Genomic DNA, 57,671 nt, shown 5'->3' with positions numbered 1-57,671 from the left:
AGCCGATGCACTGGTGCACGGCCTGCTGCAGCGGCGCCTGCGGGCGCCAGTGGCCGGGAACCATGGCCACCGGCGACCAGTCCGGCACCACCGGGATGCTCGGAGGAGCCAGCTTGTCGAACTCGCGGTCGCCGTGGACGATCTTGCCGCCCACCACGGTGAGCACCGACTCGATGGTCTTGATGGCCTCTTCCTCGACGCTGAAGAAGTCCTCCGAGAGTACGGCCAGGTCCGCCAGTTGGCCAGCCTTGAGCATGCCTTTCTTGCCCTGCTCGCTGGAGAACCAGGCGCTGCCGTGGGTGAACAGCTGGATCGCCACCTCGCGGGACAGGCCCTCGGAGTAGAGGCTCAGGCCACCGACCGTCTTGCCGCTGACCATCCAGTACAGCGAGGTCCAGGGGTTGTAGCTGGACACACGGGTGGCGTCGGTGCCGGCACCCACCGGCACACCTTCGGCCAGCATGCGCCTGATCGGCGGGGTCGCCTCGGCGGCCTGCTTGCCGTAGCGGTCGACGAAATATTCGCCCTGGAAGGCCATGCGGTCCTGGATGGCGATGCCGCCGCCCAGCGCCCTCACCCGCTCGATGTTCTTCGGGGTGATGGTCTCGGCATGGTCGAAGAACCACGGCAGGCCGTTGAACGGGATATCCCGGTTGACCTTCTCGAACACATCCAGCATGCGCGAGATGGACTCGTCATAGGTGGCATGCAGGCGGAACGGCCAGCGCTGCTCGACCAGGTGGCGCACCACCGGCTCCAGCTCGGCCTCCATGGTGCCGGGCAGGTCCGGACGCGGTTCGAGGAAGTCCTCGAAATCCGCTGCCGAGAACACCAGCATTTCCCCGGCGCCGTTGTGGCGCAGGAAGTCGTCGCCCTGGTGGAGGGTCACGCTGCCGGTCCAGCTCTTGAAGTCCGCCAGTTCTTCCTTGGGCTTCTGGGTGAACAGGTTGTAGGCGATGCGCACGGTGAGCTGGTCGGCGTCGGCCAACTGCTGGATCACCTGGTAGTCGTCCGGGTAGTTCTGGAAACCGCCGCCGGCGTCGATCACGCTGGTCAGGCCGAGGCGGTTCAGCTCGCGCATGAACTGGCGGGTCGAGTTGACCTGGTATTCCAGCGGCAGCTTCGGTCCCTTGGCCAGGGTCGCGTAGAGGATCATCGCGTTGGGACGGGCGATCAGCATGCCGGTGGGTTCGCCATTGCTGTCGCGGACGATCTCGCCGCCGGGCGGGTTCGGCGTATCCCGGGTGTAGCCGACGACACGCAGCGCAGCACGGTTGAGCAGCGCACGGTCATACAGGTGCAGGACGAACACCGGTGTATCCGGCGCCGCCTTGTTCAGCTCCTCGATTGTCGGCAGGCGGCGTTCGGCGAACTGGAATTCGTTCCAGCCACCGACCACACGCACCCACTGCGGCGACGGCGTGCGCTGGGCCTGCAGGCGCAGCATCTCCAGCGCGTCGGAGAGCGACGGCACACCTTCCCAGCGCAGTTCGAGGTTGTAGTTCAGGCCGCCACGGATCAGGTGCAGGTGCGAGTCGTTGAGGCCGGGAATGACCGTGCGCCGATTGAGGTCGACCAGCTTCGTCGAGGCGTCACGGTAGGCCATCGCCTGGGCGTCGGTGCCGACGACGAGGAACCTGCCGTCGGCGATGGCCACGGCGGTGGCGTGCGGGCGTTCCGGGTCGACGGTGTGCAGCTTGCCGTTGAACAGGATCAGGTCTGCGTTTCTATCTGCGTTGCTCATGCGCGTGTCCCTCAGCGTTGCAGGAAGGCCAGCAGGTCTTCGTTGAGTTGCTGCGCGTGGGTGACGGCGAAGCCGTGGGGCGCGCCGGCGTAGACTTTCAGCTCGGCACCCTGGACCTGTTCGGCAGCCAGCTTGCCGGTGGTCTCGAACGGTACGATCTGGTCGTCATCGCCGTGGATCACCAGAGTCGGCACGTCGACCTTGGCCAGGTCGGCGCGGAAGTCGGTTTCCGAGAACGCGGTGACGCAATCCACGGTGCCCTTCAGCGACGCCAGCAGGGCGATGTTGAGGGTCTGGGTGAGCACGCCGTCGGAGACCTTCTGGCCGTGGTTGGTGCCATAGAACGGCGCGGCGAAGTCAGCGATGAACTGCGCGCGGTCCTGCAGCAGGCCGGCCTTGATGCCGTCGAACACGGCAGTGTCGACGCCCTGCGGGAAGTCGGCAGCCTTGCCGAAGATCGGGGTGACGGCGCCCAGCAGCACCAGGCCGGCAACGCGGGAGGTACCGTGGCGGCCGATGTAGCGGCTGACGTCGCCGCCGCCCATGGAGAAGCCGACCAGGGTGACGTCACGCAGGTCCAGGTGCTCGATCAGGCCGGCGATGTCATCGGCGAAGGTGTCGTAGTCGTAGCCGTTCCACGGCTGGCTGGAACGGCCGAAACCGCGGCGGTCGAAGGCGATGGTGCGGTAGCCACGGCTGCTCAGGTACTGCATCTGGTATTCCCACATGTCGCCGTCCAGCGGCCAGCCGTGGCTGAACAGCACGGGTTTGCCGCTGCCCCAGTCCTTGTAATAGATCTCGGTGCCGTCGCGGGTTACGAAAGTGCTCATGGAAACTCCTCTGCCTGCCATGCAGGACGATGTGGGTACGGGCGCCCCGCGGGGCGCCGAGGGAGGGGAAAGTCAGGGGGAAATCAGTCGGCGTTGAGCCAGCCCGCGCAGCGACGGGTCACCCAGGGCATGATCAGGTAGACCACCGGGAGGACGATGCACAGGGTCACCAGCAGGTTGCTCGGCACCACGCCGGCCAGCACCGGGAAACGCTCGAACGCGGGCGCCCAGAGCGGCGGGATGACCATGGTCAGTGGGCTGATCACCAGGTAGGTGAGCAGCGCCTGCTTCCATTTCGGCGGCTGGCGCACGTTGCCGTGCTCGGGGGTGAACCAGAATTCGGCGTCGTTGTGGATCAACGGATGGTCTCCCTCCTCCAGCAACGGCAGGACCTCGGCGATGAGGTTGGCGCGCTCGGGGGAATCGATCCATGCCTGAAGCTGGGCGGCGCGCGCGAAGCGCACGACGGTGGTGAACATCGCGCCTTCGCCGTCCGGGCGGATCACGTTTACCCCCAGGTGTCCCGGCTGCCGGCGCGCGGCGGAGACGGTACGGCGCAGCCAGGCCTCGTAGCTGGGCAGGGCTTCGCAACGCACCTTGTGGTGGACCACCAGCGTCACCACGCTGTTCAGATCGATGGAATCGGCGCTCATGGGTGTCCCGGACGCAGGATGGAAGTCCGGTCACTATGGCTCTGAGATCGGCGGTCCTATTGGACGCATGTGCTGGATCGGGCGCATGCAGTTTTGCAGAAGCGTGCGTTACCGGCGATCAGGCGGCGGTGATGGCGAGCTCGGGCAAGGTCACCTGGCGCATGTAGGCGCGGGCAGTGTGGGGCAAGCGATAGCGCACCTCGCACTCGCCCTGCTCCACCCACAACAGCGATTTGTCCGCCAGCTGTCGCACCGCGGCGAAGGTGCACTCGCGGCACAGGTGATCACCGTCGAGCGAGGCCACGGCAGAGTCCAAGGTGAAGTCTTCGCCCAGCTGCGCCAACAGGCGCAGGCAGCGTTGCTCGGCAACGTCCAGCAGCCCGAAGCTCCAGTCATAGGTCGCGCGCAAGCTCTGCTGCCTCGCCGGCGCGGTACGGCGGCCAGGCATCAGCAGTTGCATGGGCGTATCGAGCAATGCCGGCAGCCCGGCGAGACCGAAAATGCCCACCTGCCGCGCCGCCATCTCGATGGCCAGGGGAATGCCATCCAGCCGCCGGCAGATGTCGATGATCGCGCGAACCTGGCCGGGCTTGAGCTCGAAACGGTCGCAGACTTCCCGCGCGCGCATCACGAACAGTTGCACCGCCGAGCTGCACATGGCCAGCGCGAGCGGCGCATCGTCCTGCGTGGGAACCTCCAGCGGCGGCAGGCGCACCACGTGCTCACCCTCCGCACGCAGCGGCTCGCGACTGGTGGCGAGAATGTTGAGTGCCGGATGCAGGCGCAGCAAGTGCTCCACCGCTTCGGCACAGCGCTCGGCCAGGTGCTCGCAGTTGTCCAGCAACAGCAGCGTGGGCTCGTAGGTGGGCTCGCGCAGGAGAATGGCAAGGTTCTGGCTGAGGGAGATGCCGTCCGGGTCGGCGGACAGGTCGAGGAAGCGGATCTGGCTGAAGTGCTTACCGAGCTGTTCGGCGGCATGGATCGCCAGAGAGGTCTTGCCCATGCCGCCGGGGCCTGCCAGGGTCATCAGACGCGTGGCGGGCACCTGTTTCACCACCCGATCGAGCAAGGCCTGGCGGCCGACCAGCCCCATGAGCAGCACCGGCAGGTTGCTGGCGCGCACTTCGCACGGCAGCACGACGGCCTGCATGGGTGCGACCACGGTCTCCACCACCCCGACGAAACCGTAGCCGCGCAACGGCACGTTGGCGATGTAGCGCTCGCCCGTACGGCCTTCGCCGAGGGCACGCCGCAAGGCGGCGATGTGCACGCGCAGGTTGATCTCCTCGACCACGGTATCGCCCCAGACCTGGGCGATGATCGTGTCCTTGCCGATGATCTCGCCGGGTTGGCGGATCAGCACCTGGAGAATGTCCAGCGCCCGGCTGCCGATGCGCACCGGGCGGTCCCCCTGCAGCAACTGGCGCTTGTAGGGGTGAAACTGGAAGCGACCGAACTGCAGGATGGTCTCGGTGCGGTTTTCCGTGCTTGCGCTCATGTCCTGCTCACGTCTGTGGATCTGACGGATCGCTCTACAACGGGTCCTCCAGGCGATCTGGCCAGTACCGAGGTGACGCGCCCCTGATGATTGGTCAGGGTATTCTCCCGCCCTCGTGTGACAGTGCAATTCCCGCAGGGGGAAGGATTCGGCCAACTTGGGTGCGCATGACGGTCAACCGACATGAATGGCGGTGCATGGCCATCAGGCGAAGCCGAATTGCTCGCGGTACTGGCTCGGCGTCATGCCGATCCGCTCACCGAACACCGTGCGCATATGCCGGGGGCTGCCGAATCCGCTACGGCTCGCCACCTGCTTGAGCGGCAGGTCGCTGCTTTCCAGCAGCTTTCGCGCGTGGTCGATGCGCGCGCTCTGCACGTACTGCATGGGCGTCATCCGGGTCTCGCGCTGGAAGGCGCGGGCGAAGTTGCGCGGGCTCATGGCAACCTGCTCGGCCAGGCGGTTCACGCTCAATGATTCGTCGATGTGGTCGACTACGTAGGCCTGGGCGCGGGCGATGACCGAGCCGTCGCGCACCACCGATACCAGCAACGGGCCGAACGGCGTCTGTCCGCCCTGGCGCTTGAGCACCACCAGCAGCACCTTGGCGACCTCCAGGGCGATGTCCTTGCCGTGATCCTCGGCGACCACCGCCAGCGCCATGTCGATGCCGGCGGTGACGCCGCCGGAGGTGATCAGGTTGCGGTCGATCACATAGATGCGCTCGGCCTGCACCTGGGTGCGTGGATACAGCTGGGCCAGTCGTTCGAGGTAGTTCCAGTGGGTGGTGCAGCGGTAGCCGTCGAGCAGCCCGGCAGCGCCGAGCAGGAAGGCTCCGGTGCACACCGCGCCATAGCGTTTCGCCGCGCGAGCCGCCGCCGGCAACCAGGCGTTGAGCGCTTCATTGTTGCCGTTGTAGGCGCCGGGCCCGCCGGGCACCAGCAGCAGGTCCACGCCAGCGAGCAGCGCTTCCAGCGGCAGGTCGGCACTCATCTTCAGACCGCTGGACGCGCGCACGCCCTCGGGCTTCACCGCCACCGTCAGCAACCGGTAATGCCGCTCCGGCGGCAGGTAGCGGTTGGCCATGGAGAACACCTCCATCGGCCCCGCCACATCCAGCGCCAGCACATCGTCGTACAGCACCATGGCCACAGTTCTCATTCGTCTACTCGCACGCAAACGGGGCTTGGCGGTCTCGCGTGCCCCGGTATAGGAAAAAACCACTGTACCGACTCGCCGCGCCGGCGAATCGCACGTTTGCATCATTCTCCGCCGGACGGCCCGAGCACACAGGTCCAATAAATGCCGCGCCGGCGACACCATAGTTTCGCCCATCGCAGTGCCCCAAGTGGCCTTGCAGAACTGCAAAGCGACCCTGCAGCGCTGTCTGTTCCGCGCTTCGGGGCGATCGGCAAAGATGTGTCCACGGTTCGCAGCCAAGCCCTGCAGACCGAACGAACGCTCCAGCCACCACGTTTCTTACCCACGCAACCCACCAGGAAATCCGACCATGACCGCCATCGCCAAAGCCGTTCCCGGCAAGACCCTGCTCAACCCCGCCGACCACACCCTGATCATGATCGACCACCAGTCGCAGATGTCCTTCGCGACCAAGTCCATCGACGCCGTGACCCTGCGCAACAACGCCGCGCTGGTGTCCAAGGCGGCCAAGGAATTCGGCGTTTCCACCATCCTTACCACCGTTGCCGAGAAGAGTTTCTCCGGCCCGATCTTCGACGAGATCAAGTCGGTCTTCCCCGAGCACAACGTCATCGACCGCACCAGCATGAACACCTGGGAAGACCCGCGCATCGCCGTGGAAGTGAACAAGTTCGGCAAGCAGAAGATCGTCCTGGCCGGTCTCTGGACCTCCGTGTGCATCGTCGGCCCGGCCCTGTCGGCCATCGACCAGGGCTTCGAGGTCTACGTGATCGCCGACGCCTGCGGCGACGTCTCCACCGAGGCCCACGAGATGGCCCTGCAACGAATGATCCAGCTGGGCGCACGCCCCATGACGTCCCTGCAGTACCTGCTCGAACTGCAACGCGACTGGGCCCGTGGCGAAACCTACGACCAGACCGTGAAGACCTCCATCGAGCATGGCGGCGCCTACGGCCTGGGCCTGATCTACGCCAAGACCATGTTCAACGCCAGCGAAGGCCACTGAGCCAGAGCGCCAGAAGGGGCGGCATTGCCGCCCCTTTTTTCATTCCCGGGGTACCCACCATGCCGACCCACGACCGCTCCGGCGCCCTGGCGCTGCTGTTCATGCGCGTAGCCGCCGCCCTCTTGCTGCTCCAGGTGCACGGGCTGCCCAAGCTGCTGCACTGGCAGAACGAGCTGCAGCACATCGAAGATCCCTTCGGCCTCGGCGCCACGCCGACCCTGGCGCTGGCGGTATTCGCCGAAGTGCTGTGTCCGATCCTGCTGATCCTGGGCGTCTTCGCCCGCCTCGCCTGCCTGCCGGTAATCGCCGTGCTGCTGGTGGCGCTGGTGTTCGTGCACCCGCAGTGGACGCTGGAAGAAGGCCAGTTCGCCTGGTGGATGCTGATCCTCTTCGCCGGCCTGGCGATTGCCGGTCCGGGTAGCTACCGCCTTGCCCTGCCCCGTTCAGCCACGTTGCCGTCGGAGTCGTGATCATGGCCCTGACCTTGAAGGATGCCCTGCTTCCCTGCGCACTGGCACTTGCCTGCGTCCAGGCCCACGCCGCCGACTGGTCGCTGCTGTCGCGCAACTACTTCCTCGACAACGACTACCGCAGCCCCGGCCCCAACGGCCAGAGCCTGCGCCGCGAGTGGGCGCAGGGTTTCATCGGCACCTTCCGCAGCGATGTCACGCCCGGCAGCATCGGCCTGGGCGTCGATGCCCACGCCTTCCTTGGCCTGAAGCTCGACGGCGGGCGCGGGCATGCGGGGACCGGCCTGCTCCCGGTGGACAGCGATGGCCGCAGCGAGCCCGAATACTCCGACGCCGGCGCCGCGCTGCGCCTGGTGCATGAGAAAACCACCCTTGCCTGGGGCGAGATGGACGTGGAAACCCCGGTGTTCGACACCGGCGACAAGCGCCTGCAACCCGAATACGCCACCGGCTGGCTCCTCGACGACCGCAGCCTGCCGGGGCTGCGTCTGCAGGCCGGACGCTTCACCGCCTTCAAGAACCAGGACTCCAGCTCCAGCCATGGCGAGTTCGAGGGCTACGGCGCCAGCACCCGCTTCGGCGGCCTGAGCCTGGCCGGGGCCACCTGGAGCGCGCCCGACTCGACCTGGGGCGGCGCGCTCTATGCCAGCCAGCTGGACGATGTCTGGCACCAGGCCTACGCCAACCTCAATGGCCACCTCGGTCGCTGGTCGGTGGACGCCAACCTGTACAAGACCGGCGATACCGGCAGCGCCCGCGCCGGCCACATCGACACCCTCGCCTGGAGCCTGCTGGGCAAGGTCACCCTGGGTAGCCACGCGCTGAGCCTCGCCTACCAGAAGATCGACGGTGACACGCCCTTCGACTTCGTCGGCGGCGACTCCATCTACCTCGCCAACTCCGTCAAGTACGCCGACTTCAATGGCCCCGGCGAACATTCCTGGCAAGCGCGCTACCAGTGGGACGGCGCCAGCGCCGGCATCGCCGGACTGACACTCTCGGCTCGCTACGTGCGCGGCAGCGGCATCGATGGCACCCACGCCCCCTGCGGCGGTGCCTATAACCCCTCGGAGGGCGGCGCCTGCCAACCCGCCTACGGCGACGGTGGCAAGCACTGGGAACGAGACCTGGATGTGCGCTACGTGGTCCAGTCCGGGCCGGCCAAGGACCTGGCGCTGAGCTTCGCGCAGGTCTCGCACCGCGCCAACGATCCCCAGGGTGGCGCGGATATCGATCGGATCTACATGATCATCGAGTACCCGCTCAAGGGTGTGTTCTGACCGCACCGACACTCCCCCCCCCCAACCGGGTCAGCCACTGGCCGGCCCGGCCTTGCCGGGCGCAGCCTTGAACAGCAACGCGACGTCCATCAGCAGCGCCAGGCCGATAGCTCCCGCAGCCACGGCAAACAGCAGCGCGTAATGACCGTGGCTCACACTGAACAGCGCCGAGTAGGCGTAGCCAGCGATGGCCTGGAAGCTGGCGAAGGACACCGTCGCGCGGCTCCAGGTGGCGTTCTGCGCAGCATGGCCGGGCACCAGCTGATGCACCCGCGCCAACGCCAGCGGCACGATGCCCGGCGGGAACGAACCGATCACCACGCTAGCCACGCCCAGCAGGCGCAGGTCGCCGGCCTCGAGCAGCAAGCCGAGCGCAATCAGTTGCGCCGCGAGCACCAGGCGGATCGCTGCTCGCGCACCGAGATGGTCGGCGAGGAAGCCATACACCACCGGTCCGGCGATGGCGCCGACGCCATAGAGCGTCCAGATCAGTGCACCGCCGTGGGTACCGGCGCCCAGGCCACGGGCCACGAAGTCCACCAGGAACATCATCGGCGCCACCAGGGCGGAAGCCATCAGCGCGTACTGGGCGAACAGCACATGGACACCCATCGAACCACGCGGACCGGCGACGCTGTGCGCCTGGCCATGAGCGTGCTCCTGCGGCCAGCCAAACCAACTGCTGAGGCTGAGCACCAGGGCCAGCGCACCGAGGCCCAGCCAGGTCTGCAGCAGCCCCAGAGCCAGCAGCAGCGGCACCAGCGTGCCGGAGGCGGCGATGCCCAGGCCGATGCCGAGGAAGATCGCCCCGCTGGCCAATCCACGACGATGGGCGGCCACGTGCGGCAGGATCGTGCTGGCAGCGAGCACCATGATCACCCCGCCGGAAATCCCCGAGGCCAGGCGCCAGAAGAAGAACCACGCCTGGTTCAACGGCCAGGCGCAGGCGAAGAACGACAGCGTGACCAGCAGCATCATGCCGCGCAGCACCGCCGTGCTCGACCAGCGCGCCGCCAGCGGGCGCCCGGCCAGTGCGCCGATCAGGTACCCGGCGAGATTGGCGGCACCCAGGTAGACCACGGCGGATGCCGAGAACCAGCGCGCCTCGATCAGCGCCGGGATCAGCGGCGTGTAGGCAAAACGCGCCAAGCCGATGCCGACCAGGCTGGCGCACAGGCCCGCCCAGATCGGCAACCAGAGGGAGCCTCGACTGGAGAGGCGGCAAGCATCGGTATTCATGACAACCCCCTATCGCGCCATCGGAGCGGCGCCGTTGCGTGGTGATGGGGGGATCATAAAGTCGCGCGCAGATGAAATAATGCAGCGAGTTTTCTTTCCAGAGCTGCAGTTTTGCATCAGAGGGGAATCACCATGATGAACTGGGACGATGCGCGGGTGTTCCTCGCACTGTGCCGGGAGCAGACCCTGCGCGGCGCCGCCCGCGTGCTCGCAGTGGACCAGGCGACAGTAGGACGGCGCCTGGCATCGCTCGAGCGCTCCCTGGAGGCGACGCTGTTCCTGCGCACGTCCGCCGGCTACAGCCTCACCGCCGCCGGCGAGATTGCCATGGCGGCGGCACAGGCCATGGAGTCCTCCGCCGCCGACCTGCAACGGCAGATCCTCGGCATGGACGACCGCATGAGCGGCGTAGTACGCGTCACCACCACCGACTCCTTTGCCGCCGACTACATCATCCCCGCCGTGGCCGCCCTGCACCGCGAGAAGCCGGGGATCGAGGTGCAGTTGCAGACCTCCACGCAGATGCTCAACCTGAGCAAGCGCGAGGCCGACATCGCCGTGCGCACGCACCAGCCGGAGAACCCCGACCTGATCGTGCGACGCCTGGCCCGCTGGGGAAGCGGCCTGTTCGCCTCCGCGCAGTACATCGAGTCACGCGGCGTGCCCGAGCCGGGCACCGCCTTCGCCGGGCACGACCTGGTGGTCTATCAGCCGTATCTGGATGCCGGCAAGGAAGTGTTCCTCGCCTCCGAGCCGATCATCCATGGGCGCATCGCCATGAGTTGCACCTCCGGCTTCATGGTCCGCCGCGCCCTGGCCGGCGGTCTGGGCGTGGGCGAACTGCCGCTGCCGCTGGGCGATGCGGACGGGCTGGTGCGCCTGTGGCCGGAACGCCCACCCTTGCCCTACGACGTATGGCTGGTCACCCACAAGGATGTGCGCCATACGGCGCGTGTGCGGGCGGTGATCGATGCCATCTCGAGCGCGTTCACCAGCGCGGCGCCGCAGCCGCCGGCCGCTCGGGGCCGGAACGCATGAAGGACTGCAACGGCCGATCCCGCAATCGCCGACCGTCACGGCGCGGTCACTCGATGAACGGCACCTTCTCCGCGCGCTGGTATGGGCCATAAACCGCTGGCGCCCAGTTGAACTCCTTGCCGTCGCGGGTGATATGGCCGATGCCGGGGAATGGCAAGTGTGCGGCGGCTACCCAGGCGCCATCCTTTGCGAGCGCACTGAACTCGGCGTCGCGAGCCTTCACGGCCTGCTTCGGGTCGGTGTCGAAACGGATCGCCACTTCCGGGTGGGCGAACTGCACGGCGACGTTGTGAATCAGGTCGCCGATGAAGACGATGGCAGCCCCGCCGGATTCGAAGCGATAGCTGGTACTGCCCGGCGTGTGGCCAGTGGTGGCCTGCGTCGTCAACTCCGGTAACGGCGAGGCCGGCGGTACGAACCTTTGCAGGCGGTTGGCGGCGCGATACGGTGCGAGCGAACGCTGCGCCACGTCGAAGAACTCGCGGGCCTTTTCCGGCGCCTGGTCGCGGTGCTGCTCATCCAGCCAGAAATCTGCCTCGGCCTGCGCCGCATAGACGGTGGCGTTGACGAACAGTGCCTCGCCCTGGCCATCCACCAGGCCGCAGACGTGGTCCAGGTGCATGTGGGTGAGCAGGATGCTGTCCACCTGCTCGGGTGCGTAGCCAGCAGCCTTCATGTTTTCCAGCAAATGCCCGGCGGTACCGCCAATGCACTGGCCGGCGCCGCTGTCCACCAGCACCAGGTGCTTGCCGGTATTGACCAGGAAGGCATTGAAGTTGGTCTGCACGCGCTCGCCACTCATCGCGTTGCGGGCCAGCAGCGCGCGGATCCGCTCGCGGTTCAGGCCCTGCAACAGGCCGGGAGACAAGTCGTTGTAGCCGTCGTAGAGCGCGGTGACTTCGTATTCGCCCACCGCCAGGCGGAAGTAGCCGGGCGCCTGAGTCCTGGGCGCGGTCGGCGGCTCGGCGCAGGCGAAGGTGGAGACCAGCAGTGCGCTGGCCAGTAGCGGGAAGCAGTGGTTGCTGCGGGATGCCGGCATGGTCGGCGCCTCCTTGGACAATGGTGGCGCCATGCTGCTCGGTTTGCCTGGACGGTTCTTGGACGCCTGTGCCGGATGCGCTCGCACCAGCCAGACGCAGTGGAGCGTGAAGCTCAGGGCAGCGGCGCGCTCATGTACTCGACCATCCGCTCGCGCAGCCAGCGCTCTGCCGGGTCGTTGTCGTGGGCGGCGCTCCACACCAGGGAGAGTTCCGCCGGCTTGATTTCCAGCGGTGGGTCCTCGGCACGCAGGCAGCTGTCTTCCACCAGGGCGCACGCGGCGTAGTCGGGCACGGTGGCGATCATCTCGGTATTTCGCAGCAACGCGCGCAGGCTGCCGAACTGCGGCACGGCAAGCACCACCCGGCGACGCCGCTCGATACGCTCCAGGTCCAGGTCGATGGCACCATTCAGGTCGCCGGAGAAGGACACCATCACGTGCGGCCGCGAACAGTATTCGTCGAGCGTCAGCGGGCCGGGGCGGTCGTCGCCGCGCAGTACCTTCACACCGATATCGCGCAGCTTGCGGCGCTTGGCATTGGCCGGCAGGTCGGTGGTGTAGCTGACCCCGACAGTGATCTCGCCGGAGGACAGCAGTGCGGGCATCAGCAGGAAATTGGCGCGCCGTACCACCACGGTGACGTTTGGCGCCTCCTGTTGCAGGCGCGCCAGCAGCGCGGGGAACAGGCCGAACTCGGCGTCGTCGGAAAGGCCCAGGCGGAAGATGTTGCAGCTGATCTCGGGCTCGAAGGTCTTGGCGCGGCTGACCGCGGCGGAGATCACATCCATCGCCGGGCGCAACTCCTCGAAGATGTGCAGGGCCCGACTGGTGGGCTCCATGGCGCGGCCGGCGCGCACCAGCAATGGGTCGTCGAACAGGTCGCGCAGGCGCGCCAGGGCGGCGCTGACAGTGGACTGGGTGATGAACAGCTTCTCGCCGACGCGGGTGAGGTTCCGCTCCAGCATCAGGGATTCGAAGATCACCAGCAGGTTCATGTCCAGGCGGCGCAGGTCGTTTCGGTTCATGGCTGGTCGCTCGGGGCTGTGGAGTGGGCAGCTTGGCACAAGGCAAGGATCGCGCCAGTCAACCACGTTTCACGACGATTCTCTTGGACGGGTGTGCTTATTCGCGCCCTGTCCTTCCTAATCCGATTGAGCATCGGATCACCTTGATTTACCTTGAGTTTTTCCCATTCCGGAGCGGCCATTCTGCCGCCGACAGGACCCACGAAAAGAGAGACGCCATGCCCGCACCTGCCCACCAGGTAGCGCCCATGCTCACCCCCCAGACCCACCACCTGATCCTGCAACTCATGGAAGAGCTGCAAACCCAGGGCGAGGGCCTGCACCGGGCCAGTCAACGCCTTTGCCAGCACCTGCTGGAACACTACCGGCTGCCTGAACCCTGCAATGACGGGCAGGACGCCTGCGAACGCCTCGCCCTCGCGCCCTGGCAGGAACGCAAGGCCAAGGACATCCTCGCCGGCAGCCTGCTCAGCCGCCTGTACATCGCGGATGTCGCCGAGCAATGTGGCATGTCGCGCAGCCATTTTTCCCGCGCCTTCAAGCAGGCCACCGGACTTTCGCCGCGGGAATGGGCGCTGCGACTGCGCGTCGACCGCGCCCGTGAACTGCTGGCCGGCAGCGACGCGCCGATCTCCCAGGTCAGCCAGGAGTGCGGTTTCGCCGACCAGTCGCACTTCTGCCGCAGCTTCCGCAAGCTGGTGGGCTGCACGCCGAACCGCTGGCGGAAGGCCAGCCGGATGGGCGGAACGGCGGAAATGGCGACGATCCCATCCCCGGTCTGATGCGCGGCCCCTGTCCGCGAACGCGGGCATGGCCCGCTCCTGCCAGCGGCTTCGGGCGGTCCGGCAGGAGCTGGCCACACCTGCGACAGATTGCGCACCGGGGGCATCCCGGATGACGTCCGCTGCTGCACATACGATTGAACGATCTGATTCCTACGCCGTTCAGGAAGTGTTCAGCCAGGATCGGGAGAACTTTGAGGTATGACAGTTCCGATGCAATCCGCAACGTCTAGTCTGGGTGCAGTCCCACTTTCCCTACAGGCAGGAGCCGGGAGTCAGAGCATGACTGCACAGCAAACCACCGACGGCAAAACGCAAACCACCGACTGGTACCGCAAGAGCGTCGACCAGACCATGGCCGATCTGCAGACCAGCGCGGATGGCCTCTCGCCCGACGACGCCGAGGCGCGACTGCTGCGCGTCGGCCCCAACGCGCTGCCGGCCAAGGAAGTCGACCCGCTCTGGCTGCGCTTCGCCCGGCACTTCAACGATGTACTGATCTACATCCTCCTGGCCGCCGCCGTGGCCACCGCGCTGATGGGCCACTGGACCGACACCGTGGTCATCCTGCTGGTGGCGGTGATCAACGCGGGCATCGGCTTCTTCCAGGAGAATAAGGCGGAGAAGTCCCTCGCCGCCCTGCGCGGCATGCTCAGCAGCACCGCCCATGTGGTGCGCAACGGCAAGAAGGTCGAGATGGATGCCGCCCAGCTGGTGCCCGGCGATATTGTCATCCTGCGCCCGGGCGACAAGATTCCCGCCGACGTACGCCTGTTCGACGTGCACCACCTGCAGGTCGAGGAGTCCATGCTGACCGGTGAATCGCTCACCGTGGGCAAGCACGCCGACGCGCTGGACAAGGAGGCGCTGCTGGCCGACCGCACCAACCTCGGCTTCTCCGGCACCAACGTCAGCGCCGGCAACGCGCGCGGCGTGGTGATCGAGACCGGGCCCGCCACCGAACTCGGGCGCATCAACAAGCTGATCGCCAACGTCGACGAGGGTGAGACGCCGCTGCTGCGGCAGATCGCCGAACTGGGCAAGCGCATCTTCCAGCTGATCATCGGCATGATGGTGGTGCTCTTCATCATCGGCTTCTTCTGGCACGACTACCCCTTCGGCGAGTTGCTGCTGTCGCTCATCAGCCTCGCCGTGGCCTCGGTGCCCGAGGGCCTGCCGGCCATTGTCTCGATCATCCTGTCGCTGGGCGTGCAGCGCATGGCGCAGAACAAGGCGATCATCCGCAAGCTGCCCACCGTGGAAACCCTGGGCGCCATGAGCGTGATCTGCTCGGACAAGACCGGCACCCTGACCATGAACGAGATGACCGTGAAGAGCGTGCTGCTCGCCAATGGCATCTACGCCGTCGAGGGTCAGAGCTACGAGCCCAAGGGCCGCATCACCTTCGGCAGCACCAGCGATGAGCTGGACTGGTCGCAGCACGACGCGCTGCAAGCCTTCATCCGCGCAGTGGACATCTGCAACGACAGCAGCCTGCAACTCAATGACGAAGGCCGCTGGGGCGTGGTCGGCGGCCCAACCGAGGGTGCGCTGAAGGTCCTGGCGCGCAAGGCGAACCTGCCGGAGATCGAGTTCCAGAAGTTCGGCAAGATTCCCTTCGACTCCGCCTACAAGTACATGGCGCGGCGCTGCGACGTCGCCGGACAGAGCCTGGTCTACCTCAAGGGCGCGCCCGACGTGCTGCTGCGCATGTGCCAGCAACAGCTCGGGGCCAATGGCGTGGAGCCGCTGGACCGCGCGTACTGGGAGCGCGAGATGAGCTTCATCGCCGGGCAGGGTCTGCGCATGCTCGCCGCCGCCTACAAGCCGGTGCAGCCCGATGACGGCGTGATCGACCACGAGAACGTGCAGGACGGCATGATCTTCCTCGGCGTCGCCGGCCTGCTCGACCCGCCGCGCCCGGAGGCCATCGAGGCCATCGCGCTGTGCAAGCGTGCCGGCATCCAGGTGAAGATGATCACCGGCGACCACCCGGACACCGCCGTGGCCATCGCCGGCATGCTCGGCATGGGCAACGACCTGCGCGCCATGACTGGCCAGGAGCTGGAACAGGCCGATGACACGCAACTGAAAGCCCTCGCCATGCAGTACTCGGTGTTCGCCCGCACCAGTCCCGAACACAAGCTGCGCCTGGTGCGCGCGCTGCAGGCCAACGAGGAAGTGGTCGGCATGACCGGCGACGGCGTCAACGACGCCCCGGCACTGAAGCAGGCCGATGTCGGTATCGCCATGGGCATCAAGGGCACCGAGGTGACCAAGGAAGCCGCCGACATGGTGCTCACCGACGACAACTTCTCCACCATCGCCGGCGCCGTGCGCGAAGGCCGCCGGGTCTACGACAACCTGAAGAAGACCGTGCTGTTCATCCTGCCGACCAACATGGCCCAGGGCCTGCTGATCGTCATGGCGATCCTCGCCGGTGCGGTGATCCCGCTGGCGCCGCTGCAGATCCTCTGGATGAACATGGCGACCTCGACCACCCTGTCCTTCGCCCTGGCCTTCGAGCCTGGCGAGCCGGGGATGATGCGCCGGCCGCCGCGCAACGCGAAGGAATCGATCCTCAACGGTTTCGCAGTCTGGCGGGTGCTCTACGTGGGCGGCCTGCTCACCGCCGCAGCCTTCCTGCTGGAAGCCTGGATGGTCAGCAACGGCCAGGACACCGACCACATCCGCACCATGATCCTGCACACCCTGGTCACCGCGCAGTGGGCCTACCTGTTCAACTGCCGCCTGCAGGAAGAGTTCTCGCTGAACACGGCGCTGCTGCGCAATGGCGCGCTGCTCACCGTGACCCTGGCGCTGATCCTGCTGCAGTGCTTCGTGATCTACGTGCCCTTCATGCAGACCGCCTTCCACACCGTCGCCCTGCCCTTCAGCGGCTGGCTGATCTCGCTGGGTATCGGTATCGCGGTGTTCTTCGCGGTGGAACTGGAGAAACTGGTGATCCGTCGCTGGAAGGCTTCGCGCAGATGATGCAACTGATGTAGGAGCGGACTGTGTCCGCGAAAAGGCCCCTCGCCATTCCGGCGAGGGGCCTTTTTTCTTGCTCCGTGGAAGTTCGTCGCGGCGATCTCGCGGGCATGGACCGCTCCTGCAAGCGCACGGCGCACCCTGTAGGAGCGGGCCATGCCCGCGAACGGCGGACAGGGTCCGCCGTCAGCCCGCCCTCGGTCTCGTAGGGCGCATAACGCGCCAGCGTTATCCGCCACTGGTGGAGGCGACGGCGGATAACCTGTTCCAGGTTATCCGCCCTACGGTCTGTGCACTCCTGAACTTACAGCAGCGGCAAGGTGTAGCTGACGATCAGGCGGTTCTCGTCCTGGTCGCGCTGCGTCGGGGTGCCGGAACCGCTGGCAGGCAGGCCGCTGCGCAGCATGGCGTTGCGCCAGGAGAAGCCCAGGCCCTTGAGGGTGCCTTCGGGGATCACATAGGACAGCGTCAGGTCGCGCTCCCACTCACCCTGGTCGCCACTGGCGGTCTTGATGTCGTCGCCCTTGAGGTAGATCGCCGCAAAGGTCAGGCCCGGCAGGCCGGCCTGGGCGAAGTCGTAGCCGTAGCGCGCCACCCAGGTGCGCTCGCCGGCATGCAGGAACTTGCCGATCTGCACGTCGGTGATCAGGTAGGCGCTGCCGCTGGCACCGTCGCCGCGGTTCAGGTAGGGAAAGTCGCTGTCGCCGTTCATGACCTGGTAGCCAGCGCCGAGGCTGTGCCCGGACAGGCTGTAGGTGAACATCCCGCTGTAGGCGCGGTTGTCGACCTCGCCCTTGGTCACGCGATTGCCGTAGTAGCCGCTGGAGAGATAACCGTCGGCGCGGCCGGAGGCGCTGCCATTCTTGCCATCGGAATCGCTGTCGAAGGCGCGCAGGTCGGTCTTCAGCATGCCGGGGCCGAGGTTCAGGCTGTGCTGCAGGCCGAGGAAGTGCTGCTGGTAGAACTCGCTGAGCTGGCCGAAGTAGTACTGCAGCGTCAGGTCCTTGCTCAGCTTGTAGTCGCCGCCGGCGTAGTAGAACGCATTGCTGTCGCGGGCCGTCGCGCCGCTGTTGGCGCCCTGGATCGACATCCCGCGCCAGTCGCTGGAGTTGCGCCCGCGGGTGTGTTCCAGCTTGCCGGCTACCAGGCTGAGGTTGTCGATGTCGGTGCTGGTCACCTGCCCGCCGTCGAAGGTACCCGGCAACAAGCGTCCGTCGTTGTAGGTCACCACCGGCAGCTTGGGCATCAGCGTGCCGTAACGCAGTTCGGTGCTGGAAATCTTGGCCTTCAGGGTCGGGCCGAGGCTGCTGAAGTCGTTCACTGCCTCACCATTGCTCTTGGACGGGAACACCGTGCCGGCCTGCTGGCTGGGGGATTCATAGTGGGTGCCGCGGCCACTGTCGAGACGAATGCCGAGCAGGCCGATGGCGTCGACGCCCAGCCCAACCGTGCCCTGGGTGTAGCCCGAGGCGTAGTTGAGGATGAAGCCCTGGCCCCACTCTTCCTGGCGGCTCGGTTCGGCGGTGCCGTTGCGGTTATCGCTGTTGATGTAGAAATTGCGCAGGGTCAGGCTGGCCTTGCTGTCCTCGAGGAAGCCGGCAGCCTGGGCGGCGGGCACGAGAAAGCCGAGGGCGGCGCAGGCGATGGCAGCGCCCAGGGTGGAGTTTTTCATTGTTGTCTCCGGGTCGTGGATGTCAGGGTGAGCGCCACCCGTCCCAGTGGTGCGGGCAGGCGCGGGATTTCAGGCAAAGGGAGGCCGACGACGCCGGGAGGCGCCGCCGATCAGGGGTGGGTCAGATCAATGGTTCCATCAGGTCACGGGGGCCGGGTTGAACAGCACCAGGTCGTTGTGCAGGTGGTGCCGCTCGGCCCAGGTGTGGACCTTGCCGCTGGCCACGTCGAGGTAGAGCTGGAAGATTTCCCAGCCCAGCTCGTCCAGGGTCATGCGCCCGGACGTGACGCGCCCGGCATCGACGTCGATCAGGTCGGGCCAGCGCTCGGCCAGCTCGGTGCGGGTCGCCACCTTGATCACCGGCGCCATGGCCAACCCGTAGGGCGTGCCGCGTCCGGTGGTGAAGATGTGCAGGTTCATCCCGGCGGCCAGCTGCAGGGTGCCGCAGATGAAGTCGCTAGCCGGGGTGGCGCAGTACTGCAGCCCCCTGCCCTTCACCCGCGCGCCCGGCGGGATCACGCCGGCGATGGCGCTGCTGCCGGACTTGGCGATGGAGCCCATGGCCTTCTCGACGATGTTGTTCAGCCCGCCCTTCTTGTTCCCGGGCGTGGTATTGGCGCTGCGGTCGGCCATGCCGCGGGCGAGGTAGCGGTCGTACCAGTCCATTTCGGCGACCAGTTGCTCGGCCACTTCGCGGTTGGCGGCGCGCGCGGTAAGCAGGTGGATGCCGTCGCGCACCTCGGTGTTCTCGGAGAACATCACCGTGGCCCCGGCCCGCACCAGCAGGTCGGCGGCCACACCCAGCGCGGGGTTGGCGGTGACGCCGGAAAAGGCGTCGCTGCCGCCGCACTGCATGCCGACCACCAGCTCCGAGGCTGGCACCGTCTCGCGACGGCGTTCGTTGAGCAGGGCCAGACGCTCTTCGATCAGCGCGAGGATCTGCGTGACCATGCCCTGGAAGCCGTTGCCGGATTCCTGCAGGCGGTACAGCCACTGCGCCTCGTCCTGCCCGGCGGTGAGTGCGTCGCCGTCCATCAGTTGCACCGGCTGCAACTTCTCGCAGCCCAGGCCGATGACCAGCGCCTGGCCGCCGAGGTTGGGGTTGCGCGCCAGGTTGTACAGCGTGCGGATCGGGATGATCGCGTCCGGCGCGTTGATCGCCACGCCACAGCCGTAGCTGTGGGTCAGCGCCACCACGTCGTCGACGTGCGGGTACTTGGGCAGCAACTCGCGACGGGCACGCTCCACGCAATGATCCAGCACGCCAGTCACGCACTGCACCGTGGTGCTGACGCCCAGCAGGTTACGTGTGCCGACACTGCCGTCGGCGTTGCGGTAGCCCTCGAAGCTGTAGCCGGTGAGGGGTTCGGCAGCCGGCGGCACGTCAGTCGCCAGCGGTAGCGCGCCCAGCTCCGGTGGCTCCGGCAGGCTGAGCAGTTGCTCGGTCACCCAGCGGCCCTTGGCGATCGGCGCCAGCGCGTAGCCGATCACCGTGCCGTAGCGCAGCACCGCGGCGCCTTCGGCGATGTCCACCAGCGCCACCTTGTGGCTCTGCGGGATCGACTCGGCGGCCACCAGCTCATCCGGGAAGCGACCGCCCGCGGCGACGCCCTGGTCGTTGACAACGATGGCGACGTTATCGTCCGCGTGCAATTTCACGTAGCGCGGTGAGTCCTGGTGCGGGATCAACTGCATGACACTCATCTCCGAAATACCCCCGGAACTGCTCAGGAATTGGCCGGGGCCAGACGTTTTTCAGGTACCTGGCGACCCTTTGGGTCTTCTTCGCGCAGCTCCACACGCTCGATGCGGCCGACGATGAACAGGTAGCTCAGCACGGCCACCAGCGCGTTGGCGCCGACGAACACCAGGGCCCACTTGAACGAGCCGGTGGCGCTGATCAGGTAGCCGATGACGATCGGCGTGGTGATCGAGGCCAGGTTGCCGAAGGTGTTGAACAGGCCGCCAGAAAGACCGGCGATCTGCTTGGGCGAGGTGTCCGCCACCACCGCCCAGCCCAGCGCGCCCAGGCCCTTGCCGAAGAACGCCAGGGTCATGAAGCCGACCACCATCCATTCGGCATGAACGTAGTTGCAGAACACCATGGTGGTGGACAGCAGCAGGCCGCAGACGATCGGCAGCTTGCGGGCGAAGGTCAGCGAATGGCCGCGACGCAGCAGGTAGTCGGAGATGATCCCGCCCAACACGCCACCGAGGAAGCCCATCAGCGCGGGCAGCGAGGCGATAAAGCCGGCCTTGAGGATCGACATGCCGCGCTCCTGCACCAGGTACACCGGGAACCAGGTGAGGAAGAAGTAGGTGATCGCATTGATGCAGTACTGGCCCAGGTACACGCCCAGCAGCATGCGGCTGCGCAGCAGCTGGCTGACGTAGTGCCATTTCGGACCGTCGCTGGCGCGCTTCTGGTCCATGTCGACCATGCCGCCGCCGGCTTCGATGGCGGCGACTTCAGCGGCGTTGGTGCGCGGGTGTTCCTTGGGGTTGTAGATGGTCTTCATCCAGATGGCGGCGAAGACCATGCCCAGCACGCCCATCACCACGAACACGTGCTCCCAGCCGAAATGGAAGACGATCCAGCCCATGATCGGCGCGAACAGCGCGGTGGCGAAGTACTGCGCGGAGTTGAAGATGGCCGAGGCCGTGCCGCGCTCGGCGGTGGGGAACCAGGCGGCGACGATGCGTGCGTTGCCGGGGAAGGACGGTGCCTCGGCGAAGCCGACCATGAAGCGCAGCAGGAACAGCGCGATCACCGCGCTGGCCACCGGCAGGTAGCCGACAAAGCCCTGCAGGAAGGTGAACAGCGACCAGATGAAGATGCCCGCGGCGTAGACCTTCTTCGAGCCGAAGCGGTCGAGCAGCCAGCCGCCGGGAATCTGCCCGGCCACGTAGGCCCAGCCGAAGGCGGAGAAGATGTAGCCCAGGGTGACCGCGTCGATGCCCAGGTCCTTCTGCAGGCTGGAGCCGGCGATGGAGATGGTGGCGCGGTCGGCGTAGTTGATGGTGGTTACCAGGAACAGCATCAGCAGGATCAGGTAACGCACATGCGTCGGTTTGGCGGTTGCTTGGCTCATCGATTGCGTCTCGTGTCTTGTTGTTATGGGAGCGACCGGCGCAGGCCGGCCAGATTATCAGCCGGCCCGTCGTGGCGAGCCGTTACCGCCTCCTTGCCGACGTACGGCGGGCGCGGCCGGTACGTCCGTTCCGACTCGCGCGCTGGGCACAGCGGCGAGCGACACAGCAGATAGCGCGCCACGGCCGGCAGGCAGCCGGATGGCGTACAGCGAGAGAGCGTGGAGCGAAGAAAACGGCCCCGCCGGACGCCTGACGAGCAGGCGAGACGACTCGGCGCGGCCAGGGAACTGGCGCGGGGAAAGCCGGCGCACGGCGGCGCGGCGATGTGAGATCGGGCGGTTCAGCATGACGACCTACCTGCGAAGTTGAGCGGAGTGGGAGTGCTCGGGGCGCGGTCAGCGCCTGGGTTCGCGGGTACGTGTCGGCTGCGGGCAGTCGATGGTCATGGTGTTTCCCCTGCATTGTTCTTGTGTCGGGGTTCTGGTCATGTCGTGTGCAGCGGATGGCGCTGGCAAGCGCCACCCGCTGGTACTGCTATCGGTCAGGCACCGACGTAGGCGGTCTTCACCGTGGTGTAGAACTCCTGGGCATAGCGACCCTGCTCGCGCGGGCCGTAGGACGAACCTTTGCGACCGCCGAACGGCACGTGGTAATCCACGCCGGCAGTGGGCAGGTTGACCATCACCATCCCGGCCTGGGCGTGGCGCTTGAAGTGCGCGGCATGCTTGAGCGAGGTGGTGGCGATGCCGGCGGACAGGCCGAACTCGGTGGCATTGGCCTGGGCCAGCGCTTCGTCGTAGTCCTTCACCTTGAGGATGCTGGCCACGGGGCCGAAGATTTCCTCGCGGTTGATGCGCATGTCGGGGGTGGTCTCGTCGAACAGCGCCGGGGCCATGTAGTAGCCCTCGGTGGCCAGCGACAGGCGCTCGCCGCCGAACAGCAGGCGCGCGCCTTCGTTGCGGCCGATCTCGACGTAGTCCAGGTCCTGGCGCAGCTGCGCTTCGGAGACCACCGGGCCGATGTCGATGCCGTCCTGCAGCGCGTTGCCCACGGTAATCCTGCGCATGCGCTCGACCATGGCCTCGACGAAGCGCGGGTAGATGCCTTCGGTGACGATCAGCCGGCTCGACGCCGTGCAGCGCTGGCCAGTGGAGTAGTAGGCGCTCTGCACCGACAGCTCCACGGCGGTGGCGAGGTCCGCGTCGTCGAGGACGATCTGCGGGTTCTTGCCACCCATCTCCAGCTGCACCTTGGCGCCGCGGGCCACGCATTGCGCGGCGATGCGACGACCGACGCCGACCGAGCCGGTGAAGCTCACGGCGTCCACCTGCGGGTGGTTGACCAGGGCTTCGCCGATCACGCTGCCACGGCCCATCACCAGGTTGAACACGCCATTGGGGAAACCGGCGCGGGAGATGATTTCCGCCAGCGCCCAGGCACTGCCGGGCACCAGGTCGGCAGGCTTGAGCACTACGCAGTTGCCGTAGGCCAGCGCCGGGGCGATCTTCCACGCGGGGATCGCGATGGGGAAGTTCCACGGGGTGATCAGGCCGACCACACCCACGGCTTCGCGGGTCACCTCGACGCTGACGCCGGGGCGCACCGACGGCAGCAGGTCGCCGGCCAGGCGCAGGCATTCACCGGCGAAGAACTTGAAGATGTTCCCCGCGCGGCCGACTTCGCCGATGGCTTCGGGAAGGATCTTGCCCTCCTCCCGCGCCAGCAGCGCGCCCAACTCGGCGCGGCGGGCGAGGATCTCGCTGCCGACCTTGTCCAGCGCATCGGCGCGAGCCTGCACATTGCTGTTGGACCAGGCCGGGAACGCGGCGCGGGCCGCCTCCACTGCCTGGTTCACCAGGGCTGCATCGCCCAGGGCGTAGTCGCCGACCACGTCGGAAAGGTCCGACGGGTTGCGGTTCGGGGTTGCGTCGGTAACGGCCAGCCACTGGCCGTCGACGTAGTGCGAATACGGTTGTGCCACGGGAACCTCCGGCTTACTGCGGGCCGAGTTTCTTGATCAGCGCGTCGAGCATCTCGACTTCTTCGCCGGTGAGGTCGGTCAGCGGTGCGCGCACCGGGCCCGCGTCATGGCCGACCAGCTTGGCGCCAGCCTTGATGATGCTCACGCCGTAGCCTTCGCAGCGGTTGCGGATGGCCAGGTAAGGCAGGAAGAAATCGTCGATCAGGCGATTGACCGTGGCGTGGTCGTCGCTGGCGATGGCGTTGTAGAAATCGATGGCGGTCTTCGGGATGAAGTTGAAGACGGCCGAGGAATACACCGGCACACCCAGCGCCTTGTAGGCCGCCGCATAGACTTCGGCAGTGGGCAGGCCGCCGAGGTAGGTCAGGCGCTCGCCAAGGCGGCGACGGATGGCGACCATCGGCTCGATTTCGCCGATGCCGTCCTTGAAGCCGATCAGGTTCGGGCAGCGGTCGGCCAGTTTTTCCAGGCTATCGGCGTTGAGGCGGCAGACGTTGCGGTTGTAGACCACCACGCCGAAGTCCACCGAGCGGCAAACCTGCTCGACGTGCGCCACCAGGCCTTCCTGGCTGGCTTCGGTCAGGTAGTGCGGCAGCAGCAGGATCCCGGCGGCGCCCTGCTTCTCGGCTTCCTGGGCGTAGGCGATGGCCTGGCGGGTCGGGCCGCCGGCGCCGGCGAGGATCGGTACCTGGCCGCGGCAGGTATCCACCGCAGTCTTGATGATCGAGGAGAACTCGTTGGGCTCCAGCGAGAAGAACTCGCCGGTGCCGCCGGCCGCGAAGAGTGCACTGGCGCCGTAGGGAGCCAGCCACTCCAGGCGGCGGGCGTAGGTGTCCGCGCGGAAGTTGCCCTGGGTATCGAAGTCCGTCACGGGGAACGACAGCAGACCGGACGAAAGGGTGGACTTCAGTTCTTGTGGATTCATTGGCGATCACCCTGCAAAGCGAATTTTTATAGGAAGAGGTGCAACGACAATCGGCTTATGGCGTCATGTTGTCGGTCATCGTATAACTACAAACAAAAGCCGACAAGTCGTCAGACAACCTTTTCTTCCGTCCGCTCGTCAGCCGAGTTTTTCTTCGGCCGATTCGTGGGCGCGGCGCAGGCGTTCGCGGGAGTTGGTGAGGTGCAGGCGCATGGCGGCGCGGGCGGCGTCGGTGTCGCCGCGGGCGATGGCGTCGAAGATGTCTTCGTGCTCGCGGTTGACCCGCGCCAGGTAGTGGTTCTGGTCGTCATGGGCCAGGCGTGCGGAGTTCAGGCGGGTGCGCGGGATGATGCTCGCCCCCAGGTGACTCATGATGTCGGTGAAGTAGCGGTTGCCCGTGGCTTCGGCGATGCGCAGGTGGAACTGGAAGTCCGAGGCCACCGCGTCGCGGCCGTTGGCCTGGCTCTCCTCCAGGGCATCCAGGGCGTCACGCAAGCCCTGCAACTGCTCGGGGCTGCGGCGCTGGGCGGCGAGCCCGGCGGACTCCACCTCCAGGCTGATGCGCAACTCCAGCACGGCCAGCACGTCGCGCAGGGTGACGATGGTCGCCGGATCGATGCGGAACGGGCCGTCCTTGGGCGTGTCCAGCACGAAGGTTCCGATGCCGTGGCGGGTCTCCACCAACCCCGCGGCCTGCAGCCGGGAGATCGCCTCGCGGACCACGGTGCGGCTGACGCCCTGCTCGGCCATGATCGCCGATTCGGTGGGCAGCTTGTCGCCAGGCTTGATACGACCATCGCGGATACGCGCGGAAAGCTCGGCGACCACCTCATGGGCGAGGCTGCGAGGGCGTTTGCGGGGAAGCGGGCTGGTCGGCATGGCGGTCGCTGGAATAGATGAAGAGGCAGTCATCGTACAACATCGGGATAGCGCCCGGCCATGGCCGCCCGGTTGTGCGATGTCTCTCCCCTGCCCTCGCCAATCCCGCTCTGTGCGGTCCGCAAGCACGCTCGCACCTACCGGTTCAGACATGGGCATTCCTGCAGGAGCGAGCCACGCCGTGATCGCGCGCATGGCGCGCTCCTACAGCGGGGCGCCGGAGCTTCCCGGTAGCTGCCGATTCCGCCGCGATCTGCAGAGCTTCACTGATGCAACCGCAACACCGCCTCCAGCTCCTCGCGCAGCCAGGGCTCGTCGATCTCCGGCAGGCGCTGGGTGATCTGCCGGGCGACCCAGCGCTGGCCGCGGCCGATGAAGTCGAAGCGAAGCTCCAGGTCCTCGATGGCCATGGCGCTGGCGTGGAAGTCGCCCACGCCACTATCCGGCGCGGCACCCAGGCGTTCCAGGCAGCGGCGCAGGCGCCGGCAGCTCTCGGCCTCGCCTTCGTGCAGGCGCTCCAGGCGGCGGCGCACGATGGGTTCGTCGGTCTGCCGCAGGCTGTCGAGCATGACCCGCGCGCCAGCACGCTCGGCACGCATCAGGGTCTGCAGCCATGGGATGAGGTCGTCGGACATGTAAGTCCCCCGGTAATGGCGAAGGCCCATCCTAGACCGTCTCGCGAAGCCGCTTTAAATGAATTGAATTGCACCGATGCTGCACTTTTCCGAATGCATCCAGCTTGCGCCGTACCTCTTCATTTTCGCTGCGCCGCTCGTCGGCCTTGATCCCGGACAAGGCATTGCAGAGCGATCGCATGCCAGCACTTCGCCTTTAAATCAAAATAACTGCACTTATGCAGCATTATTATTCGTTTGTTGCATCCATCGCGTCTGTTCAGACTGATCGGGCTCCCTGCGGCGAATTGCCTCCTAACTGCCTAGTTCGCAATCCACATCGCTCGTGGCCAGGGAGCCGTCAGTCAACCGGAGTACGACGGAATCAAGATGGACAGCGCGATACCCCTCGATCAGCACACCCCCCGCGACGCCGAATACAACTACGACATCGTCCGCCGCTTCACTCTCACCACCTTGGGCTGGGGCATCCTCGGGATGCTCATGGGCGTGTTCATCGCCGCCCAGTTGGTATGGCCGCAGTTGAGCCTGGAGATGCCCTGGACCAGCTTCGGGCGCATCCGGCCGATCCACACCAACCTGGTGATCTTCGCCTTCGGCGGTAGCGCGCTGTTCGCCACCTCCTTCTACGTGGTGCAACGCACCTGCCGCGTGCGGATCATCTCCGACAGCCTGGCCAACCTGTTGTTCTGGGGCTGGCAGGCGAGCCTGGTGGCGATGCTGGTGAGCTACCCGCTGGGCATCACCACGTCCAAGGAATACGCCGAGATGGAGTGGCCCATCGCCGTCTGGGTGACCTTCCTCTGGCTGGTGTACGCCTACCTGTTCTTCGGCACCATCGCCCGCCGCAAGGTGCGCCACATCTACGTCGGCAACTGGTTCTACGGTGCCTTCATCGTGGTCACCGGGATGGTCCACGTGGTCAATCACCTGGCGATCCCGGTGACGCTGCTCAAGTCCTACCCGCTCTACTCGGGCGCCACCGACGCGATGATCCAGTGGTGGTATGGCCACAGCGTGGTGGGTTTCATCCTCTCGGTGGGCTTCCTCGGGATGATGTACTACTACGTGCCCAAGCAGGCCGAGCGGCCGATCTACTCCTATCGCCTGTCCATCGTGCACTTCTGGGCGATCATCACCCTGTATATCTGGGCCGGCCCGCACCACCTGCACTACACCGCCCTGCCCGACTGGGCGCAGAGCCTGGGCATGGTGATGTCGCTGATCCTCCTGGCGCCCAGTTGGGGCGGCATGATCAACGGCATGATGACCCTCTCCGGCGCCTGGCATAAGTTGCGCACCGACCCGATCCTGCGCTTCCTCGTGGTGTCGCTGGCCTTCTACGGCATGTCGACCTTCGAAGGACCGATGATGGCGATCAAGACGGTGAACTCGCTGTCGCACTACACCGACTGGACCATCGGCCACGTGCATGCCGGCGCCCTGGGCTGGGTGGCGATGATCTCCATTGGCGCGCTCTATCACATGATTCCCAAGCTCTACGGCCGCGAGCAGATGCACAGTGTCGGGCTGATCAACGCGCACTTCTGGCTCGCCACCATCGGTACCGTGCTGTACATCGCCTCGATGTGGGTCAACGGCATCACCCAGGGCCTGATGTGGCGCGCGGTGAACGAGGACGGCACGCTGACCTACTCCTTCGTCGAGGCGCTGGCGGCCAGCCATCCGGGCTATGTCGTCCGGCTGATCGGCGGTTCCACCTTCGCCAGCGGCATGCTGCTGATGGCCTGGAATACCTGGGCCACGGTACGCGCCGGCAAGCCGGTGTCGAACCTCGACGCGGCCACGGCCTGAGGACGCGCCGATGCTGCTGAGCCTGATCGGCCTGATCGCCTGTATCGCCGCCTGCTGGCGGACCTGCCGCAGCGACGGCGAACAGGCGGCGCTGCTGCCCTTCGCCGACGACCCGGATGCCGCGCGGCGCATGAGCGCGGCCACTGGCCGGCAGTGCGAGCGGATCGTCCAGCCCCTGCCGGAGCCGCCACCACCGTACCGAATGCGCGCCTGATTTCCAGCGCTCCTGTTTTCCAGCCTTCTGGTTTCCCAGCCCCATGGACGGGGCCTCCCCGAGTGCCGATGTTGGCACCTTGCAGGGCTCTTCCCCGCGAGAGCCCGTTTTTTCAGACTTCGCTCCACGGACCAACCGATGCCCGCCCTCACCGGCTGGCGGCACCGCGCCGCCGCGTACCTGCCCGACATTCCCCACACCCGCCCGCGTGAATGGCTGCGCGCCTCGCTAGGCGCCAGCCTGGGCTTCCTGCTCAGTGCCGCCACCTGCGGCCTGCTGTTCGGCTCCTCGGTGGCCCTGCACTTCGCCGGCCCCTGGGCCGCCTCGGCGGTGCTGCTGTTCGCCGTCTCTTCCGGCGCCCTCGCCCAGCCCTGGTCGGTGATCGGCAGCTACCTGTGCGCATCACTGGTGGCGCTGCTGATCGGTTTCTGGCTGCCCGCCGGCCTCGTCAGCGCCGCCCTCGCCCTGGGCCTGAGCCTGTTGCTGATGTACCCGCTGCGCTGCCTGCATCCGCCGGGCGGCGCGCTGGCCTTCTGCATGGTGTTCGCCTCGCCGCTGCCCGGCGAGCCGAGCGGGATGGCGCCGCTGCCAGCCATCAGCGGCGGCCTCTGCCTGGTGCTCCTGGCCCTGCTGTTCAACAACCTGACGCGCATGCCCTACCCACGCCGCCGTAGCCTCACACCGGACAACCACCAGACCCAGGACCTGCCGCCCGGCTCGCGGGTCGGCATCCAGGCCGCCGACCTCGACCAGGCGCTGGACGAACTGGGCGCCTTCGTCGACATCACCCGTGACGACCTCGAACGCCTCGTCCGCAGCACCGAACGCCACGCCCTGCGCCGCAGCATGGGCGATACCCGCGCGCGCGAAGTGATGTCCCGCGACCTGGTCTGCGCCGCGCCGGAAACCCCGCTCGACCACGCCCTGCGCCTGCTGGTGAAGCACCACCTGAAAGCCTTGCCGATCCTCGACGAGGAGCGCCGGCTGGTGGGCATCGTCAGCCTGATCGACCTGCTGGTGCCCAGGGGCGCCTGGTGGAAAAGGCTGCTGGGAAGCATCGGCCTGCGCCGCGACCGCCTGCTGGGCGAGGTGATGACCCGCCCGGTGCTGCACGTGGATGCCGATGCCCATGCGGTGGAGCTCATCCCGCTGCTCTCCGACCACGGCCTGCACTGTCTGCCGGTACTGGAGCATGGAGAGCTGGTGGGCGTGATTACCCAGACCGACCTGATCGCTGCCCTGGAACGCGACCTGCTCGCACACCTGGGCTGACCTCCGGCAGACCTGAGCGCTAAACTGGCCGCCTGATTCGCGCAGAAACCTCCGAATGGACATCGACCTCACCCGTACCTTCCTGGAAATCGTCCGCCACGGCAGCTTCGTCGCCGCCGCCGAACGCATGCACGTCACCCAGACCGCCATCACCGCGCGGGTACAGAAGCTGGAGGCGCACCTCAACTGCACGCTCTTCGTGCGCAACCGCGCCGGCGCCCGGCTGACCCCGGACGGCGAAGCCTTCGTCACCTACGCCAACCAGATCCTGCAGACCTGGGAAGCCGCCCAACGCGACCTGCCGTTGCCCGAGGGCATCCACAACGTGCTGCACATCGGCGGTGAAGTGAGCCTGTGCAACCCGCTGATGCTGCGCTGGGTCAGCCGAATCCGCCAGGTGATCGGCGACCACGCGGTGCGCGCCGAGATCGCCGACGGCCAGAGCCTGCTGCGCCAGCTCGAGCTGGGCGTACTGGACGCCGCGCTCGTGTACCAGCCGACCTACTGGCCGGGCATGCAGGTGGAACAGTTGCTGGAAGAGAAGCTGATCCTGGTGCGTGCGCAGAACCCCGAGCCCTACGTCTACATCGACTGGGGCGAAGGCTTCCGCCAGCAGCACGACAGCGCGCTGCCGGAGCTGTCCAAGGCGCCGGTATCGTTCAACCTCGGCCCGCTGGCCTTGCAGTACATCCTGGAAAACGGCGGTTCGGGCTACTTCCGCACACGCGTCGTGCAGAGTTACCTGGACCGCAAGGTGCTGCGCCGCGTACCGAAGGCTCCGGAGTTCAGCTACCCGACGTATCTGGTGTATTCGCGTGACCGCGATTCGCAGGCGCTGCAGCAGGCGTTTGCCTTGCTGCGCGAAGTAGTCGCGCAGGACCCGGACTGGTCACAGCGCTGGGACCCGATGATCTGACTCCAATGACCTGATCACGCCGGCCGCCGTAGGAGCGAACCCGCCCGCAAGCCCCGCCCGGACAACCATGCCAGGCAGGCTCGCCCCTACAGATGCCACGCCCTTGTCCTCCCCAGGTTCCCGGCCCTTCCCTGTCGGGGGAAGGAGGCGTATGCCGGGTGTTCCCGTGTTCGCCGGACGCTTCGCGGACAACGTCCGCTCCTGCAACCACCCTCAACATTGACCTGTAGGACGCATAAGGCCGCACCGGATGCCCCCTGCAGGAGTGCCCCACGGGCGCGATCGCGGGCATGGCCCGCTCCTGCATGCCGGGTCGATGGGTGTCGCCTCCTGCTTTCCGCTGCGGCCGTTACATCAACCGCGCCTTGAGCAACGGCCGCAGCAGGTAGTTCAACACGCTGCGCTTGCCGCTCAGAATGTCTACCTCGGCGACCATGCCGGGGATGATCGGCAGCACCTCGCCGTTGCGCATCAGCTGGCTGCCGTCGGTCTTGATCAGCACCTGGTAGTAGTACTCCTTGCCGTGCACCGTATCTTCTTCGATCGTGTCGGCGCTGATCTGTTCCAGGGTGCCCTTCAAATCACCGTAGATGCTGTAGTCGTAGGCGGTGATCTTCACCTTCGCCGCCATGCCCGGCACCAGGAAGGCCACGTCGCGCGGCTTCACCTTGGCCTCCACCAGCAGACGCTCCTCCACCGGGATCACCGCCATGATCGGCTCGCCCGGCTGCACAACGCCGCCGCGGGTGCTGATCAGCACGGTGTTCACCCGTCCGCGTACCGGCGAGAGGATTTCCGTGCGCCGCAGCTGGTCCTTGCGCTGCTGGACGATGGGTTCGATCTGCGCCAGCTGGGCCTTCTTCTCCTGACGCTCGGTGTAGGCATCCTGAAAGTAGCTGTTCTTCAACTCGGTGAGCTTGCCGCTCAGGGTGGCGATGTCCTGGCTCAGCTTGAGCGCCTCCATCTGACTCACCGCGCGGCGCTCCACCAGCGGTTTGACCAGCGCCAGCTGGCTCTGCGCCAGGCGAATCTGCTGCTGCAGCGAGCGGGTGTTTTCGTTGAGCTTGTCGCGTCGCGACTTGAACAGCTCGCGCTCGGAGCGCGCCACTGGTCCGTCAGCGGGCATGCCGTCGGGGAAGACGATGTGGTCCTGGCCCATCACTTCCGCGTCCAGCCGCGCGATGGCCGCGCCCAGCACCTCGGCCTGGTTCGCCGCCTCCTGCCAGGAGGTTTCGAAGTGCGTGCGATCCAGGCGTACCAGCGGCTGGCCAACCTGCACCAGCTCGCCTTCCTGGACCAGCAGGCGATCGAGGATGCCGCCCTCCAGGCTCTGGATCTTCTGCATGCGGCTGAACGGCACCACGCGGCCATCACCGCGAGTCACCTCGTCCAGCTGCGCCCAGGCCGCCCAGGCGATGGCGGCGATCAGGCTAAGCAGCAGCGCCCACAGCAACGGCCGGGAGACCGGATGGCTGGCGGCCAGCAGCGGGTCCTGCAGCTCGCGGCGCAGGCGTTCGGCGGCACGGGATTCACTGGCCATGGACGGCTCCTTCCTGTCCGGGAATCTGTACGGTGCGGTCCTTGACGATCTGGTCCAGGGTGCCGTCCATCACCACCTTGCCCTGGCTGAGCACCACGGCGCGGGTGGCCACGGCGAGCATGGTCTTCTTGTGCGTGGTCATCACCAGCGTGCGGCCTTCCAGCCAGCGCTGCAGATAGCCAATGACGTGCAGCTCGGTGCTCTGGTCAAAGGTCGCGGTGGGCTCGTCGAGCAGCACCACCGGCGGGTCCTGCAGCAGCACGCGGGCCAGCCCGACGGCCTGGCGCTGGCCGCCGGACAGGCTGCCGTTGCCCAGCAGCGGCAGGTCCAGCCCCAGCGGGTGCGAGCGGACGAAATCGCCCAGGCCGACGCCATCCAGCGCCTCGAACATCTCCTCGTCGCTGATCGCCGCGCCTTCCAGGTTGAGGTTGTCGCGCAGGGTGCCGTAGAACAGCGCCACGTCCTGCGGCAGGTAGCCAACGAAGCGACGGCGGTCGGATGGGTCGATCTGCGCGATCGACACATCGTCCAGCAACAGGCGGCCGGACTGCGCGTCATACAGGCCGGCGAGCAGGCGCAGCAAGGTGGACTTGCCCGCGCCGTTGCCGCCCAGCAGCGCGATACGCTCGCCGGGGCGGATTTCCAGCGCGGCGATGTCCACGGCCGGCGGGTTCTCGCCGTGCGCCAGCTTCAGGCCTTCCAGGCGGTAATGGCCGAACAGCCGCTCCTTGCGCACGAAGCGCTTGTCCTGCGGGCGCTCCATGGGCGCCTGCATCAATTGGTCGAGCCCTTCCATGGCGACCCTGGTGTGCTGCCAGCGGCCGAGGATGCCGGCAGCCTGGGACAGCGGCGCCACCGCGCGCGACGCGAGGATCGAGCAGGCCACCAGCGCACCGACGCTCAACTCCCCTTCGCTGATGCGGTACACGCCGAACACCACCACGCCGACGTAACAGAGCTGCTGGACAATGCTCGCGCCGTAGGACAGCGCAGTGGTCAGCGTATGGGTGCGCATGGCGTTGCCCGCCAGCTGCGCCGTGAGCGTTTCCCACAGGTGCAGGCAGCGTCCCTCGGCGCGCGTGGCCTTGACCGATTCGAGGTTCTCGATGGACTCCAGCAGGATGCCGTTCTTCACCGCGCCTTCGCGCAGGTTTTCCCGCGACAGCCGCGCCAGCTGGCGCTGGCAGAACAGCCCCGGGAGCAACATCAGCAGCGCTGCCACCGCAGGCACCCAGACCAGGTGCCCGCCGATCAGCGCAATGATCAGCAGGAACAGCAGCACGAACGGCAGGTCGCTGATCATCGCCGCGCTGGAGGCAGTGAAGAATTCGCGCACGCCTTCGAACTCGCGCACCTGGGTGCTGAAGGCGCCGACCGAACCAGGCTTGGCTGCCAGCCGGGTGTTGAGCACGCGTTCGAACAGCAAGGTGGAGAGCTGCAGGTCGATGCGCTTGCCCATGGTGGTCAGCAGATGCCCGCGCAGCCCGCGGATCACCCCTTCCAGCACGATGGCCAGGCCCACGCCGCTGGCGAGGATCCACAGCGTGTCCATCGCGGCGTTGGGCACCACGCGGTCATAGACCTGCATGGCGAACAGCGCCGAGGCGATTGCCAGCAGGTTCGCCATCATCGCCGCCATGGCCACTTCGAAGTAGGAGCGCCAGAGCTGCCGCAACGGGCCGAAGAACCAGTGCTGCGGCACGCGCCTGGCGAAGTCGCCGACGCGACCATCCGGCCGATAGCGGCACTTGGCGAAGATCGCCACGCCGCTGTAGCGGCGGTGCAGCTCGTCCAGCGCAATGCGCTCGGCGCCTCCGTCACTGTGCGGTACCAGCACGCTGGCGACGTCGCCATCGTGCTCGCACAGCACCAGCGTGCCGCCGTCTTCTAGCAGCAGCAGTGCCGGCAGCAGGTAGCTATCCATCTTCGCCAGCGCCAGGCGCTCCACCCGCGCCACGATATCAGCGCGGCGCAAGGCGCGGGGCACGAAGCGCAACGGCAGGCGGCCCTGGTGCAGCGGCATGCCTTCGCCCAGCTCCGCGAAGCCCAGCGGCCGCCCGAGCTGTCGGCATAGCAGGGAAAGCCCCTGGCGCAGCGGATCGGCCTCGGCTTCGTGTTCCGCCAGCAATACCACGTTGTCGGCGTTCATCAGGAAGCTCCCGCGGAGAGGTGATGTTCCAGCAGCGGCCCGAGCAGGCCGACCTGCGCGGCGGCGCGGTATTCCACGCGCTTGCGCTCGAAACGCAGGTTGGCCAGTTGGCGCTCGGCCTCGAAACGCTCGCGCTGGACGTTGAGCAGGTCGATCACGTCGCGCCGACCAACTTCGAACTGGTCGCGGTAGACGCCGCTGACATCACCGGACTCGCGGACCTGCTGGACCAGCGAATCCTGTCGCCAGCGCAGGGTGTCGTCGGTATCGAACAGGGTCTGCAGCTTGCGCTTGATGTCGCGCAGCATGGCGTCGCGGGTCCAGCGCGTGGACTCCAGGTGCTGCTGCGCGGCGGTGGGCCGGCGGAAATTGGACAGGCCCTCGAAGGTATCCATGCGCAGACGCAGCGACACCACCGAGTCGTTCTCCAGACGCCCGCCGATTTCCCGGCGTAGCGACGACGCCTCCAGGTTCACCTGCGGCAGCAGCGAGGCCTTGCTTTCGCGTAGCTTGGCCTCGGCCACTTCAGCGTCCTCGGCAGCCTTGCGGTACAGCGGGCTATCGAGAATCAGGTGGTTCATGTCGTTGCCGGCCAGGTAGCGTTGCATGGACAGCGGCTCCGGTTCGGCGAGGTCGGCCGGCGGCTTGCCGACCAGCACCTCGTATTGGTTGCGCGCGTCCTGCAGGCTGCCCTTCTCCAGGGCCAGCTGTTCCTGGGCGCGGGACAGTTCCAGGTTGGCGCGGTCCAGTTCGCTGCGGTCAGAGTAGCCATCACCGCCGCGCGCCCGGGTCATCTCGCGGATATCACCCAGGCGCTGGATGTGCTCGCGCACCGTCTCGATCCGAGCCTGGGCGGCGAGCACGTCGAGGTAGGTCTCGACGATGTCCAGGGCAGCATCCTCGCGGCTCACCAGCGTGTTTTCATCGAGCTGGCGATGGGTCGCCCTGGCGCTGTCCACCTTGCTCTTCATCTTTCCCCAGTCGAAGAGCATCTGGGAGGCGGTGACGTCGTAGACGACCTCGCCGAAGTCGAACTCGTTGGGTCCGCCGGATACGCTCACCTGCGGGTAATAACCGCCCTTGCTGATCTCCACATCGGTCTTGCCGCGCTCCGCTTCCGCTACCGCGGCACGAACTTCGGGGTGGATGGCGAGGCCTGCGCGCACGGCCTCCTCCAGGGTTTGCCCCTGGCCTGCGGTGCTTGCCAGCAGCAGGCCATACAACCAGGCGTTGCGTAGCGTCATGCAGTGCTTTCCTTCTCCCGGAAACGATGCCTCAGGACACGACGACGTGGACGGTGTTCTCCTCCACCAGCAGCGTGGTGTTGCCGAAGGTATAGACGTCATAGCTGATGCCGCTGTGGACCTGGTTGACCCCGGTGTCCACCGCTCCCTTCACGGTCAGGGTGTCGTTGGCGTCACCCGTGACCTGCAGGACATTGTTGGCATCGGTCACCGCGTCGACCTGGGCAGCGGTCAGCGTCAGGCTGCCGCCGGTATCGCCCTTGCCCATGTCGACCCGCTCGATGTTGGTCCAGGTACCGGTACCGACCGCGCCGTAGTTCAGGCTGATGCCGTGATCGAGCATGATCGTGTCGAACCCGGCACCACCGTCGATGCTCTTGAAGTTGGTAGTCTGCAGCTGGATGGTGTCGTTGCCGTCGCCGGCCTGCACGATGTCGTTGGTGCCCACGTGGAGGAACAGGTCGGCCCCGGCGTTGCCGTAGAAGTGCTCGGCGCTGCTGGTGCCCACCATCACGTCCGCCCCTGCCGTGCCGGTCACGCTGATCTCGCCGATGGCCAGGCTCAGGCCGGAGCCGGTGAGCGCCAGGCCGTAGGTCGAGCTCTGGTGCCCGGCCGCGTCGTAGGCCACCAGTTGCAGGCTCAGCTGGCTGCCGAGGTTGAGCAGCCCGGTGACCGACAGCCCGAGTTGGGCCAGCAGGTCCGGGGCCAGCAGGTTGATGGTGAAGTGGCCGGTGGCATCGACTATCGGGTGCAGCGTCACGTTCACCGCCGGCGTGATCACCTGCACCGCCAGGCTGCCGCCGGCGATCGCCGTGCCGCTGACGCCCAGTACCGGCGGCAGCAGCCCCACGGCCAGGGCGAGCCCGCCGATGGTCACGGTATTCTGCGTGAGCACGTTTTCCAGGTTGATCGCTGCCGCCGCGGAGCTGACGTTGCCGGCGGCATCGCGTGACGCCACCGAGATATTCGCATCGAGCAACTGGTCCCAGGTCAGCGCCATGCCAGTGAGACCCGCAAGCAGGTCCAGGGAACCGACGCCAGCGCTGCCAGCCGACAGCTCGGTGTGGGAGCTCAGGCCCGAGACGTTCACGTCCACCGTCAGCGTACTGTTGGCTTCGCCGGTGATCCCCAGCAGGTTGCCGACCAGGTTCAGCACCGGCGCGGTCGGCGCAACGGTGTCGACGGTGAAGTTCGCCGGGGTTGCCGTCAGCCCGCCGTTGACGTCGGCGGTGAGGGTCGCCGCCCCTTGCGGGATCACCCCGACACCGGCCGCTGGCAACACGGTGACCAGCGCCACCCCGGCGAGGATTTCCGCCGCAGTGAGCACATGGGCCTGGCTGTAGGTGTACCCGCCGGGACCGTTGTAGGTCAGGGTCAGCGTCTGCCCGGCACGCGCCCCGGCGGTCAGACCGACGCGCACCTGGATGCCGTCGGACAGCTCGGCCTTGTTGATGTAGCCATCGGCGGCTTCGGCGATGGTCAGTACCGGGCGGGTAAGGTCCGGCGCCTGGAGTTGGACCGCCGCGCCGACGTTGCCGGCGGCGTCCACCGCGTTGACCGTCAGCAACTGGCCGGCGGTCAGCGCCGGGCTGAGGTTGACCGTGAAGTTGCCGCTGCCGTTGGCCTGCACCGTGATCGGGTTGGCGGTGTCGCCATTGATGATCACCTTCACCGTGCTGTTGGCTTCGGCAATACCGGTGAGCAGCGTGCCGTTGGCCGTGACGCTCAGGCCGCTGGGCGCAACCGGCGCCACGCTGTCGATGCCCACGGTGGTCGCCACGCTGACGTTGCCGGCGGCGTCCTTGGCGGTGACGCTGACCTGGGTGTTGTTGGCCAGCGCCGTGCCCGGCGTGTAGCTCCAGTGACCGGTGGCATCGGCAGTGACCTGGGCGATGATCGCGCCACCCACCTTGAGGATCACCGTCGAGCCGATCTCCGCCGTGCCACTGAGCAGCGTGCCATTGCTCGGTGAAACCACCGGCGCGGGCGGCGCCACGGCGTCCACCGTGACGCTGGCGGCGACGCTGGTGTTGCCCACGGCATCCTTGGCGACCACGCTGACCTGGGTGTTGTTGGCCAGCGCCGTGCCAGGGGTGAAGCTCCATTGCCCGAGGGCGTTGGCCGTGACCTGGCCGATCACCGAGCCGCCAACGCTGAGAATCACCGTCGCCCCTGCTTCCGCAGTACCGGCCAGCACCGTGCCGTTGCTCGGGTTGATCACCGGCAGCGGCGGCGCGATGGCGTCTACCGTGGTGGTGGCGGCGACCACGCTGACGTTACCGGCAGCGTCCTTGGCCACCACGCTGACCACCACGCCGTTGGCGATGGGGGTCGTCGGGGTGAAGGTCCAGGCGCCATTGGCGCCGGCAGTGACCTGTCCGAGCAACGCGCCGTTGGCGCCACTGATGATCACCGTCGAGTTGGCCTCGGCGGTGCCGCTGAAGGTCACGCCGTTGCTGGCGGCGACCACCGGCGTATTCGGTGGGATACGGTCCACGGTAACGCTCGCGGCGACGCTGGTATTACCCGCCACATCCTTGGCCACCACGCTGACCACCACACCATTGAGCAGCGCGGTGCCGGGGGTGTAGCTCCAGTGCCCGGAGGCATCGGCGGTGACCGTGGCGATGGGCACGCCGGCCACGCTGAGTACCACGCTGGCGCCGGCTTCGGCGGTACCGGCCAGGGCGCTGCCGTTGCTCGGTGTCACCACCGGCGCCGTGGGCGCAACGGAGTCGACCACCACTACGGCGGCGGCGCTGACATTGCCGCTCGCATCGCGGGCAACGACGTTGACCACGGTGCCATTGGCCAGTTGTGTGCCAGGGGTGAAGGACCATGTGCCGTCGATGCCGGCAGTGACCTGGCCGATGGGCGCGCCGAGGCTGTTGGTGAGGATGATGGTGGCATTGGCCTCGGCCGTACCGCTGATGACCGTGCCATTGCTCGGCGTGATCACCGGGATGGCCGGCAGGTCGCTGTCGACCACCACGCTGGCCGAAGGTCCGACGTTACCGGCGGCATCCCGGGCAACCACCGAAACCTGCAGGCCATCGGCGACCGCCACGGTCGGCACGTATTGCCAGTTGCCGTTGGCATCCACCTTCACTTCGGCGAGGACGCTGCCGCCCACACTCAGGATGACCGTGGAGTTGGCTTCCGCCGTACCGGCGAAGACTGCGCCGTCGCTGGCCATCAGCGTCGGCACCAGCGGAGCGACGGCGTCGACGACGACGTTGACCACACCGCTGACGTTGCCGGCAGCATCGGTTGCGGTGACGCTGACCTGGGTGCTGTCGGTGAGCGGCGTGCCGGGTGTGTAGCTCCAGTGGCCGGTGGCGTCGACGTTGACGGTAGCGATGGTCAGGCCACCGACCTTGAGGGCTACCGAGGTGTTGGCCTCTGCTGTACCGCTGATGGTGTGGCCGTTGCACGGATCGACGGTGGGCGGGTTGGGCGCCAGGCTGTCGACCACGGTGGTCGCCGGGCCGCTGGTGTTGCCGGCGGCGTCCTGGGCCACGGCGTTCACCGTGGTGCCGTTGGCCAGCGCCGGGTTGGGCGCGAACTGCCAGTGGCCGGTGCCGTCGACCTGGGTGGTGCCGATCAGGTTGCCGTTGCCGTCGCGCAGGATGATCGTTGCGTTGATCTCGCCGGTCCCCGCCAGCGCGGTGCCGTTGCTCGGCTGGATGGTGGGTTGGGGCGGCGCCACGCTGTCCACCACGGTGGAGGCCGAGAGGCTGGTATTGCCGGCGGCATCCCGCGAGACGACATTGACCGTGGTGCCATTGGCCAGCGCGGTGGTCGGGTTGAAGGTCCAGTGGCCGGTGCCGTCGGCGGTGACCTGGCCAATGGTGTTGCCGCTGCCATCGGTGAGGATGACGGTGGAACCGGCTTCGGCGGTGCCCAGCAGGTGCGCGCCGTTGGTGGGGTTGATGGTCGGTTGCGGTGGCGCCACCGAATCCACGGTGGTGCTGGCCGCGCCGCTGGTGTTGCCGGCGGCGTCCCGCGCGACCGCATTCACCACGGTGCCATTGGCCAGCGGGCTGCCCGGCGTGTAGCTCCAGCGGCCGCTGCCGTCCGCCGTGACCTGGCCGATGGCATTGCCGTTTTCATCGGTGAGGATGACGGTGGCGTTGGCCTCGGCTGTGCCCGCCAGGGCGGTGCCGTTGCTCGGGTTGATGGTCGGCGCGTTGGGCGCGACGCTGTCGATGGTGGTGTTGACCGCACCGCTGGTGTTGCCGGTGGCATCCCGCGCCACGGCGTTGACCACGGTGCCATTGGCCAGCGGGCTGGTCGGCGTGAAGCTCCAGGCACCACCAGCGCTGGCCGTGGTCTGGCCGATCACATTGCCGTTGCTGTCGGTGAGCAGCACGGTGGCGTTGTTCTCCGCCGTGCCGTGCAGCTCGGTGCCATTGCTGGCAGCGATGGTCGGCGGCTGCGGCGCCACCGAGTCGATGGTGGTGCTGACGCTGCCGCTGGTGTTACCGGCGGCGTCCTTGGCGACAGCGTTGACCACCGCGCCATTGGCCAGCGCCGGGCTGACTGCGAGACTCCACGCGCCATTGCTGCCCGCGCGCACCTGGCCGATGGCATTGCCGTTGGAATCGGTGAGCAGCACCAGCGCGCCCGCCTCGGCGGTACCGGAGAGCTGCGTGCCATTGCTCAGGTTGATGGTCGGATTGGGCGGCGCGACGCTGTCCACCACGGTGTTGACCGACGAGCTCTGGTTGCCGGCGGCATCCACCGACACCGCGTTGACCTGAGTGCCATTGGCCAGCGGTGATGTGGGCGTGTAACTCCACTTGCCATTGCCATCGACGGTGACCTGGCCGATGGGATTGCCGTTGCCATCGGTGAGTACGATGCTCGAACCGATCTCGCCGGTGCCGCTGAGCAGCGCACCGTTGCTGGGCAGAATGGTCGGCGTGGTCGGCGCGGTGGTATCCACCACGGTGTTGGCAGTGGTGCTGGTGTTGCCGGCGGCGTCCTGGGCCACCGCATTCACCGTGCTGCCGCCCACCAGCGGCGGGTTCGGGGTGAAGCTCCACTGGCCGGTGCCGGAGTCGGCGACGACCTCGCCGATGGGGTTGCCGTTGCCGTCGGTGAGGATGACAGTGGCGCCCAGCTCGGCGGTGCCGGTGACCACAGTGCCGTTGCTGGCATTGACCACCGGTGCCGGCGGCGGCACCGAATCCACGGTGACGCTGCCGATCTGGCTGGCATTGCCGGCGGCATCCTGGGCCACGGCATTGACGACGGTGCCGTTCGCCAGGGGCGACGTCGGGGTAACGGTCCAGTGACCGGTACTGTCGGTGACTGTCTGGCCGATCGGATTGCCGGCGCCATCGGTGAGGATGACGGTACTCCCCGCCTCCGCCGTCCCGGCCAGAACCGTGCCGTTGCTGGCGTCTATCACTGGCGCATTCGGCGCCACGGCATCGATGGTGATGCTGGTCTCGCCACTGACGCGCGGGCCGTCCACCGTCACGGCGGAAATCTGCGCGCCGTTGGCCAGTTGCGTGGGCGGTGTCCAGCTCCAGTGGCCGCTACCGTCGGCGCTGACTTCGGTCAGTGTGGAGCCATTGCCGTCGAGGATGCGCACCAGGGCATTGGCCTGCGCCGTGCCACTGATCTCCGTGCCATTGCTCGGGTCGATGGTCGGGGCGGCGGGTAGTGTCACGTCAACTGTGGTGCTGGTCGGCAGGCTGATATTGCCCGCTGCGTCCTTCGCCACGGCATTGACTACTGTGCCGTTGGCCAGCGGCGTAGCGGGAGTGAAGCTCCAGTGGCCACCGGCATCCACCGTGACCTGACCGATCGAATTGCCATTGCCATCGGTGAGAATCAGCGTGCTGCCCGCCTCTGCCATACCGCTGAGCACATCACCATTGGTGATGCTGAGGGTCGGCGCGGCCGGCGGATCGGCATCGATGGTGACGTTGGTTGGCTGGCTGTTGTTGCCCGAGGCATCGGTGGCAACCACGCTGATCCCATCGCCGTTACCCGGCTGCGGGTTGGGCACGATGCTCCACTTGCCATCGCCATCCGCCGTGGTGCGGCCGAGCTCGATGCCGCCTTCGGTAACGACCACCACGCTCCCCGCCTCCGCGGTCCCGCTGATTACGCTGCCATTGCTCGGTGCAACCACCGGCGCAGCCGGCGGTACGGCGTCGATGACGATGGAGGCCACCGGGCTGGCGTTGCCGGCCGCGTCCTGGGCGACCACGTCGATGCGGGTGCCATCGGCCAGCGGCTGGTTCGGGGTGAAGGTCCAGTTGCCGCTGCCGTCGGTGGTGGCCTGGCCGATCAGCACGTTGTTGGCGTACACCAGGGTGATGGTGCTGCCGATCTCGGCGGTGCCGTGCAGCTCGATGCCATTGCTCGGGTTGATGGTCGGGGTGTTCGGCGACGTCGAGTCGACCACCACACTGGCGCTGCCGCTGGTGTTACCAGCGGCATCCTGGGCGATGGCGCTGACGGACGCGCCGTTGGCGACCGCCGTACCAGTGGTGAAGGTCCAGTGGCCGTCGGCGTTGACCACCGCGCGGCCGATCTCGCCGCCGGGCCCGCTGAGGATCACCGTGGTGCCGGCTTCGCCGGTACCGCTGAAGGTGGTGCCAGCGCTCGGGTCAATCTGCGGGGTGGGCGGCGCCACGCTGTCGACGCTGCCGCTGACTACTGGCGTGGTATTGCCGGCTGCATCGGTGGCCTGCACCGAGATGGCGGTGCCGTTGGCCAACTGGCTACCCGGCGTGTAACTCCAGTGACCGCTCGGGTCCACCACCACGCGCGCCACTTCGCTGCCGGCGACACTGACGATGACGGTGCTGCCGATCTCGCCGCTGCCACTCAGAACCGTGCCATTGCTCGGATCCAGAGTAGGTGTGCTGGGCGCCACGGCGTCCACCGTGACCTGCACCGGCGCCGCCTGGTTGCCGGCGGCATCGCGGGCGACGATGGTCACCAAGGTGCCATCGGCCAGCGACTGGTGCGGGGTGAAGGTCCAGTTGCCGCCCGCCCCGACCACCACCTGGCCGAGGGAATTGCCGGCAGCGTCGGTAAAGACCAGGGTGCTGCCCTCCTCGCCGGTGCCGCTCAGGGCAGTGCCGTTGCTCGGCGCGGCCACCGGGGCCGTGGGTGGCGTGCTGTCGACGGTGGCGCTGGTGCCGTTGCTGGGGTTACCGGCGGCGTCGGTCGCAACCACGGTCACGCTGGTGCCGTTGGGCAGCGGCGTGCTCGGGGTGATGCTCCAGTTGCCGCTGCCATCGGCGGTGGTCTGGCCGACCGGGTTGTTGTTGCCGTCGGTCACGGTGACGGTGCTGCCCGGCTCGGCGGTGCCGCTGATGCTGGTGCCATTGCTCGGGTTCACCACCGGGTCGGCCGGCGGCGTGCTGTCCACGGTCACCGTAGTGGTACCACTGCGGTTGCCCGCCGAGTCCACGGCGACCACGCTCAGGGTCGTGCCATCGGGCAGCGGGCTGCTCGGTGTGTAGCTCCAGGTGCCATTGGCACCCACCGGCACCTCGGCGATCACCTGGCCGTTGGCGGAGATCACCACCACCTGGGCGTTGGGTTCGGCGGTACCGCCCAGTTCGCTGCCGGAGCTGGGAGTGACCACCGGTGCGGCCGGCGGCTGGGCGTCCACGGTGACGGCGGCCGTACTGCTGGAATTGCCGGCGGAATCCACCGCCTGCGCCAAAATCTGCGTGCCGTTGGGCAGCGCCGGCTGCGGTGCGAAGCTCCAGTGACCGGTGCCGTCGGCGGTCACCTGACCGATCACGTTGCCGCCCGCATCGCGCAGGATCACGGTGGCGCCCACCTCGGCGGTGCCGCTGAACAGCTGGCCGTTGCTGGGGTCGATCACCGGCGTCGGCGGCGGCACCGAGTCCACCGTGGTGCTGGCTGGCTGGCTGCTGTTGCCGGCCGCGTCGGTGGCGGTGACTTTGACCACGGTGCCGTCAGGCAGCGGCGTGGCGGGCGTGTAGGTCCACTGGCCGCTGCCGTTGGCAGTGGTCTGGCCGATGGGATCGCCGTTGCCATCGGTGAGGGTCACCGTCGAACCGGCCTCGGCGCTGCCGCCCAGGCTGGCGCCGGTGCTGCCGTTGACAGTCGGCGTGGCCGGCGGCACAGCGTCCACGGTGCCGCTGACCGGCACGCTCTGCTGGCCGTTGGCGGGATCGACGGCTACCACCTGGTACTGGGTGCCATCGGGCAGCGGCGAAGTGGGCGTGACAGTCCAGTTGCCGTTGCCATCGGAGGTGGTCTGGCCGATCACGTTGCCATTGCTGTCGCTGACAATGATCTCGTGGTTCGGCGCGGCGGTGCCTCTGATGGTTTCGCCGTTGCTCGGCGTCGGGTCAGGCGGCGCGGTAAGGCTGTTGTCCACCGTGGTAGTGCTTTCCGCCCCGGTGTTGCCGGCGGCGTCGCGCACCACGAAGTGCAGGACGAAACCATTGGGCAGACGCTGGGCAAAGGTGAAGGCCCAGGTGCCGTTGTTGCCTACGGCGGCATCGCCAAGCAGGTTGCCGCTGGCGTCATAGATCATCACCGTGCTGCCCGGCTCGGCAGTGCCGGAAACCTGGTCACCATTGCTCGGATTGGGATCGGCCATGCCCGGTGGCTGCGAGTCCACCACGGTCTGCGCCGGCTGACTGGTGTTGCCGGCGGCGTCGCTGGCGGTGGCGCGCACCTGGGTGCCGTTGGCCAGCGGGCTGTCGGGGGTGAAGCTCCAGTGCCCGGTGCCGTCGGCGGTGACCTGGCCGATGGGGTTGCCGGCGCCGTCGGTGAGGGTCACCTTGGCGCTCGCTTCGGCGGTACCCTGCAACTCGGTGCCGTTGCTGGCGTCGATGGTCGGCGCGGCGGGCGCCCGGTTGTCCACCGTGGTGCTGGCCGCGCCGCTCTGGTTGCCGGTGGCGTCCACCGCCACCGCCGAGACCTGGGTGCCATTGGCCAGCGGCGAAGCCGGGGTGAAGCTCCATTGCCCGGTCACGGCATCGGCCGTTACCTGGCCGATCAGGTTGCCGGAGCCGTCCTTGAGGATGACCGTGGCGCCGGCCTCGGCGCTGCCGGTGAGGGTCACGCCATTGCTGGCATTGACCACCGGGGCGGCCGGCGCGGCGGAATCCACCGTGACGCTGGCAGGCCCGCTGGTGTTGCCGGCGGCGTCCTGCGCCACGGCGTTGACCAAGGTGCCATTGGGCAGCGCGCTGGTCGGAGTGAAGGTCCAGTGGCCGGAGCCATCGGCGCTGACCTGGCCGATGGGATTGCCGTTGCCATCGGTGAGAATCACCTTGGCATTGGCTTCGGCAGTGCCGCTGATGGCACTGCCGTTGCTGACATTGACCACCGGCGCCGGCGGCGCCACGGAGTCCACGGTGGTGGTCACCGCCGTACTCTGCGCGGCGCCGCTGGTCGCCACCGCGTTGATCACCGTGCCATTGGCCAGCGGCACGCCCGGCGTGAAGCTCCAGTGGCCGGAGCCATCGGCGGTAACCTGTCCGATGGGATTGCCGTTGCCGTCGGTAAGAGTGACCGTCACACCGGCCCCGGCAGTGCCGCTGATAACCGAGCCATTGCTCGGGTCCAGCACCGGCTGCGCGACGATGCCCGAATCCACCGTGACCTGCGCTGGCTGGCTGACGTTGCCCACCGCATCGGTGGCAGTGACTTTCACCAGCGTGCCATTGGGCAACGGCGAGCTGAAGCTGAACTGCCACTGACCACTGCCATTGGCGGTGGTCTGGCCGATCACCTGGCCAGCGGCGTTGAGCAGCAGCACGGTGGAACCAGCCTCGGCGCTGCCGCTGAACAGTTCGCCATTGCTCGGGTTGATGCTTGGCGTTCCCGGAGCCTGCGCATCCACGGTGGTCTGCGTGGCGCCGCTGGTATTGCCGGCAGCGTCCTGGGCAACCACTTTGACCACAGTTCCATCGGCCAACGCGGCGCTGGGCGTGAAGCTCCAGTGGCCAGTGCCGTCCGCCGTGGTCTGGCCGATGGCGACGCCCGCACCGTTGGTGATGATGACCTTGGCGTTGGCTTCCGCGGTGCCGCTGAGTACCTGGCCATTGCTGGCTGCCACGGTCGGAGCCGCGGGCGCGATGGCATCAACGGTGACCTGGGCCGCCTGGCTTTCGGTGCCAGTGCCGTTCACCGCAGTGGCCTTGACCACCGTGCCGTTGGCCAGCGGCGCGCCGAGAGTGAAGCTCCAGTGACCGGTGCCATCGGAGTGGGTAGTGCCGATCAGATTGCCGCTAGCATCGAGCACGCGGATGGTCAGGTTGGCCCCGGCGGTGCCATGGATCACCGTGCCGTTGCTCGGGTCGATCACCGGCGGCGGAACGGCACTGGCGTCCACCGTGGTGCTGGTGGAAGGGCCGGTATTGCCCACCGCATCGGTCGCGGTGACATTCACCACGCTGCCGTTGGGCAGCGGCGAAGTCGGTGTGAAAGACCACTGGCCGGTGCTGGCGTCCGCCGTGACCTGGCCGATCACCTGGCCGGAGGCATTGGTCAGGGTGACGGTGGCGCCGGCCTCGGCGGTGCCGCTGAAGGTGGAGCCGTTGCTCGGGTTGACGGTCGGAGCAGCGGGCGGTTGTGCGTCCACCGTGGTCTGCGCCGGCTGGCTGTCGTTGCCGGCGGCATCCTCGGCAACCACCTTGACCACGGTGCCGTTGGGCAACGGGCTCGCCGGCGTGAAGCTCCAGTGACCGCTGCCATCGGCGGTGGTCTGGCCAATCGCGTTGCCGTTGCCATCGGTGATGATCACCTTGGCGTTGGCCTCGGCAGTACCGGCCAGCGTGTGACCGTTGCTGGCGTCCACAGTCGGAGTCGGCGGCGCGACGGCATCCACCGTGGCCTGGGCGGCCTGGCTCTGGGTGCCGACCGAGTTTTCGGCGATGGCCTTGACCACGGTGCCATTGGGCAGCGGAGAACCGGGGGTGAAGCTCCAGTGCCCGGTGCCATCGGAGGTGGTCTGACCGATGGGGTTGCCGTTGGCGCCCTGCAGGATGATGGTCAGGTTGGCGCCGGCCGTGCCATGGATCACCGAACCGTTGGTGGGGTCGATCACCGGTGGCGAGACGGCATCGCCATCCACCGTGGTGGAGGCCGGCGCGCTGGTGTTGCCCGCCGCATCGGTGGCCGTGGCCTTGACCACGGTGCCATCGGGCACCGGCGTGGTCGGGGTGAAGGACCAGCGTCCGGTGCTCGGGTCGGCAGTTACCTGGCCGATCACCTGGCCGGCAGCGTTGCTCAGGGTGACGGTGGAACCGGCTTCGGCGGTGCCGCTGAAGATATCGCCGTTGCTCGGGTTGATGGTCGGCGCAGCAGGCGCCTGGGCGTCCACGGTGGTCTGCGCCGGGCCGCTGGTGTTGCCGGCCGCGTCCTGGGCGACCACCTTGACCACGGTGCCATCCGGCAGTGCGCTGGCCGGAGTGAAGCTCCAGTGACCGCTGCCGTCGGCGGTGGTCTGGCCGATCGGCGCACCGGCGCCGTTGGTAATGATGACCTTGGCGTAGGCTTCCGCCGTACCGCTCAGCTCGTGGCCGTTGCTCAGCGCTACAGTAGGCGCCGGCGGCGCCACCGAGTCGACGGTCACCTGTGCGGCACTGCTCTGGGTGCCGGCACCATTCTCGGCGATGACGTTCACCACCGTGCCGTTGGGCAGTACGCTGCCGGGCGTGAAGCTCCAGTGGCCGCTGCCGTCGGAAGTGGTCTGGCCGATGAGGTTGCCGTTGGCGTCCTGCAGGATAATGGTCAGGTTGGCGCCGGCAGTGCCGTGGATCACCGAACCGTTGCTCGGGTCGATCACCGGTGGCGCGACCACCGACGAATCCACGGTGGTGCTGGCCGGGCCGCTGGTATTGCCCGCCGCGTCGGTGGCGGTGGCGTTGACCACGGTGCCATTGGGCAACGGGCTGCTCGGGGTGTAGGTCCAGTGGCCGGTGCTCGGGTCGGCGGTGACCTGGCCGATGGGCTGCCCTGCCCCGTTGGTCAAGGTCACGGTGCTGCCCGGCTCGGCGGTGCCGTTGAGCACCGCGCCGTTGCTCGCATCGATGGTCGGCGCGGCGGGCACCTGGGCATCCACGGTGGTCTGCGCCGGCTGGCTGGTATTGCCGGCGGCGTCCTGGGCCACAACTTTCACCACCGTGCCATCGGGCAGCGGCGCGGCCGGCGTGTAGCTCCAGTGGCCGCTGCCGTCAGCAGTGACCTGGGCGATGGGATTGCCGTTGCCGTCGGTGATGATCACCTTGGCGTTGGCCTCGGCGGTGCCGGCCAGCATGTGGCCGTTGCTGGCATCCACGGTCGGTGCCGGCGGCGCGACGGAGTCCACGGTGATCTGCGTGGGCTGGCTCTGACCGCCCGCCCCGTTCTCGGCGATGGCCTTCACGACTGTGCCGTTGGGCAGCGGAGTCGCCGGGGTAAAGCTCCAGTGGCCGGTGCCGTCGGAGGTGGTGGTGCCGATCTGTGCGCCATTGGCGCCCAGCAGGACGATGGTCAGGTTGGCCCCGGCGGTGCCGTGGATCTCCGTGCCATTGCTCGGGTCGATCACCGGCGGCGAGATGATGCTGGAGTCGATGGTAACGGGCGTGGGCTGGCTGACGTTGCCGGCGGCATCCACCGCCACCACCGACACCACGGTGCCGTTGGGCAGCGGCGTGGCCGGGGTGAAACTCCACTGGCCGCTGCCATTGGCGGTCGCTTCGCCGATCACGTGGCCCTGGCTGTCCAGCAGCTTGACGGTGGAGTTGGGCTCGGCGCTACCGCTGAACACTTCGCCATTGCTCGGGTTGACCGTTGGTGCGCCGGGCGCCACCGCATCGACGGTGGTCTGCGCCGGGCCGCTAGTGTTGCCGGTGGCATCCTGCGCCACCACTTTCACCACCGTGCCATCGGGCAACGGCGCGGACGGCGTGAAGCTCCAGTGGCCGCTGCCATCGGCGGTGGTCTGGCCGATGGGATTGCCGTTGCCATCGGTGATGATCACCTTGGCATTGGCCTCAGCGGTGCCGGCCAGCGTGTGGCCGTTACTCAGGTCCACCGTCGGCGCGGGCGGAGCCACGCCATCGATGGTGGTACTGGCCGAACCGCTGACGCCCTGCGGGCCGCGGGCAACGGCGTTGACCACGGTGCCATCGGGCAGCGGCGTGATCGGGGTGAAGCTCCAGTGACCGTCGCCCCCTACCACGGCGACACCGATCAGCGTGCCCTGGGCATTGCTCAGGTAAATCGTGGTACCGAGGGTGCCGGTGCCCTGCAGGATGTGGCCGTTGCTCGGATCGATCACCGGCGCCGGCAGGTTCGGGTTGGGCGCGTTGACATAGGCTATCTGGCTGGTATTGCCGGCGGCGTCATGGACGATGATAGAGACGATCTGCCCGGCCGGCAGCGGCGAATTCAGGGTGATGTTGAAGCGCCCGTCCGCACCGACCTGAACGGTCAGGTCCGGCACGCCGTCGTTGTTCAGGTCGATGGACAGCGTGCTGCCGGCTTCGGCCACGCCACTGAGGGTCTCGCCATTGGCGCTGATCGCCAAATCGTGGGCGGCATCCGGCGGCGTGGTGTCGGTTGCGGTGACCACAGTGGCCGGGCCAGTGTTGCCGGCTGGGTCGGTGGCAGTGACCGAGACGCTCTGCCCGGCATTCACCGGGTTCGGCAGGTTGATCTGGAAATGCCCGTCGGAGCCGGCCACACCAGTGGCATCAGGAATGCCGTCGCCATTGGTATCCACCTTCACAGTGGAGCCCGGCTCGGCAGTGCCGCTGATGGTGTGGCCGTTATCGGAAATGCTCACATCGCCGGGCGCGCCGGGCGCGGTGGTGTCCGGCGCGGTGACGGTGGTACCGGAACTGCTGCTGCCATTGGGGCCGCGCACCACGACGGTGACGCCTTCGCCGTTGTTCAGCGGCGGGTTGACCGGGATCTGGAAGTTGCCATTGCCATCCACCGGCGCGGTGTAGTCCGGCTTGCCATCGCCGTTGACGTCCACTTCGACCGTGGTACCCGGCGCAGCGCGACCGGCGATCACGCTGCCGTCGGGGCTGACCGTGACGCCGGTCGCCGGCGACGGCGCGGGGTCGCTGCCACCGCCACCACCGCCCCCGCTACCGCCGCCACCGCTGTTGCTGGCGATCGCGGCGCCACCGGCGATTACCGCAGCGCCCGCGAGAATGGTTCCCGCCGTCCCCAGCCCGGCAATCCCACCCGCGGCGCCCGCAGCGCCTGCCGTGGCACCGGCCTCGGCGCTGGTGAGGGACTCGAAGCCCGCATCGATCGGCTCGTCTGCGTATGTGGCGGTCAGGGTGCCGTCAGCGGCAACGGTGGGGTCCAGGTCGGTCACCACCAGGTCGCCGTTCTCGTCCACCAGGTAGAGCTGGCTGGGCGGCTGGTTTTCGGCGAAGAAATTGGCGATGCGGATGGTCTCGCCATCCTTGAGATGGACCACGAGGTCGGCGCCTACCTGCTGGTAGCTGGCGACCGCATCGGCGGTGACGTCCAGGGCCACGTTGCTGGCCTGCTGGAGAACGATGCTTCCCTGTACCGTCTGCTGCGTCGCGGTCGCTACCTCTGCCTGAGATGCCACGACCTTCGCCTGGATCGCCATGCTGACTTCCTCTGACCATACGTTGTTGTTTGTTTATGGTCTGAAAGAAATAGCAGCTTCTCCAAAGTGCGCCGGAAGTGCTCCGGAAAGCTCTTGGACAAAGGGATTAATCGAAACGTAGTAACCGGCAATCCGGCGTGGAAGTTCAGACTTTATTTACCAGCGGCAGATATAAGCGCCAATAGCGCCGCCCCTGATTCACGACGATTAATTGACACACCGCGCAAGAGCCGCCATATCGGGCCAGACGTAGAATGACTGGAAAGCAATCAGCTGACTTGGGCGCCGACCGGCACCACTGACAATATTCAGTCGCTCGTTTCATATTCGCCGATCACTTACACGCCTGTAATCCACAGACTACAGAGTGACCGTTCGTCGGATCGTATCGCGCCATAAATCCTGTCCAGCCGGGCAGACCTTCCGGAGCCCCGGAATCAGCCAGCAGGCCCGTCACAGAGCGAAGCGGCAGCCCCGGCGGCGAGACATGCAAAAATGAATGTAAAAAGCCCTATCCCCTGCCGCGCGAGCAAGAAATCGACGCCACTCAAGTAGCCTGGTCTGAACTTTACGCATCGTCCGGAGAATGTCCGGTATGCCGTCTGATCAGCTGACGTGCTATCGGAAAACTTGAAAAGGATCAGGCCGGGATAATCTGCCAATCGGAGTAACGGCGCAGATAACGGATGACATCCGCAGCGGGATTCCAGAGACAGACGCCAAACTAAAGTCTGGCCAATTGAAGCGAGCGATTATATCGGGGCGGCACTCCGGAGACCGAACTTGAAGTTCGGCCTCCGGAACTCGCTTATTCAGCGTGGCCGCTTAGAGCGCCATGTCGCTGGCCGCTTTTTCCGCTGCCGGGGCGGCATCGGTCGGCTGCGCGGCCGGGGCCTGGTCGATGGCCGGCGGCGGGTCCAGTTGCAGGACCTTGGCGGTATAGCTCCACTCCTCGAAGGTCTTCTCCGGGCTGTCGTTGAGCTTGGTGCCGTAGCTCGGGACGATCTGGTGGACCTTGGCCTGCCACTCGGGCGTGGCGAGCTTGTCCTTGAACACCTTCTCCAGCACGTTGAGCATGATCGGCGCAGCGGTGGAAGCGCCCGGCGACGCACCCAGCAGGCCGGCAATGCTGCCGTCGGCGGAAGCGACGATCTCGGTGCCGAGCTTCAGCACACCGCCCTTGTCCGCGTCACGCTTGATGATCTGCACACGCTGGCCGGCCTGCCAGAGGCGCCAGTCTTCTGCCTTGGCTTGCGGGAAGTACTCGCGCAGTGCGGCGAGGCGGTCGTCGTCGGAGAGCATCAATTGGCCCGCGAGGTATTCCACCAGCGGGTACTCGTCGATGCCCACGCGGGTCATCGGCCAGACGTTGTGAACGTTGGTGCTGCCCAACAGGTCGAGGTACGAGCCTTCCTTGAGGAACTTGGTGGAAAAGGTGGCGAACGGCCCGAACAGGATCACGCGCTTGCCGTCGAGCACGCGGGTATCCAGGTGCGGGACGGACATCGGCGGTGCGCCGACCGAGGCCTTGCCGTAGGCCTTGGCCAGGTGCTGCTGGGCGATGGTCGGGTTCTCGGTGACCAGGAACGAACCGCCCACCGGGAAGCCGGCGTAGTCCTTGGCTTCCTCGATACCGGACTTCTGCAGCAGGCGCAGCGCGCCGCCCCCGGCGCCGATGAAGACGAACTTGGCGTCGGTCTCGGTGACGCTGCCGTCCTTCAGGTTCTTGTACTCGACGCGCCACGTGCCATCGTCGTTGCGGGTGATGTCATCGACTTCGCTGGAGAGCTTCAGGCTGAAGTTCGGCTTGGTCTGCAGGTAGCCGGCGAACTGGCGGGTGATCTCGCCGAAGTTCACGTCGGTGCCGATCGGCGTCCAGGTGGCGGCGATCTTCTGCGCAGGGTCACGGCCCTGCATCATCAGCGGCACCCACTTGGCGATCTGTGCCGGGTCTTCGGAGTACTGCATGCCGCGGAACAGCGGGCTGGCCTGCAGCGCTTCGTAGCGCTTCTTGAGAAAGGCGATGTTGTCGTCGCCCCAGACGAAGCTCATGTGCGGGGTGGAGTTGATGAACGAGCGCGGGTTCTTCAGCACGCCGTTCTGCACCTGCCAGGCCCAGAACTGACGAGAGATCTGGAAGGACTCGTTGATCTCGACAGCCTTGGCGATGGTGACGTGGCCGTCCTTGTCCTCAGGGGTGTAGTTCAGCTCGGCCAGGGCGGAGTGGCCGGTACCGGCGTTGTTCCAGCCGTTGGAGCTTTCCTGGGCGACACCGTCCAGGCGCTCGACCATTTCCATGCTCCAGCCCGGCTCCAGCTCGTTGAGCCAGACAGCCAGGGTGCTGCTCATGATGCCGCCGCCGATCAGCAGCACGTCGACTTTCTTGGTTTCCGCGAACGCGGGCGCGCAATTCACTGCCAGAGCGAGGCCCAGCAGTGCCCCGCTAACTTTCTTGATCATCGAAAGGTTTCTCGTCGTTAGGGCTTGGCCGTCCCCACCGGCGTCATTCAGCGTGAAGGCCGTGCCCCACGCACAGGGCGCGAACGATGGGCAAGGCGACAGATGACGAGGATGAGTCGGGACTCAGTTCCCTCCTCCGCCGGCTCTCGGGCCTGCTTGATGGAATGAGGGACGTCCTGCGCAGAGAGACACGCAAAGCCTTCGGCTTTGGCTTTTGTTGTGGGAGGGATGCATGGTCTGCTGAAACGTTTGTGCATTCTATAGAAAGCGAACCGCATCACCAACCTTTGCAGTCAACTATCGGATGGCTGATCTGCCAGTCAGCCGCCTCCGATTGTTACAAGCCAGTGTCGGATCGGGACTTGCAGGGGGAGACACCCAGCGATGCCGTTCGCGAGCAAACTCGCTCCTACAAAAAAGCACGGAGCCCGACCTGTAGGAGCGAGCTTGCTCGCGAACAGCCCTGGCACCGACCTTCCCAGCCAATCAGAACCCCGCGCCTCACAAAGCGATCCCGCACCACAACGTTACCGAAGCGCACCGTCAACGCGCACGAATCGCCCTGCCCGTTACCGTTCCGCCCCGTCCCCGCACGTCAACACCTACCCCGCTTTCGTCCGTGAGCCGCTCTACCCCGCGCAATTCCAATCACTTCGCCCTCATTGGCACGGCAACTGCTTAATTGCATGCATGGATAATTGGATCCAAAAATCCACGAGGAAGCACCCATGCGCCTGGTACCCGCTGCCCGCCCCCCGATGAGCGCCGAAGACGAGGCCTACGACTACCTCCTCCAGGCCATCTGCACCGGACGTTACAAGACCGGTGACCGCCTGGTGGCCGAGGACATCGCCAGCGAGATCGGCATGAGTCGCATGCCCGTGCGCGGCGCCTTCAAGCGCCTGGACGCCGAGGGCCTGGTGACCTTGCGGCCCAACCGCGGGGCCATCGTCAGCGGCCTGAACATCGAGGAAATGCGCGAAGTCTTCGAGATGCGCAGCGCCCTGGAAGGCCTGGCGATTCGCATCGCCGTGCCGCAACTGACCGACCGCGACCTCTCCCGCCTCGAGCGCATGCTCGACGAGATGGACGACTACCGCGACGACAGCGCCGAGTGGGTCAGCCGTCATCGCGCCTTCCACGAATACCTCTGCAGCCTCGCCGGGCGCCCGCGCCTGCTGCGCCAGATCACCGCGCTGTACTCGGTGATCGAGCCGCACATGCGCCTGTGGCTGCAGCATGTCGACAAGCCCATGAGCGCCCGCGAAGAACACACGGTGATCCTCGACGCCCTGCGCTCGGGCGACGCCCGCGAAGCCGAACGGGTGATCGGCGACCACATCGAGGGAACCATCCCGTCCCTGGCCAAGTTTCTCGAGGCGCAAGCCACCTGAAAGCGCGTTCCACCCACGCGCACTCCACCCAAACGCAATCCACGAAGAAGCGAATTGAAGCAACGGGCACCTAGACCCGTACTTCTGTGTCCCTGAACTGCCCCTGGCAACCCCACCCCGGAGCTCAATATGTTCGAACGCAGGATCCCGCAGTGCCTTCTCGCCCTTTGCCTGGCCGCCCCGCTGGCGCACGCCGATGTGAAGATACCCGACCGCTTGCAGAGCGCCAGCAAGGTGACCTTCTGCGGCGGCATGGACTCTCCGCCCATGGGCTTCTACGACGCCAACCAGAAACTCACCGGGGTCACCATCGACCTCGGCGAGGCCATCGCCAAGCGCTTGGGCGACAAGAAGATCGACTGGCGCATCACGCCCTTCTCCGGGCTGATCCCGGCGCTGCTGGCCGGCCAGTGCGACATGCTGGTGGACCAGCTGTTCGACAAGCCCGAGCGGCGCGAAGTGATCGACATGGTCAACTACATGTACTCCAGCCAGGCCGTGGTGGTCGCCAAGGGCAACCCCGAGGGCATCCGCACGCTGGACGATCTCTCCGGCAAGAAGGTCGCAGTACTCAACGGCTCGACCATCCGCACCCTGCTCGACGCGCACAACGAGAAGCTGGCCAAGGCCGGCAAGCCGCCGATGAAGGTGGTGGTCTACAACACCGACACCGACGCCTTCCAGTCCCTGCGCATCCGCCAGACCGACGCCTACGGCACCACCGTGGAAACCGCCGGCTACTACCAGAGCATGGCGCCGGACCTGTTCGAGATCGGCGTACCGGCCTTCGCGCGCATCCTCACGGGCCTCGGCATCCGCAAGGATGACAAGCAGCTCAGCGAGGCCGTCACGCAGATCATCAAGGACATGCAGGCCGACGGCAGCTATGCCGCGCTGCTGGCCAAGTGGCACATCGAAGGCGACAAACTGGACTGAGGTAACGAGACATGAACTTCAGTTGGGACGTGTTCTGGCAATACCTGCTGCGGCCGAGCGACATCTACCTCTACGGCCTCTGGCTGACCTGCGTGATCGCCGTCAGCGCCATGCTGCTGGGCTGCGTGCTCGGGCTGCTGGCGGCGCTGATGCGCCTGTCGACCAACCCGCTGCTGCAATACCCGGTGCGCTTCTACGTGTGGCTGATGCGCGGCACGCCGCTGCTGGTGCAGATCGTCTTCCTCTACACCGCACTGGCCGCCGGCGGCCTGTTCCACTTCGAGGACCTGGACCTGGGGCTGTTCATCCTGCCCGGCAACATCCAGGCGGCGATCATCGCCCTGGGCCTCAACGAAGGTGCGTACATGGCCGAGATCATCCGCGCCGGCATCGGCGCGGTGGACAAGGGCCAGTACGAGGCCGGCAAGTCCCTGGGGATGACCTTCCCCAAGCTGATGCGCCGCATCGTGCTGCCGCAGGCCTTCCGGGTGATCGTTCCGCCGCTGGGCAACGAGTTCAACGTGATGCTGAAGAACACCACGCTGGTCAGCGTGATCGGCGTGCAGGAGCTGCTGCTGAGCACCCAGATGGTCACCTCGGCGACCTTCCGCGTCTTCGAGCTGTACCTCGTCGTCGCGATCTACTTCCTCGCCCTGACCACCCTGTGGGGCTTCTTCCAGCGCTGGCTGGAAGTGCGCTTCGGCAAATCCGACGGCCACGCTGCCGCACCGAACCGCCTGTTCGGTCGGCAGGCGATGAAACTGCTGAGGGGGCGTTGAGATGATCCCGGACATGAAAGACGTGGTGATCCAGGCCCGCGACGTGCACAAGGCCTTCGGCGAACTGGAAATCCTCAAGGGGGTTTCCCTGGAAGTGCGGCGTGGCGAAGTGGTGGTACTGATCGGCGCCTCGGGCTCGGGCAAGACCACTTTCATCCGCTGCATGAACCACCTGGAAGACATCCAGGCCGGCAGCATCCGCGTCAACGGCGAACTGATGGGCTACCGCGAACGCCCCGACGGCAAGCTGGTGCGTGACTCGGAAAGCAACATCGCCCGCCGTCGCCGCGACATCGGCATGGTGTTCCAGCGCTTCAACCTGTTCCCGCACATGACCGTGCTGGAGAACATCATCGAAGCGCCGACCCAGGTGCTCGGCGTCTCCAGGGGCGAAGCGCTGGACCAGGCCCGTCGACTACTGGCGCGGGTGCGCCTGTCGGACAAGGCCGAGCACTACCCCGGCCAGCTCTCCGGCGGCCAGCAACAGCGCGTGGCCATCGCCCGCGCGCTGGCGATGAAGCCCCAGGCCATGCTCTTCGACGAACCCACCAGCGCCCTCGACCCGGAAACCGTCGGCGAGGTGTTGCAGGTGATGAAGGAACTGGCCGACGAAGGCATGACCATGGTGGTCGTCACCCACGAGATGGGCTTCGCCCGCGAAGTGGCCGACCGCGTGGTGGTGCTGCACCAGGGCGAACTCATCGAGGAGGGCCCGCCCGCGCAGGTCTTCGGCAATCCGCACCACCCGCGCACGCGGGAATTCCTCAGTCGCGTTCTCTAGCCACGTCTCCCAAACCAGTCACAAGGAATAGTCATGCGTAAACGCGTTCTGCTCGCCAGCACACTGACCCTCCTCGCCTGCGCCACCGCAGCGCAGGCCGACGACAAGCTGGTGCGTTTCTACAACTGGTCCGACTACATGGGTCCGGACACCCTGAAGAACTTCGAGAAGGACACTGGCGTCAAGGTCCAGTACGACGTCTTCGACACCAACGAGATGCTCGAAGCCAAGCTGCTCTCCGGCCACTCGGGCTACGACCTGGTGGTGCCGTCCAGCCAGTTCCTCACCAAGCAGATCAACGCCGGCGTCTACCAGAAGCTCGACCGCTCGCAGCTGCCCAACTGGAAGAACCTCGACCCGCGCCTGATGAAGCGCCTGGAAGCCGCCGACCCGGGCAACCAGTACGCCGTACCCTACATGTGGGGCACCGTGGGCATCGGCTACAACGTCGACAAGGTCAAGGCCGCCCTGGGCGACAGCGCCCCGCTGGACTCCTGGGACCTGATCTTCAAGCCGGAGAACCTGGCCAAGCTGCACGGCTGCGGCGTCGCCTTCCTCGACGCGCCGGTGAAGATCATCCCGCAGGCACTGCACTACCTCGGCCTGAACCCGAACAGCACCAACCCGGACGACTACACCAAGGCCTCCACCCTGCTGCAGAAGCTCGCCCCGTCGATCACCTACTTCAACTCCTCCAAGTACACCACCGACCTCGCCAACGGCGACATCTGCGTGGCGGTCGGCTACTCGGGCGACGTGATGCAGGCGCAGACCCGTGCCCAGGAAGCCGGCAAGAAGATCGACGTGCGCTACGTGATCCCCAAGGAAGGCGCCAACCTGTGGTTCGACATGCTCGCCATCCCGCGTGACTCGAAGAACCCCAAGGGCGCCCACGAGATGGTCAACTACCTGCTGCGCCCGGAAGTCATCGCCCCGGTCAGCGACTACGTCGGCTACGCCAACCCCAATACCGGAGCCACCGCGCTGCTCGACCCGAAAGTACGCGACAACCCCGGCATCTACCCCAGCGACGCGGTGATCGAGAAGCTCTACGTCTCCGCCGACCTGCCGCCGAAGATCCAGCGCGTGATCACCCGCGAATGGACCCGAATCAAAACTGGCCAATGACCTTCGAAGAGCCCTGCCATGCTTAAGTTTTCCGCTCACGAGTATCCCTACGCCTCCCAGCGCCAGAGCGTGTTCGCCCGCAACGGCATGGTCGCCGCCTCGCAGCCCCTGGCTGCCGAGGCCGGCATCGCCATGCTGCGCGCCGGCGGCAACGCCATCGACGCCGCCATCGCCACCGCCGCCGCACTGACCGTGGTCGAACCCACCGGCTGCGCCATCGGCGGCGACGCCTTCGCCCTGGTCTGGGTCAAGAACCAGCTGCACGGCCTGGACGCCAGCGGCCACGCGCCCGCCTCCCTTTCCATCGACAAGGTCAAGGCGGCTGGCCATGACAAGATGCCGGTGCACGGCTGGCTGCCGGTCACGGTGCCGGGCATTCCCTCGGCCTGGGCTGAGCTGTCCGCACGCTTCGGCAAGTTGCCGTTCGCCGACCTGCTGCAGCCCGCCATCGCCCTCGCCCGTGACGGCTTCCCGGTGTCCCCGGTGGTCGCCCACCAGTG

At 66.9% G+C, this 57,671-nt stretch carries 36 protein-coding genes (2 of these 36 cut by a window edge); 16 read left to right on the top strand and 20 right to left on the bottom strand.

Features of this window, described 5'->3' with window-relative positions; all coding sequences use genetic code 11:
- The 5 genes from AC1ZV1_RS14285 to AC1ZV1_RS14265 all read right to left on the bottom strand — a co-directional run.
- A protein-coding gene (locus tag AC1ZV1_RS14285) for an amidohydrolase (protein ID WP_484297321.1) crosses the window boundary here: on the bottom strand, positions 1-1,744 show its 5' portion. The gene continues 110 nt to the left of window position 1, outside the view; 1,744 of the gene's 1,854 nt are visible here — the first part of the coding sequence; its start codon is at positions 1,742-1,744; its stop codon lies beyond the left edge, outside the window.
- Between the two features lie 11 nt (positions 1,745-1,755).
- The gene (locus AC1ZV1_RS14280) at positions 1,756-2,574 is read right to left on the bottom strand and encodes an alpha/beta fold hydrolase (RefSeq protein WP_484297320.1); all 819 of its coding nucleotides are present in this window, start codon (positions 2,572-2,574) and stop codon (positions 1,756-1,758) included.
- Between the two features lie 83 nt (positions 2,575-2,657).
- A complete protein-coding gene (locus tag AC1ZV1_RS14275; protein WP_484297319.1) occupies positions 2,658-3,227 on the bottom strand; it encodes an antibiotic biosynthesis monooxygenase in 570 nt (189 codons plus the stop codon).
- Positions 3,228-3,345: 118 nt separating this feature from the next.
- On the bottom strand, positions 3,346-4,725 hold the full coding sequence (locus tag AC1ZV1_RS14270) for an ATP-binding protein (protein ID WP_484297318.1): 1,380 nt from the start codon (positions 4,723-4,725) through the stop codon (positions 3,346-3,348).
- Between the two features lie 204 nt (positions 4,726-4,929).
- A complete protein-coding gene (locus AC1ZV1_RS14265; RefSeq protein WP_484297317.1) occupies positions 4,930-5,886 on the bottom strand; it encodes a GlxA family transcriptional regulator in 957 nt (318 codons plus the stop codon).
- Between the two features lie 349 nt (positions 5,887-6,235).
- Here AC1ZV1_RS14265 and AC1ZV1_RS14260 point away from each other — a divergent pair, with 349 nt between their 5' ends.
- The 3 genes from AC1ZV1_RS14260 to AC1ZV1_RS14250 are packed head-to-tail and all read left to right on the top strand — an operon-like array spanning position 6,236 to position 8,642.
- Positions 6,236-6,892, top strand: coding sequence for a hydrolase (locus AC1ZV1_RS14260; RefSeq protein WP_484297316.1), 657 nt, complete (start codon positions 6,236-6,238; stop codon positions 6,890-6,892).
- Between the two features lie 59 nt (positions 6,893-6,951).
- Positions 6,952-7,362, top strand: coding sequence for a DoxX family protein (locus AC1ZV1_RS14255; protein WP_484297315.1), 411 nt, complete (start codon positions 6,952-6,954; stop codon positions 7,360-7,362).
- 2 nt (positions 7,363-7,364) lie between these two features.
- A complete protein-coding gene (locus tag AC1ZV1_RS14250; protein WP_484297314.1) occupies positions 7,365-8,642 on the top strand; it encodes an OprD family porin in 1,278 nt (425 codons plus the stop codon).
- A gap of 30 nt (positions 8,643-8,672) precedes the next feature.
- On the opposite strand, the gene AC1ZV1_RS14245 is transcribed toward AC1ZV1_RS14250, so the two are convergent.
- Positions 8,673-9,881: a YbfB/YjiJ family MFS transporter gene (locus AC1ZV1_RS14245; RefSeq protein ID WP_484297313.1), complete on the bottom strand. Its 1,209-nt coding sequence runs from the start codon at positions 9,879-9,881 to the stop codon at positions 8,673-8,675.
- A gap of 135 nt (positions 9,882-10,016) precedes the next feature.
- On the opposite strand from AC1ZV1_RS14245, the gene AC1ZV1_RS14240 reads away from it, so the two are divergent.
- A complete protein-coding gene (locus tag AC1ZV1_RS14240) occupies positions 10,017-10,919 on the top strand; it encodes a LysR family transcriptional regulator (protein ID WP_484297562.1) in 903 nt (300 codons plus the stop codon).
- Positions 10,920-10,965: 46 nt separating this feature from the next.
- Here AC1ZV1_RS14240 and AC1ZV1_RS14235 read toward each other — a convergent pair whose 3' ends face one another.
- Positions 10,966-11,958, bottom strand: a complete 993-nt coding sequence (locus AC1ZV1_RS14235) for an MBL fold metallo-hydrolase (RefSeq protein ID WP_484297312.1) — start codon at positions 11,956-11,958, stop codon at positions 10,966-10,968.
- A gap of 113 nt (positions 11,959-12,071) precedes the next feature.
- Positions 12,072-12,983, bottom strand: a complete 912-nt coding sequence (locus tag AC1ZV1_RS14230) for a LysR substrate-binding domain-containing protein (RefSeq protein ID WP_484297311.1) — start codon at positions 12,981-12,983, stop codon at positions 12,072-12,074.
- Between the two features lie 218 nt (positions 12,984-13,201).
- On the opposite strand from AC1ZV1_RS14230, the gene AC1ZV1_RS14225 reads away from it, so the two are divergent.
- Positions 13,202-13,765, top strand: coding sequence for a helix-turn-helix transcriptional regulator (locus AC1ZV1_RS14225; protein ID WP_484297310.1), 564 nt, complete (start codon positions 13,202-13,204; stop codon positions 13,763-13,765).
- A 282-nt stretch (positions 13,766-14,047) separates the two neighbouring features.
- Complete coding sequence (locus AC1ZV1_RS14220; RefSeq protein WP_484297309.1) at positions 14,048-16,759, top strand: cation-transporting P-type ATPase; 2,712 nt, start codon at positions 14,048-14,050, stop codon at positions 16,757-16,759.
- A 301-nt stretch (positions 16,760-17,060) separates the two neighbouring features.
- Here AC1ZV1_RS14220 and AC1ZV1_RS14215 read toward each other — a convergent pair whose 3' ends face one another.
- From AC1ZV1_RS14215 to AC1ZV1_RS14185, 7 genes are all read right to left on the bottom strand, one after another.
- Positions 17,061-18,428 (bottom strand): OprD family porin, encoded by a 1,368-nt coding sequence (locus tag AC1ZV1_RS14215; RefSeq protein WP_484297308.1) that lies wholly within the window; start codon positions 18,426-18,428, stop codon positions 17,061-17,063.
- A gap of 138 nt (positions 18,429-18,566) precedes the next feature.
- Positions 18,567-20,123 carry a galactarate dehydratase gene (garD, locus tag AC1ZV1_RS14210; RefSeq protein WP_484297307.1) on the bottom strand — a complete coding sequence of 519 codons (1,557 nt, stop codon included), beginning with the start codon at positions 20,121-20,123 and terminating at the stop codon, positions 18,567-18,569.
- A gap of 32 nt (positions 20,124-20,155) precedes the next feature.
- Positions 20,156-21,520, bottom strand: a complete 1,365-nt coding sequence (locus AC1ZV1_RS14205; protein WP_484297306.1) for an MFS transporter — start codon at positions 21,518-21,520, stop codon at positions 20,156-20,158.
- 542 nt (positions 21,521-22,062) lie between these two features.
- Positions 22,063-23,502 carry an aldehyde dehydrogenase family protein gene (locus tag AC1ZV1_RS14200; protein WP_484297305.1) on the bottom strand — a complete coding sequence of 480 codons (1,440 nt, stop codon included), beginning with the start codon at positions 23,500-23,502 and terminating at the stop codon, positions 22,063-22,065.
- A gap of 13 nt (positions 23,503-23,515) precedes the next feature.
- A complete protein-coding gene (gene kdgD / locus AC1ZV1_RS14195; protein ID WP_081519705.1) occupies positions 23,516-24,427 on the bottom strand; it encodes a 5-dehydro-4-deoxyglucarate dehydratase in 912 nt (303 codons plus the stop codon).
- 138 nt (positions 24,428-24,565) lie between these two features.
- Positions 24,566-25,306, bottom strand: a complete 741-nt coding sequence (locus AC1ZV1_RS14190) for a FadR/GntR family transcriptional regulator (RefSeq protein WP_484297304.1) — start codon at positions 25,304-25,306, stop codon at positions 24,566-24,568.
- Positions 25,307-25,569: 263 nt separating this feature from the next.
- Positions 25,570-25,941, bottom strand: a complete 372-nt coding sequence (locus AC1ZV1_RS14185; protein WP_484297303.1) for a DUF6306 domain-containing protein — start codon at positions 25,939-25,941, stop codon at positions 25,570-25,572.
- Positions 25,942-26,310: 369 nt separating this feature from the next.
- Between AC1ZV1_RS14185 and ccoN the strand changes: the two genes are divergently transcribed.
- The 4 genes from ccoN to AC1ZV1_RS14165 all read left to right on the top strand — a co-directional run bounded on the left by ccoN (position 26,311) and on the right by AC1ZV1_RS14165 (position 30,158).
- Complete coding sequence (gene ccoN / locus AC1ZV1_RS14180; RefSeq protein ID WP_484297302.1) at positions 26,311-27,756, top strand: cytochrome-c oxidase, cbb3-type subunit I; 1,446 nt, start codon at positions 26,311-26,313, stop codon at positions 27,754-27,756.
- 10 nt (positions 27,757-27,766) lie between these two features.
- Positions 27,767-27,970 (top strand): hypothetical protein, encoded by a 204-nt coding sequence (locus AC1ZV1_RS14175; RefSeq protein ID WP_484297301.1) that lies wholly within the window; start codon positions 27,767-27,769, stop codon positions 27,968-27,970.
- A gap of 138 nt (positions 27,971-28,108) precedes the next feature.
- Entirely contained in the window at positions 28,109-29,242 is a 1,134-nt protein-coding gene (locus tag AC1ZV1_RS14170) for an HPP family protein (protein ID WP_484297300.1), read from the top strand.
- A gap of 55 nt (positions 29,243-29,297) precedes the next feature.
- A complete protein-coding gene (locus AC1ZV1_RS14165) occupies positions 29,298-30,158 on the top strand; it encodes a LysR family transcriptional regulator (RefSeq protein WP_484297299.1) in 861 nt (286 codons plus the stop codon).
- A 349-nt stretch (positions 30,159-30,507) separates the two neighbouring features.
- On the opposite strand, the gene AC1ZV1_RS14160 is transcribed toward AC1ZV1_RS14165, so the two are convergent.
- From AC1ZV1_RS14160 to mqo, 5 genes are all read right to left on the bottom strand, one after another.
- Entirely contained in the window at positions 30,508-31,698 is a 1,191-nt protein-coding gene (locus AC1ZV1_RS14160; protein WP_484297298.1) for a beta-barrel domain-containing protein, read from the bottom strand.
- Positions 31,688-33,847 carry a type I secretion system permease/ATPase gene (locus AC1ZV1_RS14155; RefSeq protein WP_484297297.1) on the bottom strand — a complete coding sequence of 720 codons (2,160 nt, stop codon included), beginning with the start codon at positions 33,845-33,847 and terminating at the stop codon, positions 31,688-31,690. Before AC1ZV1_RS14155 ends, AC1ZV1_RS14160 begins: the two co-directional genes overlap by 11 nt.
- Positions 33,847-35,091, bottom strand: a complete 1,245-nt coding sequence (locus AC1ZV1_RS14150) for a TolC family protein (protein ID WP_484297296.1) — start codon at positions 35,089-35,091, stop codon at positions 33,847-33,849. Before AC1ZV1_RS14150 ends, AC1ZV1_RS14155 begins: the two co-directional genes overlap by 1 nt.
- Before the next feature lie 31 nt (positions 35,092-35,122).
- A complete protein-coding gene (locus AC1ZV1_RS14145) occupies positions 35,123-49,693 on the bottom strand; it encodes an Ig-like domain-containing protein (protein WP_484297295.1) in 14,571 nt (4,856 codons plus the stop codon).
- 825 nt (positions 49,694-50,518) lie between these two features.
- On the bottom strand, positions 50,519-52,153 hold the full coding sequence (mqo, locus tag AC1ZV1_RS14140; protein WP_484297294.1) for a malate dehydrogenase (quinone): 1,635 nt from the start codon (positions 52,151-52,153) through the stop codon (positions 50,519-50,521).
- Between the two features lie 728 nt (positions 52,154-52,881).
- Between mqo and AC1ZV1_RS14135 the strand changes: the two genes are divergently transcribed.
- The 6 genes from AC1ZV1_RS14135 to AC1ZV1_RS14110 all read left to right on the top strand — a co-directional run.
- Complete coding sequence (locus AC1ZV1_RS14135; RefSeq protein WP_484297293.1) at positions 52,882-53,547, top strand: GntR family transcriptional regulator; 666 nt, start codon at positions 52,882-52,884, stop codon at positions 53,545-53,547.
- Between the two features lie 129 nt (positions 53,548-53,676).
- A complete protein-coding gene (locus AC1ZV1_RS14130) occupies positions 53,677-54,483 on the top strand; it encodes an ABC transporter substrate-binding protein (RefSeq protein ID WP_484297292.1) in 807 nt (268 codons plus the stop codon).
- Between the two features lie 11 nt (positions 54,484-54,494).
- Complete coding sequence (locus AC1ZV1_RS14125) at positions 54,495-55,262, top strand: amino acid ABC transporter permease (protein ID WP_484297291.1); 768 nt, start codon at positions 54,495-54,497, stop codon at positions 55,260-55,262.
- A 1-nt stretch (position 55,263) separates the two neighbouring features.
- A complete protein-coding gene (locus AC1ZV1_RS14120; RefSeq protein WP_484297290.1) occupies positions 55,264-56,043 on the top strand; it encodes an amino acid ABC transporter ATP-binding protein in 780 nt (259 codons plus the stop codon).
- A gap of 33 nt (positions 56,044-56,076) precedes the next feature.
- Positions 56,077-57,171 (top strand): polyamine ABC transporter substrate-binding protein, encoded by a 1,095-nt coding sequence (locus AC1ZV1_RS14115; protein ID WP_484297289.1) that lies wholly within the window; start codon positions 56,077-56,079, stop codon positions 57,169-57,171.
- 18 nt (positions 57,172-57,189) lie between these two features.
- Positions 57,190-57,671 carry the 5' end (the start) of a gamma-glutamyltransferase family protein gene (locus AC1ZV1_RS14110; protein ID WP_484297288.1) on the top strand. Its footprint extends 1,135 nt past the window's final position, so 482 of the gene's 1,617 nt are visible here — the first part of the coding sequence; the start codon lies at positions 57,190-57,192; its stop codon lies off the right edge, out of view.

This window comes from Pseudomonas sp. BB438 (genome assembly GCF_057180225.1).
This window is presented reverse-complemented; position numbering and strand designations above follow the sequence as displayed.

What these genes read in the sequence shown, in the direction of transcription:
- AC1ZV1_RS14205 (WP_484297306.1), bottom strand. Translation starts at nt 21,520, where the DNA reads ATGAGCCAAGCAACCGCCAAACCGACGCATGTGCGTTACCTGATCCTG.
- AC1ZV1_RS14120 (WP_484297290.1), top strand. Translation starts at nt 55,264, where the DNA reads ATGATCCCGGACATGAAAGACGTGGTGATCCAGGCCCGCGACGTGCAC.
- AC1ZV1_RS14170 (WP_484297300.1), top strand. Translation starts at nt 28,109, where the DNA reads ATGCCCGCCCTCACCGGCTGGCGGCACCGCGCCGCCGCGTACCTGCCC.
- AC1ZV1_RS14255 (WP_484297315.1), top strand. Translation starts at nt 6,952, where the DNA reads ATGCCGACCCACGACCGCTCCGGCGCCCTGGCGCTGCTGTTCATGCGC.
- AC1ZV1_RS14225 (WP_484297310.1), top strand. Translation starts at nt 13,202, where the DNA reads ATGCCCGCACCTGCCCACCAGGTAGCGCCCATGCTCACCCCCCAGACC.
- AC1ZV1_RS14185 (WP_484297303.1), bottom strand. Translation starts at nt 25,941, where the DNA reads ATGTCCGACGACCTCATCCCATGGCTGCAGACCCTGATGCGTGCCGAG.
- AC1ZV1_RS14160 (WP_484297298.1), bottom strand. Translation starts at nt 31,698, where the DNA reads ATGGCCAGTGAATCCCGTGCCGCCGAACGCCTGCGCCGCGAGCTGCAG.
- AC1ZV1_RS14215 (WP_484297308.1), bottom strand. Translation starts at nt 18,428, where the DNA reads ATGAAAAACTCCACCCTGGGCGCTGCCATCGCCTGCGCCGCCCTCGGC.
- mqo (WP_484297294.1), bottom strand. Translation starts at nt 52,153, where the DNA reads ATGATCAAGAAAGTTAGCGGGGCACTGCTGGGCCTCGCTCTGGCAGTG.
- ccoN (WP_484297302.1), top strand. Translation starts at nt 26,311, where the DNA reads ATGGACAGCGCGATACCCCTCGATCAGCACACCCCCCGCGACGCCGAA.
- kdgD (WP_081519705.1), bottom strand. Translation starts at nt 24,427, where the DNA reads ATGAATCCACAAGAACTGAAGTCCACCCTTTCGTCCGGTCTGCTGTCG.
- AC1ZV1_RS14270 (WP_484297318.1), bottom strand. Translation starts at nt 4,725, where the DNA reads ATGAGCGCAAGCACGGAAAACCGCACCGAGACCATCCTGCAGTTCGGT.
- AC1ZV1_RS14220 (WP_484297309.1), top strand. Translation starts at nt 14,048, where the DNA reads ATGACTGCACAGCAAACCACCGACGGCAAAACGCAAACCACCGACTGG.
- AC1ZV1_RS14235 (WP_484297312.1), bottom strand. Translation starts at nt 11,958, where the DNA reads ATGCCGGCATCCCGCAGCAACCACTGCTTCCCGCTACTGGCCAGCGCA.
- AC1ZV1_RS14125 (WP_484297291.1), top strand. Translation starts at nt 54,495, where the DNA reads ATGAACTTCAGTTGGGACGTGTTCTGGCAATACCTGCTGCGGCCGAGC.
- AC1ZV1_RS14165 (WP_484297299.1), top strand. Translation starts at nt 29,298, where the DNA reads ATGGACATCGACCTCACCCGTACCTTCCTGGAAATCGTCCGCCACGGC.
- AC1ZV1_RS14155 (WP_484297297.1), bottom strand. Translation starts at nt 33,847, where the DNA reads ATGAACGCCGACAACGTGGTATTGCTGGCGGAACACGAAGCCGAGGCC.
- AC1ZV1_RS14275 (WP_484297319.1), bottom strand. Translation starts at nt 3,227, where the DNA reads ATGAGCGCCGATTCCATCGATCTGAACAGCGTGGTGACGCTGGTGGTC.
- AC1ZV1_RS14240 (WP_484297562.1), top strand. Translation starts at nt 10,017, where the DNA reads ATGAACTGGGACGATGCGCGGGTGTTCCTCGCACTGTGCCGGGAGCAG.
- AC1ZV1_RS14265 (WP_484297317.1), bottom strand. Translation starts at nt 5,886, where the DNA reads ATGAGAACTGTGGCCATGGTGCTGTACGACGATGTGCTGGCGCTGGAT.
- AC1ZV1_RS14260 (WP_484297316.1), top strand. Translation starts at nt 6,236, where the DNA reads ATGACCGCCATCGCCAAAGCCGTTCCCGGCAAGACCCTGCTCAACCCC.
- AC1ZV1_RS14250 (WP_484297314.1), top strand. Translation starts at nt 7,365, where the DNA reads ATGGCCCTGACCTTGAAGGATGCCCTGCTTCCCTGCGCACTGGCACTT.
- AC1ZV1_RS14280 (WP_484297320.1), bottom strand. Translation starts at nt 2,574, where the DNA reads ATGAGCACTTTCGTAACCCGCGACGGCACCGAGATCTATTACAAGGAC.
- AC1ZV1_RS14175 (WP_484297301.1), top strand. Translation starts at nt 27,767, where the DNA reads ATGCTGCTGAGCCTGATCGGCCTGATCGCCTGTATCGCCGCCTGCTGG.
- AC1ZV1_RS14190 (WP_484297304.1), bottom strand. Translation starts at nt 25,306, where the DNA reads ATGCCGACCAGCCCGCTTCCCCGCAAACGCCCTCGCAGCCTCGCCCAT.
- AC1ZV1_RS14230 (WP_484297311.1), bottom strand. Translation starts at nt 12,983, where the DNA reads ATGAACCGAAACGACCTGCGCCGCCTGGACATGAACCTGCTGGTGATC.
- AC1ZV1_RS14245 (WP_484297313.1), bottom strand. Translation starts at nt 9,881, where the DNA reads ATGAATACCGATGCTTGCCGCCTCTCCAGTCGAGGCTCCCTCTGGTTG.
- AC1ZV1_RS14150 (WP_484297296.1), bottom strand. Translation starts at nt 35,091, where the DNA reads ATGACGCTACGCAACGCCTGGTTGTATGGCCTGCTGCTGGCAAGCACC.
- AC1ZV1_RS14135 (WP_484297293.1), top strand. Translation starts at nt 52,882, where the DNA reads ATGCGCCTGGTACCCGCTGCCCGCCCCCCGATGAGCGCCGAAGACGAG.
- garD (WP_484297307.1), bottom strand. Translation starts at nt 20,123, where the DNA reads ATGCAGTTGATCCCGCACCAGGACTCACCGCGCTACGTGAAATTGCAC.
- AC1ZV1_RS14145 (WP_484297295.1), bottom strand. Translation starts at nt 49,693, where the DNA reads ATGGCGATCCAGGCGAAGGTCGTGGCATCTCAGGCAGAGGTAGCGACC.
- AC1ZV1_RS14130 (WP_484297292.1), top strand. Translation starts at nt 53,677, where the DNA reads ATGTTCGAACGCAGGATCCCGCAGTGCCTTCTCGCCCTTTGCCTGGCC.
- AC1ZV1_RS14115 (WP_484297289.1), top strand. Translation starts at nt 56,077, where the DNA reads ATGCGTAAACGCGTTCTGCTCGCCAGCACACTGACCCTCCTCGCCTGC.